This window comes from Mesorhizobium sp. P2_C7, assembly GCF_056404515.1.
The window spans coordinates 115343-173013 of sequence record NZ_JBFUDW010000014.1; the positions used below are offsets into that span (position 1 = coordinate 115343).

Genomic DNA, 57671 nt, shown 5'->3' on the forward strand with positions numbered 1-57671 from the left:
CTGTGGGCGCCCAACAAATTCCGCGAGCGCAAGAACCTGACCCTGATCGATGTCTTCGCCGGCACCGACTACCAGTGCACGGGGGCGCAGTGGAACCGCTTCGCCCTGCAACACCGCGGCAGCGGCTTCATCTTCAAGCCGCTGACCAAGGGGTCGAGCGAGGTCCGCGCAGACATTTCGGTCGGGCCGGAGCGCGTCGCGTTGCAGACCTTCTTCAACCAGGCCGACAGTGGCGACGAGATCAGCCGGATCATCCGCTACTGGGTGCAGGATCGCTACCAGGCGCGCAAATTCCCGCGCGCGCCCGGACCATCGAACGACACYAGCCTGATCCTGCCTTATCTCGGCGCGCCGCTGATCGGCTCCTACCGGCTGTCGCTGCAGCCGAGCGACTGCCCGTTCGACGGCGCCGTGTTCACCCTCTATTTCATCTTCGCGAGCGCGCCATGAGAGCCGTCGTCGCCACAGCAGCGCTCGGTCTGGCGCTCAGCGCGACGGGAGCGGCCGCGCGCGACCTCTTCGTCGACAATCTCGCCGGCTATACGATCGAATCGCGCATTCTCGACGCTCCCAACTGCGAGGGGCCGGCCATTCCGGACGGCACGCTGAAGACCTTCGAGCAAGGCCTCTGCGTCTTCCACCGCCCGGCCCGCAGTCCGAGCGACAGCGAACGTGCGGCCAACCTGATGCGGGAGGCGCAGACACGCGGACTGCCGCCCGTCCACCAGCAACTCGCCGGGCTGATTTCAGGCTTGGCGACCTGCGCCGAGGCGACGCGTCACCTCGACGCCTACCGGGCTTCCGGCAACCAGAACCGGATGGAGCAGACGCTGTTCTGCCGCGACCGGCGGCACAGCCAGGCCGACCTGAACGCGATCGAATGGAACCATGCGCTGTTCGAATATGCCGACGGGCTCGCTTCGAACCGAACGCTCGACCAGAGGCTGGCCGAGATGAGCGCCTGCCAGGCCGGGCCCTTGAGCGCCGATTTCGACGCCCAGTGCGGCCTGATCTCCAATCTGTCCGACACCGAGATCGATGCCTTCGCCGACGGGGCCGCCGGCAAAGTCATCGAGAGCTACTTCGCCAGCGTCGAGAGCCCGATCACCGCGATGTTTTCGCGCAAGCTGAAACGAGCCGAGGGCCTGGTGCAGAGTTCGCGCGCCGGCATCGATGACATCAAGGCGGGCGCCGACACAGTGAACAAGGAATACGCCGCATTGAACCAGGTCTACGAAGCGGCGCGCGACACAAAGATGGGGCCAATCTACAACGCCTACCGCGAGGCGATCCTGAGGGCGACCTCGATCCTCGACGAGTTCGACCGGTGGAAGGGCGGGCTGTTCATAACCTCGGAAAACATCAACCTGATGCCGAAGATCACCGAACGATCGGGCGAGATCGCGGGCGAGAAGACGCGCGTCGACGGCCTCGCCTTCGAGGCCAAGGCGAGCGCGCTGGTCGGCGACATCAAGCGCATCATCAATGCCGACGCCGAGAACCGCGCCGCGGTCGCCGCCTTCTGCCGCATCTATTTCTGCGAACTGACCAACCGCCGCGCGATGGCCGACGTCATCCGGACCTGCCGTCGGCCGGCGCTTGCCAACAACCCGCTGTGCGTCGGCCAGAACGGGCAGATCACCAATGGAACTCTTACGGTCGACTTCCAAGGGCCGCATTCGATCACGGTCAAGGCGCTGTGCCAGTCAGCCGGCCTCGATCCTTTGATGACCGAGGTCAATATGGACCCCGCCCGCGCCGCAAGCTGCTTGAGCGAATTGAGATGAGACAGGCGGTCGTGTTGCTCACCCTAGTTGTCGCGGGCACGTCAGTGGCCCGCGCCGAGCCGCAGCTTGCCGCTTTCGTCACCGACCAGAACAACGACGTCTATGTCGCGCTTTTCGACGGCAAGGCGGTGGAACTTGCCGGCTGCTCCAGCCCGGGCCAGGCGAAAAGGTTGCTGCACCTGGCTGACACCGCGCTAGTCTCGGAGGCGACGCTCGCCAAGCTTCAAACTGAAAACAGTTTTGGGACGCAGCCGCGGCTGCCATGCCCCGGGACGGCATTCAATATCGACTGGCCGGCGACGACCGCGATCTGGGCCGATGTCGAAGCATCCGGCAACTACTATCTGCCTTCCCCCTCGGGCACCGGCTATTTCGCCGTGCCCACTGCCTGCGCCGAGATCAAGGCGGCACTTGCCATCCGCGAGCGGCTGCAACTGCCGGGCGTGCTCCAGGGTTTTGCCGCGCCGCCCGACGTCGGGACACCGTTCGTACTCGATTGCGGGCGCGGCGATCTCGGCGGTCCATCGGACATAGCGGCGGCGAGCGTGGCCCGTTGGAGCCTGCACCGGTTCGAAACCTTCCTCAGCGCCGAAAGCATCGGCGACACGGTCTATGTCGTGCGATACACGCCGCCAGGCGAAGGCGCGCAGCCCTCCTACCTGCCGATTGCGCGCCTCGACGGCAAGGCGACGCGCGACATCATCGCAGATGTGGCCGCCGCGGAAGCGGCAGAGACGAAGCTGCGGGCATTCTTCGGCATCGCCGAGGCCGAAGCCGTAACCCTGCTCGGCGCCGACGCTGTGGCGGTGCTTCGTTCAGCGCCCTTCGTTGACCTGTGTCTATCGAATTGCGATGGCTATCAGCGCGAGCACGCGGCCTTCGCGCAGCCTGGCATCGACCTCGGCCTGTCGCCGCTGTCCGCTGGCCTGTCCATCACCTCGCTCGACCCCCTCGGCAATACGCGGCTGGACTGGACCTTCGCAGAAGGGCGGACGCTGTCCTTCACGGGTTGCCCGCTTCTAACATCGGCGCTTGGCCTGTCCGCCCCCGGCATTGGCGACTGGATGGGCGAGACAGATCGCGCGCTGACCGCCACTCCGCCGCCGGGTACCGGTTTCGACTGTCGGGGGTCGGCCAGCGATACCTGCGTTCGCCGCGTCAATGATGGCGGCACGCTGACGCTGGCGCAATTCTCATCCGAGGGCGATTGCGCCGGACGGACGAATCTCAGGCTCGAACTGCCCGCATCGGTCAAGGCGCCGCAGACACTTATCCTGAAGGGATTGCCGTTCAAGACGGTGCACATGGCGCCAGCCCCCGGCGTCGCCCGCACGCGGCTCGTCGGCACCGCCAACCGGGTGCCTGCCGGCACGTCCTCATGCATCCTGTCCGCGACCGGGGTGATCATCGTCGCGGACGGGTTGCCTCGGCTCGAACTCGAGCGGATCGACCTGGCGCGGGCGGCCGATCAAACGACCGATGAGGTCGTCGCCGTGATCGCTCAAAACGGCGCGGTCGCGCTCGACGATGTGACCATCGGCACCGTGGCGGACGGACTGTCACCGATGGCGCGCGGCGCGTCGCTGTGCCTGGCCGACCTTTATGCGCGAGGGCTCAGAGTTGAAGCAGACATGCTGGCGATCCAGGGCGTTCGGGCCCGGCTGCTGATCTCGGCCCAGGCGCCGGTCCGCTCCACCCTTGTCCGCGCGCGTTTCGGCGCGGTGCTCACTTCCGACAGCCTGATGCGGATGGACTTCACCGACATCGCCGCAGCCAATCCGCTGGTGTTGCGCGGGGCGGTCGTGGCGGGTCGCTCGGACGGGCTGGCGCCGACGGCAGCCGGCCTTGCGGTCGGCTCCGCTATCCAGCTCGAGCGCGGTTCGTCGGCGAATTTCACCACCTCGACGGTGTCCGGCTTCCGCTGCGCTGTCAGCTTCGCCGACAGCGCCTCCAGCGCCAGTTTCCTGCTGCCGGGCAACGACATCGCACACGACAATACCAGCCGGGCCTGCGGGCCGGGCCGCTTCAGCCTCGTCGAATAGAGCGAAAGGAGGATTGGCAGATGAACCGTATCGCCCGATCGCTGCTCCACCTGCTGGCGCTGCTCGCGGTGATCCATGCCGGTCCGGCCCGGGCCGACGAACCGAAGGTCGTCCTGTTGGAAGACCCGACGCTTAACGCCACCCGCTTGCACTATCCCCTGCTCATCTCCGAAGGTCGCGGCTACCGCATCCGCTGCAACGACCAGGCCGACGAGGAAGCGGTGATCCGCGGACTGGGCTTCGCCACCGTCCCCTCGCAAGTGCTGACCGTCGTCGACAACGCAGTCATCGCGGCCGACCCAGCCGCCAATCCGCTGTTGTGTCCATCCGGCGAGAACTACCCGATCAAGGTCTTTGCGCATGATGGCGGCAGCGGCATCGTCTACTATCTGCAGTTCCCGACCGATTTCGGTTCGCCATCCCTTTCCGACCAACTCTACATTCCCGGCTGCGGGCCTTTGGTCGAGGGACTGAAGCTCGACCTCAATCAGGCGATCGACGCCGACCCGACCCCATTCTTCGCCGGAAAGGTCCATACCATCGCATGCGTTGCGGGGCCGCCGGTTGTCGGAAGGACGACGACCTTCGCCAGTTGGTGCATCAAGGATGACCTTGATCCGGCCCAGCAGACGACGGTCGAGGAACTGCTCGACCTGACACCCGGCGGCGCCGCGGCCCTTGGCAATCCGGTGGCGTGCGCAAGCGCACAGGATTTTCTCGCGTCGAGCACGACGCTCGACCTGGCCGGGCGACGGCTGACAAACCTCGAGCCGCTGGCGACACTTACCCATCTGACGAGCCTGACCTTGTCCGGCAATGAAATTACCGACATGCGCGACCTGGAAAAGCTGACCAAGCTTACGTTCCTCGATCTGTCGCGCAATCGGATCAGCAACATCAGCGTGACGGCGGTGATGAAGGATCTGGCCGAGGCCGACCTCAGCTCCAACCAGATCGCCGATCTACGGCCGCTCGCCTCGGCACGGGCGCTGACCCGGCTGGTTCTGGCCAGCAACAAGATCGTCGACGTGTCGCCACTACGGTTTCTGCAAGAGCTCACCGCGCTTGACCTGTCGAAGAACCGGATCACGGATGCGCGTCCCTTGATGAGCCTGACCAAACTCGCCGCTCCGAACCTGCGCGCAAACCGCCTGGCCACGGCGCAATCCGTCAGCGCCATCCTGCCATTCAATCCGTCGCTGGACGGCAATCCGGTCTGCATCAGTCGACCCGAGCAATCGACCGTGGCCTCCGGCAAGATTTTTGAAGCCTGCATCACGGCAGTGAAGGAAGGCGACGTGGTGCTGGCAAACATGCAGACCGGAAAGTGCCTGGCTGTGGCCGAGGGGCGCCTCGACAACAACGCCCCTGCCGTCCAGTTCAATTGCGACGGCGACCAGTGGCGTCGCTGGAAACTGGTCGAGACGGAGGATGGTTTTCAGCTGCAGAACGTACGGACCGGAAAATGCCTGACGATTGCCGGCGGGGTCAGCACCGATAACAACGTCCCTGCCCTCCAATTCGACTGCGACCGGGACGCATCGCGACATTGGAAGCTGACCGCAACCGGCGACGGCTTCCAGGCTGAAAACGTGCAGACGGGGAAATGCCTGACGATTGCCGGCGGGGAGAGCACCGACGACGACGTCCCTGCCCTCCAGTTCAACTGCGACCGCCATCCGTCGCGATTCTGGAGCATCCGGGCGGCTGACCCCGAAGTCATGCTGGTGAACAGGCAAACCGAAAGGTGCCTGTCGGTCGCGGAAGGAAGAACCGACAACAACGCACCGACGGTGCAATTCGACTGCAACGGCAGTCAATGGCAGCGCTGGAGGCTGGTTGAGACAGGCGACGGCTTCCAGGTGGCGAACGCCCAGACGGGCAAGTGCCTGACGATTGCCGGCGGGATCAGCACCGAAAACAACATCCCGGCCTTGCAGTTCAACTGTGACAGCGACCCTTCGCGCCGCTGGAACCTGGTCGAGACGCGCGACGGCGTTCAGGCGGAAAACGTCCAGACGGGCAAGTGCCTGACCATTGCCGGCGGAGTGAGCAACTTGAACAACATCCCGGCCCTTCAGTTCACCTGCGACCGCGATCCGTCAGGCTACTGGACCATCAAGGCGGCGGACGAGAGGTAGTGCTGCCAGTCGCCCGGGCTGATTGAGCCGCATCGATCAGCCTGAGCTCGAAAGGAGAGATCCGATGAACCGCATCGCCCAATTGCTCCTTGTTGTGGTCACGCTCGTGGCCGCCGGCACCGTCCCGGCCCGCGCGGACGAGCCGAAGGTTGTGCTGTTCGAGGATCCGGGGCTGGAGGCGAACCGGCTGCACTATCCGCTGCTTATCTCGGACGGGCGCGGCTACCGCATCCGCTGCAAGGATCAGGCGGACGAGGAAGCGGTGATCCGTGGCCTTGGGTTCGCGACGGTTCCTTCGGAGGTGCTGACCGCCGTCGACAGCGCGATCGTCGCCGCGGATCCCGCCGCCAATCCACTGCTGTGCCCGTCGGGCGACACATATCCGATCAAGGTTTTCGCGCACGATAATGGCAATGGCCTCGTCTACTACCTGCAATTCCCCTCCGACTTCGGCGCGACGACATTTTCCGACCGGCTCTACATTCCGAGCTGCGCGCCGCTCGTCACCGAGCTGAAGCTCAATCTCGACCAGGCTCTGAACGCCGACCCAACGCCGTTCTTCGCCGGCAAGATCCACACCATCACGTGCCTCTCCGGCGCGCCGCTGGTCGACAAGCCGACGACCTTCGCAAAGTGGTGCGTCAAGGGCGACCGCACGCCGGCTGAGACGGCGACCGTGATGGCGGTTCTCGATTCAACGCCCGGCGGGGTCTCGGCGCTCGGCGACCCGGCCGCCTGCGCCGCGGCACAGGCCTTTCTGGAATCGATCACAACCCTGAACTTGAATGGCAAGGGCGTGCAGTCGATCGAACCGATTGCGGTGCTGAAGAACCTCACGAGCCTGTCGATCGCCGACAATTCGATCACCGACCTCGGGCCGCTGACCAAGCTCAAAACGCTGACCTTCCTCGACATTTCCGGCAATCACGTCGGCAACATCAATGCGCTGGCGCCGCTCATCGCGCTGACGCGGGCCGACGTTTCCGACAACGACATCACCGACATCCGCGCCCTGTCGGCGCTGGCGCTGCTCACCAACCTTACGCTCGACAACAACAAGATCGCCAGCCTCGAGCCGCTGCAATTCCTGCAGGCGCTCTCGACACTGTCCATCGCCAACAATGGACTGACAGGCGACATGCTCGATCCGCTCAGCGCCCTCGGCGGCCTGACCAGCCTCAACCTCGCCAACAACAAGATCGAGACCTTCGCCAATCTCGGTAGCTTCCCCTCGACGCTCGCCATCAACCTCAGCGGCAATCCAATTGTCGCGGACGGTGGGCAGAGCTTCGTTGACCTGTGCGTGCTGCATCGCGACGCGGCGACCCCGCTTGGGCAGACCATCCGCGCCATGGTCGAATTGGAGGGCGGCGGCACGTGCGCCGCGGTCGGCAACAATCTGCTGGCGACCACGGCGCTCGACCTTTCGTCGAAGATCGTCAGCGACCTGCGTCCGCTCGCGACCTTGCCGCAACTCACCTCGCTCAACCTGTCGAGCAATGCCATCACCGACGTCGCGCCGCTTGCCGGCCTGACCAACCTCGGCATACTCAACCTGTCAAAAAATTCGATCGTCAATGTCAGGCCGCTGGCAGCGCTATCGGGCCTGATCAATCTCGATCTTTCCGACAATCCCGTGCAGGCGACCGACTTCCTGTCGGCATGCCTGATGCGGAACCAGACTGACTTTCTGACTTCCGCGCAAGCCACGGAAGTGAATGCGCTGCTGTCGATCTCGGGCAAGGCTGCCTGCGGCAAAGCCTACGACGATCTCAATTCACGCCAGTTCGCCGACGCGAAGAACCGCGGGTTGACCAGCGTCTCGCTCTTCCCGGTGATGGCCAATCTCACCTCCATCGACCTGTCCGACAACCAGTTGTCCGACGTCTCGGCGCTGTCGGCGATACCGGGGCTGACGAAGCTTTGGATCCGCAACAACCAGATCCCCTCGATCCAGGGCGTCCTGCAACTGCGCCGCCTCGAACAACTGAGCATCGACGGCAATCCCGTGTCGAACCTGATCGGCATCGGGATGCTCAACAAGCTGACCAAGCTCTATTTCTCGAACACACACGTGCAATCCGTGACGCCGTTGGCGGACCTGCCGCTGCTCGACGACGCCGGTATGCGCAACCTGCCGCTGCAATACGCCAGCTTCGCCGAATACTGCATCGTCTACCGGTTCGATTCTATCGCGCTCGGCGACGCGCGAGGCTTCATGGCGGCACTCGACAGCCGCATGCAGGCCGACCACGTCGATAGCGCCGATTGCAGCTCTGCGCAGAGCTGGGCGCAGTCACTGACCAGCCTGACGCTGAACAAGAAGTCGATCATCGCCGTCAACCCCGTGGTCCATTTTCGGGCGCTGGGAGAACTTAACCTGTTCGACAATGTGATCACCGACGCGTCCCCGATCGCTTCGCTGACGGGACTCCAGAAACTGAACCTCGCCACCAACCGGCTGTCGGCGATCCCGCGCTTCAGCTCGAGCGGGCTCAAATACATCTATCTGAACGACAATCAGATCACTGACGTCGGCAATCTGTCGAACATGCCGGCGTTGTCGAATGTCGATCTGCGCAACAATCGGGTCTTCAATGCGCTGCCGCTCGGCTCGCTTCCGGCTCTGTCGATCGTCGATCTGCGAGGCAACCGGATCGAGAACTTCGTTCACGTTCATCCGGTGATCGGAAAATCCTATCTCGGCAACAATCCGATCTGCTCGTTCCCGCAGCCGCTCACCCCACAAGTCGCCGAAGCCTGCAAGCGCGAGCCGTCGCGCATCCTGGACGTCAATATTCACGTGTTCGATGAGCTTGCCGTCCAGCCTTTGGTCGTCTGTCCGCGTCCCAACTGCCTGCAGCTCCAGCCCCACGTCATCGTGGGCCCGCTCATTCACCAGTAATGCCTGCACCCGGAGGTAGTCCCATGTTCGCCAAGACCCTTACCGCCCTCGCAGCCCTGACCGCTGGCGCCGCAGTACTCGGCTCCCCGGCTCGCGCCGAAGACAAATCAGCGACCTCGATCGTGCAGTTGCCCGCCGCGGGCGGCACCGTCACGCAGGAGGAAGGCAACTTCTCGCTGAACAACAATACAGGATCGGCGAACTTCACCCTGCCACTGCCGACCCTGCCGACTCGTGGCCAGTTCGGGCCGCAGATGAGCCTCACCTACAGCCAGTTCGCGGGCGATACCGGCAACGGGCTCGGCATCGGCTGGCGGTTCAATACCCAGGAGATCGCCGTCAACGACGATCTCGGCACGGCCGTGCCCGGCACCAAGCCGGGCGGCGATTTCTTCTCCCGCCTGTCCTTCATGGGCACGCGGCTCGTGTTTCTCGGAAACCAGAACGGCGTCTGGGAATACAAGCCCGAATACGCCGAGGATTTCGTCAAGATTCTCTATCACACCGGCGCGTTCGACGTCGTTTCGCTCGACCTGTCAGGCGGCCTGCACACCGACACCATCCCCTCCGGCTTCGAGGTGACCAATGCCGACGGAACGCGGCTGATCTTCAGCGGCGACCCCTCCGTGGCGGAGGGCAATTTCGACATAGCCAAGCCCTACGTGACGAAATGGCCGCTGGTGCTGCAGCTCAGCGCCAACCGCGAAGCCGTCCGCTACGACTACCAGCGTTTCGGTGGACGCAGCTACCTGACAAAGGCCAGCTTCGCCGGCGGTCAGAGCAGCTATCAGTTCGACTTGATCGAGACGCAATCGACCCTCGTCAGCCACACCAATGGCAGCAAACAGGAGAACGCCCGGCTTTACGGCAAGGTGACGGCGAAATTCAAGGACACCGTCTACGCCCAATGGTGCATGGGATATGTCGGCCGTGACACCAATGACACCTCGAAGTTCGTCGTCAGGGCGCATCCGGACTGCCTGGCGAAGGCTCAGGCCGACCTGACGCCGCTCATCGACACGCAGTCGGTCAATGTGCTCGACCAGTTGCGGGTGCTCTACCGGTATGGCGACACCGGCGGCGGGGCGCTGGCGCAATCGACGCTGAAGTTCCCGGACATCAATTTCGGCTATTCGTCGTGGACAAGCGCCGAACTGGCGTCGCGCCCCGTCGTGTTCGAAGCGCCGAAGATGGCGTTCGCCGGCGACATCCCCCCTCAGAATTTCGAATTGGCCGACCTCAACATGGATGCACTGGTCGACATCGTGCAGACCAAGGATGACGGCGCGACCGTGCATCTCGGCAGCGGCGACCTGAACAGCGCCTTCGGCGACACCACCCAACTCGTGCTGTCGCGTCCGACCGAGGCTGGACTGATGCGCCAGATCGCGCCCCGGCTCACCGACAATCGCTTCGCTTTTGCCGATATCCTTGGCGACAGCTTCGTCGATATCGTCGAAATCGAAGACGGGCTGATGCACGTCTATGACGGCAAGGCCGATGGGACCTTCCCTTATCTCGGCCGCTCGATCCCGCTGCCCGGCGTCTCGCCGACGACATTCGCGGGCGGCAACGGCCGCTTCGCCGACGTCAATATGGACAGTATGTCCGACATCGTCACGACGCGCCTCAACGCTGATGGCCGCACCGAATGGCGGATATTTCTCAATCTCACCCGGCGCCAGGCCGATGGCGGTTACAGCGTCAATTTCGGCGCGCTGACCAAGGCGTTCCCATTCAACAGTCAGGACGGCCAGATACTCGGCCGCAACAATGTGCGGATGGTCGACATCAATGGCGACCGGCTGCCCGATCTCGTCGTCATCCGTCCAGCCGACCAGGGCTTCTGTCTCTACGAGAACCAGGGCAACATCTTCTCGACGGACCCGAATGCCCTGCTGTTTGGCGACGCCACGATCAACGATCCGGTCTGCGGTCACGGCACCTTCTCGCAGATTGGCGGCATGCAGCCCGGCGAGAACCTCGCCACGATGTGGTACATCGACGCCAATGGCGACGGCATCATCGATTTCGCGTCGATGGGCGAGCGCACCGACCAGATGCGCATCTGGCTCGGCTTCGGCGACGGGACCTACCTGAAGGATCCGCTCAGCATCGCGCTCAATCTGCGGGTTCAACTCGGCACGTCGACACAGACCTTCGCCTCGCGCGTCGCCGACATCGACGGCGACGGCCAGACCGAAATCATCGTGTTCCAGAAACCGTCCGGTGACGAGGTGAAGCCCGTCGTCATCATCGACTTCAACCGAACCGCGACCATGCAACTCGTCAAGGCGAACCTGTTGACGGTCGTCGACTTCGATTCCGGACGCCGGCACGACATTCGCTATGCGACCTCGATCGACGAGATGCTGCGCGACCGCGCCAACGGCCAGCCGACGCGCAACCTGCATTTCCCCGTTGTCGTCGCCAAGCAGCTCGTCACGTCGCAGGGCATACCCGGCCAGGTTCGCGCCCAGGTGCAGACTGACGAATATTTCTACCACAATCCCTTCTATGACGTGATCAATCGCCGCTTCATCGGCTTCTCGGAGGTCGAGAAGGTCGCTTACGGCGATGAGAACGCGGCCGGCCAGCGCGTCACGCAGCGTTCCCGCCTCGATCGCGAACAGTATTACACCTTCGCGGAGAGGGCGGCCGACCTGAACCTTGCCGGCAAGCTGAAGATCCGCAAGACATACGAAGTAAAGCCCGAGGCGACGCTCGTCGCGAGCGCTGAGACAACCGAGACGCTCGATCCGTCAGCGGCGGCGCTGCACTCGCTGTCGACCGCTACGCGCAGCCAGAAGCTGCCGACGACCGGCATGATGCTGAAATGCGAATCGTCGGTATGGGAGGCATTTTCGCGTGGCGACGGTTCGTCCTATCTGAGGAAGGTCAAGGACACGCTGACCGAATCCGCAGGTCAGGCCGAGCAGCAGGATCCGGCCGATCCCGAATGCAAGGATCCGGTCAAGACCCAGTCCTATGCCGACTTCGACGCGTTCAACATGGCAGCTTCGGAGACGGTCCGGGTGCGAGACGTCCCTGGCCCGGAGAACCTTACAGTTCCCGGTTTCAGCCGCACGACCCAGACAGACTACGCTCAGTCGCGCACCGATCTCGCGGCGCTCGGCATCGTCAATGCCGCGTCCGAGCGGCGTATCCTCGCCGGGACGCGGCTGCTCAGCCGCGAGAGCTTCACTTATCTGCCGAATTCCGGCGGCAGGATGGGATCGCGCTCGCTTGAGGTCCTTTCAGGCCTGGGTGCGCTGCCGCCCGCACTGGAGCAGTTCCGCAGCGCCAGCCGCAAGCTGGCGAAGACGATGGGCTATGATGTTTTCGGCAACAGCATTTCGGTTGCCGACGAATTCGGAACGACCGAGCTTGCGGCCTACGACGCCACCGGCACGCTGCTGCTTAGCCACACCAAGCCGTCCGGTGTTGCAGCAGAACTCGACCAGACGACGAAGATGACCTACGACGGCCCGCGGCAGGGTGCGGTCGCGACAACTACCAGCCCGCTGGGAATGGTCGTCACGACCAGTTACGACGCGCTCGGACGCAAGACCCGGGAAGCGGCCGCAGACGGCGCCGAGAAGTTCTATACCTACAAGATCGGCGAGAATGGACGACCGTCGCTGATCCTGACTGCCCGCCGGCGCTACGCGAGTGCTGCCGAGACACCGGAGGGCGAGAGCGAGTTCATAGCCGATCTCGCCGCCTATGATGCGCGCAGCCAGAAGATCGCCGACCTCGAGAACGTCGCGGAAGGCGGCGTGCGGGTGTTCCATTTCTCACTCTACAACCGCAACGCGAAGCAGGTCTTCCGCTGGACGCCCTTCGTGGTGAAGAGCTTCGGCGGGGTCGACGACTTGAACCTGCAGAAAGTTTTCGATCTTGGCGAAATTCCGCGCCCGGATCACGAAGTCGGCAACGCATACACCTATGACGCAGCCGATCGGATGGTCCGTGAAACCCACCCTTCGGGAAAGATATCCGACATGGATTTCGGTCCGTGGGGCACGCACACCGTCACAACCTACAATGATCAGTTCGACGGCACCGTTCACAGCGGTGAGTACTCCTTGCGCAACGAGAATGGTGTGACTGCCTTCGTCGCCACCGACGGCAATGGCACGACACATATCTCCCGTTTTGTGCGCGATACATTTGGCTATTTGAGCGAGATCTGGCTACCAGGCGAAGCAACGCCTCGGAAGCTTATCTACAACTCGGTCGGCGATATCGAATTCCAGGCGATCCCCGGGATGGGCGACCGATACGCCTTCTATGACGGGCGCGGCAGGCAGTCGGTGATCGCTCGCGTGGGAACCAATGGCGAAAGCTCGATCCAGACTTACACCTACGACTTCCTCAACCGAAAACTCACCGAAGTGAACGACGGCGTCCTTCACCTCGAATATCAGTACGACAGAGGTGTCCAGGTCGCATCCGCGGCCGGTTTCGACACGCCGATCGATCTTCCGCTCGGAGACACGACGCAGATTACCATTCACGATCCCAACGGCGCGTTCGATGCGATCCAGCGTTACGCGTATGACCGGAACGGCCGGATGGTGACGCACGAAGTGGAGATTAACGGCGCGAAATACGCCGACCATTTCCACCATACGCTCGACGGACGCATCGATTCGTCCGAAGGTCCGCGCGGCCTGGCGTCGAAATTCGCGCTGGGGCCGGACAAGAACCTGCGGTCGGTGACGGTCACGCATCCCGATTTTTCGGAGTCCCAAAAAATCATCGAGAATATCACCTACAATGCCGAGTCGCGCATCGAGCGGGTCGATTACCGCCTCGGTGCATTCACGCAGATGTCGTACGATCCGGCGACCCTGTTCCTCACCCACATCGTAACGCAGGCCGGAGACAAGCCGTTGCAGGATCTGACCATGACCTTCAACGGCAATGGATCGATCACCCAGATCGTCGATGGACTGCCGCAAGGCGCGGGCGATCAGGGGCATGTCGACCGGTCTGGAACGTTCCACTACAATTTCAAGAACGAGCTCGTCCGCATCGATCGCTACGGCCAGCCGGCCGAATTCGCCTATTCACCAGCCGGAACGTTCGCGCGCAATGACGAGTTGGAACCTGGCGCGCCAATCGCGCCAGCGACCGGTTCGGCAACAGGGCTCATACCGACTGGAACCGCGGCAAAGCCCTATGCTTTTGACGGTTTCGCGCAGTTGGCAAAATCGCCGACATTGACCGGGACGGTGTTCGACATCAACGGACGGCTGATCCGCGCGCAGACGGCAACGAACGAAGTGCTCTACGGCTACGACCAGACCGGTCGTCGCCTCTACAAGAAGGTGACGCCGACGAATGGGCCGGAACAGCTCTATCTCTACCCGGTCGAGACGTTCGAAATCGGCCCCAAAGGCGAGGAGAGCTACGTCAACATCGCCGAATCCAAGCTTGTGCGGCTGGAACATGGCACAGGCAAGTGGTTCTACTACCTGAAGGATCACATTGAGAGCAGCGACTACGTCATTGCTTCAGACGGCGTCCCGGTCGAGCAGATGCTCTACAAAGCCTACGGCACGGAACATAAGCCCGAGATGCTGTCTCCCGCCTGGGCGACGCATCTGACGGATGTCGCGGCCGACCTGCCGCGTGAAAAGACCCATCATCGTTTCACCGGCAAGTATCTCGATGACGACACAGGCCTCTACTACTATGGTGCCCGATACTACGATCCGGCGCTCGGACGCTTCATCTCGCCCGATCCGCTGTACGTCGGTGATCCAGAGCGATGCACGAGCAACCCAACGTCGTGCAATCTATTCGCCTACGCCAACAACAACCCGATGGCCTTCGTCGACCCAACAGGTCTCAAGGAGATCGTGGCCGACGATGCCGCCTACAAACGCCAGGTGGAGCAAGATCTACAGCGAACCGACCCAACTGCTCGTGTCGACAGCAAGACCGGCGAAGTGTCGCAAAGCTTCCTGCATGGCGTTTGGCTGGACGTGAAGGGCTTCGTTACCGGGTCGAATTCGTTCGACGCGGGCCGTGAGCTCACGCGCCGGGTGATCGACGACCCGCAGACGACCACGATTACGAATGTCGCTGGCCACACTGAAGCCGACGTGAAAGATCCGAAAACCAACCCGGAGACGACCGCCGGGGACGTCGTCATCAGGTATGACCCGGCGACAGCGAGAACTCGAACCTCGGATGAATTCGACAAGTCGACGGGCAAAGTTGTGCTCGATGCGCCGGCAGATCCGGGTATCGTGCTGGCGCACGAACAGATTCACGCCACGCACATGATGGCCGGTAAGGACACCGGCATGGCAGAAGTCCGCTATACCGGTGTCGACGGCAAGCCATACAAAGCCCCTGACGCCGAAGCTCGCACCGTCGGAGTCGGCGGTACGATGCGGACGGACGACATAACAGAGAACCAGTTGCGGGACATGCTCGGTATCAGGCCGCGCAACAACTACTAGTAGTGGCTGGTCGCCATAGAGGAATGGAGGCATGACATGCTCAAGAACCGATGGCTTCCGGCCATTCTCGCCGGGGTCACACTCATGACCGCAGCGACATTTTCGACGCAATCCATGGGCGAGGAAGTTCGACCGCCGGCTGCTGTGCCATTGGACTTCCTGGCCTGGATCGATCGCGATCGGGCCTGGCTGGAGCAGCAGATTCTCGCGATCAGCGGCTCCAGCAGTATCAAGATCGGGGCTACCGCTCTTGAGACCACGGACCTTGACGCGCTGAAGGCGGCCAACCGCATACGGACCTTCGCCTACCTCGCGGCCAAGGGGCTGCGGCCCCCCTATTTCGATCTGCCGGTGGCGGCCGCGGATAGAACGGTCCGGTGCATTACAAAGTATCCGACTAGCATTGCCCCCGACATCGGGCCGATGGACTTCGCGAGGGCGTCGTTTCCGGCGGAGGCCGCCGACCAAACCGAACTGAAATCCTGCACGGTCGCAGGCAAGGGCGGAGACTATGCCGAGCTTAACCGGGCGGCCTTTCGCGATCGCTACTTCAACGCGTCAGGCACATTGAAGCCGGAATTCCGGGACCTGCGCGACGATTCTGCTTTCAAGGCGAAGGCGATCGACGAGGGCTTCTTCCTGACGACGGAGGACTATAGCGGCCTGCTGCAACTGGATCTGCGGTAGGCGGCCAAGACGTAGCAGGCACAATGGCCGCGCCGGTGAAGGCAAGTCGGACGGTCGCTCCGTCCCACGGCCTGGCTGCTGAGCAGCCAGGCATCGCATCGCGAAAGCTGGGGCTCCGTCATGACTTGACCAGGTGTCGAGCGCCAGTTGCCCGTTGCGTGCGCCGCAGCGGCGATTGTCTGGTGCCTGAAGGAGACTTGGTTGCCCGAGGGAGACTTGGCGTAAGAGTGTCTACTCCACGCCTGTGGCCGGCACCCCGAAGACGCACCATACCCCGGCCTTCTTGGTCGCTTCAAGCGGATGCACCACAGTCGTGCGCGCGCTGAACGTGACGACCGCGAAGGAGCCTGCCGCCCCCGGCCATTCAGTGCGGGTCCAATAATCGGTTTCGCTGCGCGCGAGCGGCGGCAGCTTGTATTCCGCGAACGCGTCGTGCTGCCTTGGCCAGTCCGCCGAATCGAGACTCGTCAGTTCCGCCATCGTCGGAAGCTGCCAGCCCATGTCACCGTTCGGACCGCCTTGTCCGAGGGTAGCACAGTGCCCCATCGCATCGCTCAGCGTAAGCGGCTGATCAACTCTGTCCAGCCTGGCGACAAGGCATGTGCGCTGGTCGACGAAAGCCTTGCCGTCATGTTCAGCGAGCAGCCAGAAAGTCTGGTCACTCAGCGGCTGGCGGGTCAGTTTGTGGACGGTGCCACATGGTTCGGCCTGGGATGGCGGCACTGACACCATGGCGAAAAGGGCAAGCGCAGCGTTGAAAGTCGCAAGAGACGCGATCCGAAACATGCCTTCCTCCTCGCTGGTTTGGCATCATGACGGCGTTCGATATGGCAACCRGATAAGTATACTTTAAGTGACGAACAATGGAAAGTCCTGTCACTTCCCGATGCGTCAACTTTTCAGGCAGATTTCCGCCCGCGGGCCGCTAATTTACATTAAATCATGGTGAACAACGCCGCAGCCACTACCCCACACGCGACTACGAAAATCAAGAACCTGATCGGCTCGACGTCTCGGTCTCCATTCGCCCTTCAACATGAAGCGCCTAGGCAGACCGACAATGACGATCGTCGTCGTCACAATCATGGTCACGATGACAAAGCGAATTTACTCTAAGTTTGGCTCTGGTTGACCAAAAAATGGTCGTCGACGGTCACGGCGTTCGTCCTCAGGGTGCGACCGAACAATCCCACAATCATCCTTCGGGCTGGAACCTCGGCCAGATGCAGTGCGGTTGATGCGGCGAGAACCGTAATCAGAAAGACCCCAATCGCCGTCCGCTGCGACACCCCTTCCAAGATCTGCGGGTGCATGACAAAAAACCTGATGACGAGTTGGTGTGTCAGGTAAATGGCGAACGAAATCTCGCCAAGGAACCTCACGGGGCGGCAGGCGAGCACCTTCGCCAACGGCCCGGTGCTCGATGCGAGAATAATGAGCAGCAAGGCCGCCGGAACGACAGGAGAAAGTGTCTGGGCCGTCCAATACTGCATCGCACCCGAGCCCATGACGGGCTGCAGGATCGCGTTGATCCAGCCAGATCCCCAAATCAGCAGCAGGACGCCGATCAACTCGATCGCCGCCCATGTGCCAAAGCGAAGATGGGCAAGACGGTCGCGGAAGCGCGTCCACAGCAACGCCGCCGTCATGCCGAGGCAGAATTCGAAGACCCTTGCGACCGGGTTGACCATCACGATGCCCTGGATGACAGCATCTTTTCCGCCACTGTAAAAAGGCAGCCCGAGTTGCCAGGCAAGGAGACCCATCGCCGAAGAGGCGACAAAGCATGCGGCGAGTTTCCAAGGCCATGTCGATTCGAAATTGCGGATCAGAAACGGGAAGGCGAGATAAAAAGACATCTCGGTAGAGATGCTCCAGCTGACCGCATTGTAGCTGAAAAAATAGTCGCCGGTTGGAAACCAGCTTTGCAGCAACAAGGCATTTGCGAGGAAATACGGAGCCGCAAATGGCACGCCCAACGCGACTGCCGCCAGCAACGTCACCAGATGAGCCGGAAAAATCCTGGCAATTCTGCCGATATAGAACTGACGTGTTTCACCCGGTTCATTGAGAGCAGGATAGGAATAGGTCAGTACGAACCCTGATAAGACAAAGAAAACGGTGACGCCATTGGCGAGGTTCCAGCCTTGAAACACAGTGGGCGATACACCGAAACTCCCCTGGATGTGGTGGAGTACAATGGCAAAGGCGGCGAAGAACCGCAGTCCAGTGAGCGGAAAGATCAACGCCTTCGGATGTATTTGTCCGCCCATACTCGCTCGCATCAACTTGCCTGGCTGGTTCGAACGGACAGCGGCGCGGTCACCGGTCGATTTTGCAGTGCGAGAATATCATGGTGGTTATCCCATGCTCGTTCACTCATCAGGACCAGGCGAGTGCCCTCCAGCCGTTCCGCCAGCGAACTGGCCCAACTTGGCTTCGAGAGCGAGATCCCATATGCGTCCTGACCAGGATAGTCGGCATAGCCATAGCCTTCTGCAAGATACTGCCTCTCGATGTCCTCCCACCCAGAGGCGACGCCATAGTAGTTGAACTGGGGGCCTCGGAAATGGACGAAACGTCCATGCAGGCTGACGATAAGGACGCCGTCTGATCGCAGCCATGAAAGCAGCTTCCTGACCAGACGCTCGGATATGTTCGCGGGCAGGTGCGTCAAAACCGAACCAACCCAGATCAGGTCGTACCGCGAGGGAGCGTCGAGGCCGTCCACATCGGTGCCAGACAGCCACGTCCGCGCACCAAACTCGCGTGCACAGAATTCGAGATCCTCAGCGCGCGTGTCTGTCGCCGAAATCTCGGCGCTGGCGTACGCAGCCCGCAGCCAACGGGTGACGCGTCCGGCACCAGCCCCGAAATCGAGGATTTTTTTTGGCTCTATTCCAGCCAGGCCGACCGCCGCCGCGATAACGTTTAGCGCTGATCCCCCGCAGGTTAGATAGTGCCGGCCGTTCCCATGAAACATCCCGTCGTTCTCATGGAGGTTCAGCGACACCATTTCATGCAGTGTCGCAGCGAAGCCGCTGAAAGCAGCACGGTCCTGTCGGTCCAGGTTTTTCATTTTTGCGCGAAATCGCCGCTCTCCATAACCGCTGACGGCATAGCACGCGAAGCACCTAGCATCTACATTACTAAATTATGAACAAGTAAACCATGAACAACTTGCGCGCGAGGACGGTGCAGGCGATGCACTTAATCCGGCGTTTCCGCCCCGGCGCATGCTCTGGCTGGTAGCCGGCAAAAGTTGTCATCTACGACCCAGCCGAACAAGTGCTGAGCGCAATAGCAACACATCCTTCCGTCAACCCGATAAGCTTTGACGCACTCGCGAAGTCAGAGTACGGACCTACTTGGGAATTGCGGTTCGCTATTCTGATTCCCACAACCGCAGTTAACCATATTCGGGAGCGGCCGAGCATATCCGGATGTCATCAAAAACAGAAAAATCGGACATCGTCGAACGACATCTGATTCTCGGTGGAAGTGGCTTCATTGGCCGACATGTTGCTGCAATCCTGGTACAAAGCGGGTGTGAGGTCGTTTTGGCCGGGCGCTCGCTTTCGAAGCCGACATTTACTCCTGCACTTGACGAGCGAGTCGCATGGCGCAGTTTCGATCTTGCCAACGCGCAATGGGATAGCTTGATCGACGGGGTCACCGTCATTCACCATTATGCATGGTCATCCGTCCCTGCCAGCGCCAACAACGATCCCACCCTCGATCTGTCGACCAATGTCGCGCCGACGCTGGGTTTGCTGGATGCGCTTCGGAAAAAAGGGGCGCAGGCGCCAAGGCTGATCTTCGCTTCGTCCGGCGGTACGGTTTATGGCAAACTGCTACGCGTTCCGGTGCATGAAGATCACCGTCTAAACCCGATTACCGCCTACGGTGCCGGCAAAGCCGCTGTTGAACTGTATCTGGGCACCTATCGAGCTCTCTACGGGCTCGATTGTCGTGTGGCGCGTCTAGCCAATCCTTTTGGAGCAGGGCAGAATTTGGCTAGAGGCCAAGGCGTGGTAACGACGTTCCTACACCGCGCGTTGTCGCAACGGCCAATAATCGTCTGGGGCGATGGGGAAGTCGTGCGTGATTTCATTCACATCTCCGATGCCGCAGCAGGCTTGGTTGCACTGGCACGCGCAGCACCGCTCGACGGCCATCAGGTTTTCAATATCGGCAGCGGTGAGGGAATCAGCCTTAACGGTGTCATTGCCGAACTTGAATCAAAACTCTGCCAAAGACTGGACGTTCGCTATGAGCGCGGACGGAAATTCGATGTTCCAGTGAGCGTGCTCGATATTTCGCTCATTCGGGAGGCGCTGGGGTGGCGACCTACTCTCTCATTTTCCGAAGGCTTGAGCCAAACACTCGCGGATCTTGGTGGTAGCGTAGCGCATCGTGACAGGTCAGCGGTAAGTGGCGCCGCCCATTAGACCAGTGAGAGGGATTGGCGACAATCAAATGGGAGAAATATTCGAACGGGTCCTGCCGCGGCAAGCACTAGAGTGGACCGGCGAACGGTTGACAACCGCTACGGCGGGTCAGGTGGAGATCGAGCACCTTCATCGCTATTTTCTTGCCCGGGCTCTTTGCCGCGACCTTGATGTTGTCGATGTCGCCTCAGGCGAGGGCTACGGCTCCGCTCTCCTGGCCCAGGTCGCGCGATCGGTTGTTGGCATCGAGTTGTCCGAGGAGGCGGTAGCGCACGCCCAGGGGAGCTATGTCGCTCCCAACCTTCGCTATCAGCAAGGAGACGCTCGCAAGTTGCCTTTGGGAGATGCGAGTGTCGACGTGGTCGTATCGTTCGAAACGCTCGAGCATTTTTTTGAACATGATCTGTTTATCGCAGAGGTTCAGCGCGTTTTGCGGCCAGCCGGTCTTCTCATCCTTTCGTCTCCTGAACGAGACGTCTATTCCCCACTCGGAAGCCCTGCCAATCCCTATCATGTGCACGAACTCTCGCGTGTGGAGTTCGAGGCCCTGCTGAAGGGGGCGTTCCGCAATGTCTTGATACTCCTTCAAAGACCGCTGCTCGGATCAACGCTTATCGTGGACGACGAGGCCGGAATATCGAGAACGCTAACGTTCGAGCGACGAGGAGAGACGCACTACGAGGTCAGTCATGGCTTGCCTCGACCGCCTTACAATATTGCGATTGCGTCCCAATCAGAACTTCCAGCTATTCCCAATTCGTTGTTCATCGAAACAAGCGACATCGGTGAAATCCTGGCGCGAGCAGAAAGTGCCGCTGCCGCTCGCGCGGAGCTTCGCAATCACGTGGAGCAGACGGAATTGCTGGCTTCCGGTCTCCGCCGGGAAATTGAAACGGCTGGTGAAACCATCAAAGCTCAAGTCGAACGGGCCGAAAAAGCGGAAGCCGCTTTGACATTGGCCGAGTCTGGAAGCCATGCCGCTCAGGCAGAGCTTCGCAGTCACATGGAGCAGACGGAATTGCTGGCTTCCGGTTTCCGCCGCGAAATTGAAACGGCTAGTGAAACCATTAAAGCTCAAGTCGAACGGGCCCAGAATGCGGAAGCCGCTTTGGCCTCGGTTCAGTCGGAAAACCGTACTGTCATTGACGAACTGCGATCCGAGTTGACGCAAGTAAGCTCCGAACTGGCCATTGCAGGCGTGCAGCGGGACGTGTTGAGAACGTCGTTCCGGGGCCACGCCAACCTCCTCACTGAATCGCGTCTCAGACAAGATGCCGAGGCCAAAGAACTGCGACAGCGAAATGCCGAATGCGAAGGTCGGATTGCGGAGTTGGAGCGCAAGGCCGCCGAATGGGAGCAACGCTACTTGAGCCTGCGCAACCGCCTCGAGGCCATTCTGAGGCGCTTTGGGATACTTGGCGCGTCGCGGCTCTTTCCTCGCCCCCTCCGCGCCTTTGTCCGCAATCGTGTCCTTGGACCGGGACGCACACAATGAATAGTCGCGAGAGCGTAATGGCTGATGAAATTCGCCGTGAATTCGTCGCTATGCTGGAAATGACGGGGTTCGTAGATGCCGACCATTACCGCTCCTCCCTTAATCGGCCGGAACTGCGGGATCCAGTGGGGCACTATGCCGAAATTGGCTGGCGGATTGGGTTGGAGCCAAATGCGCGATTCAACGGTGATTTCTTGCGTCCCTTCTACGAGACGGCAGGGATGTTCAAGCCGCCTGCTTATGTCTGGCTGGAACTTTCGGCTCTAGGGGAACCGCTGCCCGCGAACAAACATGAAGCCGAAGAACTTGCTGCAGCCTTCCGACGGTCGCCGTGCTTCGATGCTGAATTCTACGCTGACCGTTTGCCGGCCGGTATGGACCCAGCGTTGCACTATGCAGTGGTCGGTGAGCCGATGGGCTGGCGCGCATCGCCTCTTTTTGATTCGGCTTATTATCGGGAACGTTATCCAGATGTCGCGAGCGCCGGGATTTCGCCTCTACTGCATTACCAGCACGATGGCAGGCGCGAAGGTCGGCGAGGAGTTTCTGTCGTTGATAGGCTAGAGTTTTCGCCCTTGCCGCAGTCGGAAAAGCCGGTTGTGCTTCTGATTTCGCATGAGGTTTCGAGGACCGGCGCGCCTATGTTGGGCTGGAACCTAGCCCGGGAACTCGCGAAAAGGGCAACGGTGGTTTCCCTGATGATGCGCACTGGAGAACTGGAAAGCGACTTCATCGCCGTTGCCGCCTCGTCCGTCGGTCCGTTGACATGGGAGGACTGGAACCCTGTGGATGCGGCCCGGCTGGCCAAGCGGATCACAGAGGAATTCAAACCGCTTTATGCCATCGCCAACAGCATAGAAACGCAGATCATGGTGCCTGCCTTGGCGTCTTGTGGGGTGCCGAGCGTTGCTTTGGTGCATGAGTTTGCCGCCTACACGCGCCCTGTAGCCAAGATGCGTAACGTTTATGACTGGGCGCAGCATGTCGTATTTCCTGCCGAGATCGTTGCGCAGTCTTCGTACGATGCCTTTCCTGGCCTCGAAAGGCGCCCCGGAATTCATATCATGGCTCAGGGGCGCAGCGATCCACCGCCAGTGTCCTCAGCTGATGAGCCGGCTGACAAAAAACGCGACGAGTTCCTGCTTCGTTTGCGGCCCGAAGGTGAGGAAACTTCCTTTCTCGTGCTTGGCGCCGGCATGGTGCACATTCGCAAAGGCGTTGATCTTTTCATAAGCGCTGCCGCGACGGCGAAACGACTGCGACCGGATGTTCGCTTTCGATTTGTCTGGATCGGTGACGGGTACGATCCGGAAAATGACAGTGGCTACTCCGCGTATCTCGCCTACCAGATAGCCCAGTCCGATCTGGGAGATAGCCTGGTGATGCTTGATCCGGTATCGGATTTGGAGCCCGCATATGCCGTTGCAGACGCCTTCTTTCTCAGTTCCCGCCTGGATCCGCAGCCAAACGTGGCCATCGACACGGTTGTGCGCGGGATACCGACCGTGTGCTTCCAGGGGGCTTGTGGAACGGCGGAAATCTTAGGGGCCGACGCTGCAACACGTCCTCTCATTGCACCTCACCTCGATACCCATGCCGCAGCCGCCATCTTGTGCGGGCTGGCAGACGACCGCGACAAGGCAAAGGCCTTGGCAGCGGAAGTGGCGCGAGTAGGACATGCGGCCTACAACATGAGTGCCTATGTTCAACAAATCGATGAGTGGGGCAAAACATCTGCGGCGGCACTTCATGAGGAGGACCTTGCCACCCTGATGGCGGCCGCCGCTGTCGATCTCGAAATGGTTCTTCCTCCAAGTACCGCGCCAATTGCCGAGTTGGAAGCCGGGCGGCGCACGCTCCAGCAATGGAGCATCATGGGCCTTTCGGCCGATTCGACCGCCAATCCACAGTTCCGCCGTCCTTGTGCAGGCTTCAATCCGCAAAGCTATGCACAAGCCAATCCGGACGAATGCGGACCGGGAAAAGCCCATCCCTTGGCCCATTGGGTCCGCGCCGGGCGCCCCGCCGGCCCCTGGTCCCGGGACGTTTTCAATCCTGTCAACGGCACTGACCGGCCGTCGGAGCAGCGTGTGGCCCTTCATGCCCATTTTTACTATGAAGATCTGGCTGATAATCTGGCCTTCCGGCTCAAGCGTAACCGCACGCGCTGCGATCTGTTCCTGTCCACGGACACCGACGCCAAAGCCAGACATCTTCGAGCGGTGTTTGACGACCACCACGGTTCCATCGAAATGGCAATCGTTCCCAACAGGGGGCGCGATGTCGGACCGCTTCTTACTGAATTCCTGCCACGGCTGCTTGATGGCCGCTACGATCTGATCGGCCATGTGCACGCCAAGAGGAGCGTGGGCACGGACGCGGCTATGGGTGAGGCGTGGCGCCACTTCCTTTGGGAGAACCTGGTTGGTGGCGAACACGCGATGCTCGATCTCGCTGCCGAGGTCTTCGCATCGAAACCGGCGATAGGTCTTTTGATGGCGGAGGATCCACACCTCGTCGGTTGGAACGACAACAGGGAGATCGCTGAAGATTTGGCGAGACGGATGGGCATCGCCATGCCGCTGGCGGACTTTTTCGACTTTCCGCTGGGAACCATGTTCTGGTGCCGTCCAAGCGTGTTGCTTCCGTTACGCGAACTGGGTCTCGATTGGAATGATTACCCATCGGAGCCCGTTCCTTATGACGGCACCGTCCTCCATGCGGTCGAGCGCTTGATGCCGTTTGTTGCGCGCAAGGCCGGATTCGATACCGCTGGTTTGCGCGCGCCCGGCACGAGTTGGTAACAGGCGAGGCGTGCTCACATGTTCGATGCAGGCGAGAATGAGGGGAGTGCCCCGGTTTGTATTCTGAGGTGGGATAGCGTTCCGGTTGAGTAGATCGGATCAACCCTCAGCGTCATGCCGGCAAAATCCTCCGGCAATACAAGCCAGAAGTCGCGCGGTCCCGGCGCGTCGCTGAGCATCAACGAGAACCCTTCGAAGTATGGCCCGTTCTGATTGACCTGGTCTTTGATCGGTAAATAGACATAGGTGTTCTGTCTTGCCGTAGTTTCGAACGAGATCCGCACGCAAGGCCTGCCATGCTCAGCCAATCGCACGAGGATCTGGGGATCGACTCCCGCGGTGAAATCGCCCGACGGCTGTTTGCTCAGGTTCTCGAATTTCAGCCCATCTTTCGCAGCGTCCGCCATTTTGCACCCGCCAGCAGCCTTTGCGTTGGCGTCCAGGAACGCCTTGCCGAGCACCCCTGTCCAGGACATCTCACCGTGGAGAATTTTGGACAGCATGTTCCGCTCGACGGTGTTCACCAGGACATGCTTGGGGGATTTCGCCAATGCATTGCGGACTTCCTGTTCGATATTCTCGTTCCCGTAGGATAGAAAAAGGGGATTCAGGAAGACATGCTTTAACAAATCATAGCTTACGCCATAAAATGAGTCGTGAAGTATAAACGTATCTGCGATCTTTTGATTGCTATCATCAGGAAATGTTCGAGATACGTAGTCGTCATAAGTTTCTTCGGCTTCCTCGTGGTCGATTCTCAGCAGCCTGTTTGGCATGTCGGTGGCGTGCATGACTTGGCCGCTTGCGAGGATCGGGCCGTCCACTTTTCTGCCGGTCAACTCGAAGACGAGTTGCCTGACGGCTTTGAGTTTCCCAAGCTCGTTCCAGTGGGTATCCGTTCTGAAGTAGAGCAGGTCATCGGTTACGTCATGACGCATCACATCGAAATGGTCTATTATGCTCGATTTGCTGGTCTTTGCGATGCGGCGCCACAAACGCGATGAAAGGATCTTACAGCCGGCAGCGGCTGCGGCGGCAGGCCCAAGTTTCTCGGGATACACAACTTCCTTGTCTGGTGAGACCGACGTACGAAAGTCTATGCCAATCCCCTTCGCTATCATTCGCAACGCTTCAACATGCCCCAGCATGACGCCAATATCGTGCTCTGACATACATGCGCCGTTCTGGAACCCAGGCTTGTAAAACAGCCATCCATCTGCGCCGGAGATGACTTGGGATGTATTGACGAAGCCGAACACTTTGACATCCAGGGCATTCTTCGCGCGGATGGCGTCCATTCCGACTGGAGAATTGCTGACAAGCCTTCTGGCTACGTCGTTCCGATACTTCTCGTCATTTGGCGTCAGCAGTTTTGCCGACGTGAGTTCGGTCAAGGTGATCGCTCTTTCGGCGGCCGGGTCGAGTCCCATCGTTACGAGGCTGCCGACGGGCGCAGCGAGAAAGACTGCGAAGGCTCCGATGGTTGCGAGATTCGCCAATTTCATACTCAGAACCTGAAATAGAGGAACGGTGAGAAGGCCTGAGGTACGATGTATATCGCGCAGATGATTGCTGCGACGCTGACGAAGACAAGCCGGGCGAAGCACGCGGCACTGCCCGTCGCTCCGGCTACGACCACACCCAAGGGCCTTACCTGCCCCTGGATGACTATGAGGAGGCAGGCCAACAGCATAGCAACTTTGCCCTGAGGCGAAAGCGCGAGATCCATCGACCCGGGCAGCCCGAACGCCCCGTCCGCCAGCGGCAACAGCATGGCGCGTGCATGGTTGGCGAAGACTGCCAGGTCGTTTGCGCGGAACAGGACCCATCCGAAAATCACGACGGGAAAGAAATAGATCATCCGAACGACCTGTGATGAAAACGCCCTTCCTCCAAGGATCAGGCGTTCCGCAATAAGAAAAATTCCGTGGTATGCGCCCCACAAGACGAACGTCCATGCCGCCCCATGCCATATCCCGGTCGCAAGGAACACGATCATCAGGTTTGCGTAAGTTCGCACCAGGCCCGCCCTGTTTCCGCCCAGAGGGATATAGAGGTAGTCGCGAAACCAGCTCGACAGCGAGATGTGCCAGCGACGCCAAAACTCGGTGATTGTAGACGCGGCGTAGGGGTGGTTGAAGTTCTCCTTGAACCGGATTCCAAACATCATGGCGAGGCCGATCGCCATGTCCGAATAGCCCGAAAAGTCGAAATAGATCTGGATCGAATAGGCGATTGCCCCGAGCCAGGCAGAGGCAAAGGTTTGCTCCGCGCCGGCAAGGGCAAAGGACGCGTCCGCGACGCCCGCGACGCTGTCCGCGATAAGGACCTTTTTGCAAAGGCCGACCATGAACCGACCGGCCCCGGCGGCAAAGATATCCGCGTTGAGATCAGGATGGTGGAAGTCCTTCTCGACGTCCCGATACCGTACGATCGGGCCGGCAATCAGCTGCGGGAAGAAGGCCTTGTAGGCGCCAAACAACACCAAGTTGCGCTCAGCCTTTACCTCGCCACGCCACACGTCGATCACATAGGAGATGCCCTGGAACGTGAAAAACGAGATCCCTATCGGGAGAATGATGGTTTGCGCGAAGTGTTGCAGACTCTCGGACCCGAAAAATCCGACAGAGCCAAGAAGGAAGGCCGTATACTTGTAATAACAGAGGACCAACACGTTCAGTGTGACGACGGCGGTGACCACTAGTTTGTGATGCCAGCGCTCCACCGCGATCGCGCCCGCGAAATTCAGCACAATGCTGAAGAGCAGCAGCAGAACGTAAAGGCCAGAAGACCAGTAGAAGAAGATCAGGCTTGATAGGAAGATAAACGGCGAGAATAATCTCGTTCGATTAAGGATCGAACCTAGCAAGAGCGTGATCGGCAGGTAAAGGAAGAGAAATGCCTGGTCGGAAAATACCATTGCGCGCCGATCGGTTTCGCCCATTTGTCCTTCCGGATCGCAAATGGATGGATTGAAGTCAATACGCAGGACTTGGCCTGAATTCCTTCCCGAACCGGCGCCGCGCTCCCCTGTGACGACGGGCTATCTGCGAATTGAGTTCGGCAAGTTGGCCGGCGCCGCTTGGGAGTTGCCTCGCGATAACCCAAGCCGGGCGGAATCAGGTCCACCGCAGCAAGAAAATAATCGATTTGCTGGCGCAGTGCATGGCGATTTCGTGCCGAAGCACCATTGGATTCGACAGCACGGATGCCGCGGGCACGGTCACCACCTACACCTATCCCCGCGGCATGAACCACCTCAGACAATTGGAAAGTTTCGAAACCACGCTGTGCATGATGGCGATAGCCTGGTCCAGCGGCGAACTGCTACTATTATACGTCTGGCCCTCTGCGCGAATGCCCTGAGTATGTGCCTTATGGAGGATTCCTTTGTTGGCGTGCACAGTTTGCGGGAATGATGAGTTTCGGGACAGCAAAGTTCTTTGGCCTCGGCTGATCGCTGAGTGGAATTTATCGTCCGCCGAGGTTGCCTATATCGACCGGCAGCAAGGCACGCAATGCACGCATTGCGGCTCAAATCTAAGGGGGATTGCTTTAGCCAATGCAATTCGCGAAGCCGTCTCCACCCCCAACACTTTGGTCGAGTTTGTCAATACAAGTGAAGCGCGCCGTCTCCGCATTCTCGATATCAACGGCTCGTCATTGTCTGAGACACTTTCGGTTCTCCCACTGTATATCCGTGCCGACTACCCCTCAGTCGATATGCAGTCCATGCCCTATGAGGACGATCGGTTTGATCTCGTCGTTCATTCCGATACGCTGGAACACGTGCCATTTCCGATTGAAGCTCTGAGGGAATGCGGGCGCGTTCTCTCAGATGATGGATGCCTATGTTATACTGTCCCAACGATTGTCGGTCGTTTGACGCGCGACAGAGAAGGGCTTCCGCCAAGTTACCATGGGGATTCGAACCAAGGCGGGTATGACTTCATGGTGCACACCGAGTTTGGGGCCGACGCTTGGACATTTCCAATTCGAGCCGGCTTCGCGTCGGTCAACATAAATACGGTTTCATACCCAGACGCCACAGCAATAACTGCTCGCAAAAAACTATTTACTACGTAGTATTACTTCTAAGTTCGTATAGTCGCCTTCCTCACGCGACATATCGTTTGTACAGCAAGCTTATTGATCGAGCTTGCGGACGACATAAAGGTCTTGGTGCCCCCACCAAAACGCCTGCTGGAAGCGGATCAAGTCGACCCCTTCGACGTCGGACACTGCTTTTTGAACATAACCAAGGGAAACGGCGCTTGTTCCATAGTCGCGAGCGTCCAGATCGCGCTGATCGCTTTTCGAGTTCCAATAGAATCCGGTGCCATCAAATTGCGCAGGCAAACCCCCGGCTCTCATGTTTCGGAGAGTGACGGCTCCGTGCGTTGTGAAAATCAAGATACCCCCCGGCTTCACCGCCGTGAGAACGCGAGAAAGCCACGGCGCGAAGGTGGCGTCTGGCATGTGCGAAAAAAACGATAGGGCAAAGACAACATCAAACTCGTCGTCGATGCTCCAGTCCTCCGGTTTTGTCGACGAGAGGTGTGCCCTGACGCCGATCTTGTTTGATAGGAATTCGACGGCATTTGGGTGAACGTCGCTGCAAACCCATGCTGCGTCCGGCAGAACGTGCATCGCATAACGTGCGACGCGGCCATAACCCGACGCGAACTCAAGGACGCTGGCTGGGCCAGATGAAAGGTGCTCGCGGCAAAGGTTGGCGAAGCGTTTGGCGCAATCTTCTCCCCCTGTGAAATAGGCTTCAATCGCTTTTCGGTGATCTGTCGGAAAGACGGCCCGGACGAAGAAATCGAGCAGCATGTCATCCTTGCTGATCTCATAGGCGACCTTTTTCGCTTCGGCGATCGACCGGGCGAGTGGTTCATGCTCTGCCAGTATGCCGGCAATATCGATATCTGACATCGATTCTCTCTGAGCCGTCCGCCGCCAACCCACAAGCCGCCCTACCACCAACTTACGATCTGGAGACAATTAAACAATCTGCAGCCTGCCTTTTAGGTCGCGTTTGTGCCGCATGCCTGGCGTCGAGGAGCTCCGACACGAATTTGCGTCGCGGCGAGTCCGGGGCATCCGAGCCCTGCGGGAATCGCTTGTCGGTCAAAGCGGAGCGCGAGAACGGACAGGCAGCATCGACCGTTGCTCAACCGGGCCGACTAGGCGTAGGAAGAGTGAACAAGTCCTCCATAGAGCTGGCACTCATGCCCAGGGCAATCCTTCATATCGGCCTCGCCAAGACTGGAACCACGTTCCTGCAGAACTGGCTCCGATACAACAGTGTTGTCCTGCAGCCGGCCGGCTTCTACGTCGCTCCTGACATGGCCTCGCATCAAGTCGCCGCAAGCCTGGTCCAGGACGTGTCGCGGCGCGCCTTGGACGACATCAGGGGTCTCGCCAACCTTCCTGACGAGAAGGAGACGCTGTTCTCGTCCGACCCCGATCTGGTGTCGATCATATCGTCAGAATACTTTCATATCTGCGAGCCGCTGCATGTGGCGGAATATTTCAGGCAGGAGAATGTGGACGTCGTCATGATCGTCTGTGTCCTGAGGCGGCAGGACATCCTGTCAGCTAGCGGCTACGCGCAGGACATCAAGTCGCTCGGGCGCAGCGATATTGTAGACGGCGCCGAATATCATCCCCATCTTGACTGGAATTGCCTCTACGAGAGCTGGACCGGCGCATTTCCCGATGCCGCCATGCGGATGATCAACTATAGCCCGCGTTCGCTGCTGAGCGCGTTCAAGGTGCGGCTGGGTATTGGCATCGAAACGATCGATCAGGTGCAGGAAATTCATGCCAACCGGAGCCTTAACGCCGAAATGACCGAGGTTGCGCGAATGCTCAACGAGCGGGGTCTGCCACCGATGTCAGAAGCGCTTTTGGCTCTTCAACGACACCTGCCAGGGCCGCCGTTCGGGTTGCCGGCATATGTCGTAAAGCAGTTTGAAGACGCCTATCTCGTTTGCAATCGCAGGCTGGCCGACCGGCTGCGGGATCCTGAATTCGAGGAAATGTCACGGCCCGGATGGCATACGGACGGCGTGTGCATGGCCGGACAGATCGACGACGCCAGATTCGCCGAAATCATCAAACTGGCAGAACGGGAAGGCGCCGGCATTGGCGATCTCGAGACATCGACCTGAAATTCGGTCGAGCTTCTTTGCCTTCCATTGATACTCGGATTTCGCACAGACAATTGGTGTCAGGCGCTCGCATGCGCATATCGGCGTTCCACGAGAGCCGGGGGCCAATTGTGCCAGGTTAGAGTCGGCCTCGGACGCCGTCACGCAGGGTGCAAGTCACTTATGCCGCGACAGCGACAACAGCGTCGACAAAAGCCTGCGGCGCTTCCTGGGGCAGGTTGTGGCCGATGCCTCCCTTGATTAATCGGTGCTCGTATTTGCCCGAAAACATCTTGGCGTACGCGCTTGGGTCCGCATGAGGCGCCCCATTGGCGTCACCCTCGAGCGTAATCGTGGGGACACCGATCACGGGAGCCGCGGCGAGCCGCTTCTCCAGGTCGTCGTATTGTGCTTCGCCCTCTGCCAGCCCAAGCCGCCAACGGTAATTGTGGATCGTGATCGCGACATGATCGGGATTGTCGAAAGCAGTTGCCGACCGTGCGAAAGTGGCGTCGTCGAACTTCCATTGCGGCGAGGCGAGTTCCCAGATCAGGCGCACGAAGTCGCGCGTGTATTTGGCGTAGCCGGCCGCGCCTCGCTCGGTCGCGAAATAGTACTGATACCACCATTGCAACTCGGCCTTCGGGGGCAGTGGCACCTTGCCGGCTTGCTGGTTGCCGATCAGATAGCCGCTCACAGACACCTGCGCCTTGCAGCGCTCCGGCCAGAGTGCGGCGATAATGTTGGCGGTCCGCGCGCCCCAGTCAAAAGCGCCGAAGACGGCCCTATCGATTTTCAGCGCGTCCATCAGCGCGATGATGTCGACGGCGAGCGCCGCCGGCTGGCCTTTGCGCGGCGTTTCGGCGGACAGAAAGCGGGTAGGACCGTAGCCGCGCAGGTAGGGAACGATCACCCGATAGCCGGCCTTGGCCAGGATCGGAGCCACGTCGACATAGCTGTGAATGTCGTAGGGCCAGCCATGCAGCAAGATGACAACAGGGCCATTTTCAGGGCCATCTTGAGCGTATCCAACATTCAGCACGCCGGCGTCGATCTGCTTTAGCGCTGCGAAGGAAGTATGTGCTCCAGGCTTAACTGTGGAACCCGACTCAGTCTGCTGTGCCGCTGCCGCCGATCCGAGCGTGCCGAGTTGAGCGGCAACGAAGCCCGTCGTGGCGACTGCAAAGAAATCACGGCGGCTTGGTGTGACCTGATCCAAGATCTTGACGCTCTTCATCTGGTGGTTCCTTCTCTTCGATGGTTCCGGATCGGACTGCGGGGGCCCCCATCGGCACTGGGGAATTGTAGGCCCCCAGGGTGCGGATGTCTTCCTCGATGACCTTCGCGACTGCCTTCGCCAACGCTGTCAACCATCGGTCCAACCCCGCCTGGTGCCTGGGTTGAAACGTTGACTGCCGCCACGGCCCGGTTCACGCTCAGAATCAAACCCTTGGCCGTAGGGCAGACAATTGCCAGCGCACCATGATCGAGGACTACGCAAAAATGAGGCGGGAGATATTGTGAGGCAGTCCGCAAAAAGCGGCCAACGCCATTCTATTGCAGCGGAACTGATTGCGGTGCTGGTCGCGGTGACGATTGGCCAGCCGCGCGTCATGACCATCGAGCGAGGTCAATCCCTGCCTTCCGGCCCATTCGAACTTGGACATCGTTCGCTGCAGTCGGGGCTAAGAGATTGGGTCGAACACCAGACACGCCACCCTTTGGGCTATATCGAGCAGCTCTACACTTTCGCCGATCGCGACAGGACAGCAAACGGGAGCGCGCAACGCGTGGTTTCCATCAGCTACCTGGCCTTGACCCGGGAGGAGCAGGCGGCACCCGCCGACAAAGCCGCCTGGCGCAACTGGTACGACTATTTCCCCTGGGAAGATCACCGTGCAGGTGTTCCCTCTGCATTGCCGGACGTGATCGTTCCGCACCTGAAGGCCTGGGCGGATGGCGCCGACGATCGCCCTGCGCACGATGACCGCTGGCAGCGAGCGGCGATCGCCTTCGGTCTTGATGGTAATGGCTGGAATGAGGAACTGGTGCTGCAACGCTACGAGTTGCTCTACGAAGCGGCCCTTGTCGGGGAAGCGCATCGCCGCCAAGGCGAAAACGGCACTCTATCGGCCTTCGGCCTTGCAATGGCGGCCGATCACCGCCGTATCCTGGCCACCGGCATCGCCAGGTTGCGCGCCAAGATCAAATATCGTCCCGTCGTCTTCGAACTCATGCCGTCGGTCTTCACGCTCCTGCAACTCCAGCGCAGCGTCGAGGCGCTCGCCGGTCGGCTCGTCCACAAGCAGAATTTCAGGCGGCTGGTAGAGCAGCAGGAACTTGTCGAAGAGACCGGATCATCAACAACCGACACAGGCGGCCGACCGGCCAAGCTGTTTCGCTTCCGGCACGGCGTTCTGGCCGAGCGGGCGGTCGCAGGGACGAAATTGCCACTTTCGCGTGCTTGACAATCCTTATGCTCCATATAAGCATATGCCCCATATATACTCAAAGCGAGCATATGTGAGGGACAAGAATGACGCTGAGCTCCGCACTCTACGACCGGGTACGGCGAGTCATTCCGCCCATCGAATGGCCGGCATTTGCGGATGATATCGACGCTATTCTCGATCTGAAGCGGCAGCGAAATGCCGTCATCCTGGCGCACAACTACCAGACGCCGGAGATCTTCCACTGTGTGGCCGACATCGTCGGCGACAGTCTGGCGCTTGCGCGCAAGGCGATGACGGCCGAAGCCGATGTCATCGTGCTGGCAGGCGTGCATTTCATGGCCGAGACGGCGAAGCTGCTCAATCCGCAAAAGACGGTGCTCATTCCCGACCTGCGGGCGGGCTGTTCGCTGGCCGACTCGATTACCGCCGAGGATGTCCGCCTGCTTCGGCAGCGCTATCCCGGTGTGCCGGTCGTCACCTATGTCAACACCTCGGTCGAGGTGAAAGCCGAGTCCGACATCTGCTGCACCTCCGGCAATGCGAAGGCTGTCGTCGAGTCGCTTGGCGTTCCCCAGGTGATCATGCTGCCGGACGAATATTTGGCCCAGAACATCGCCACTCAGACCGACGTGCAGATCATCGCCTGGAAAGGGCATTGCGAGGTGCATGAGCGCTTCACGCCTGCCGACATCCGCCAGCTGCGCGAGGACCATCCGGGTGTGACGGTTTTGGCACATCCCGAGTGCCCGCCAGAAGTGGTGGCCGAGGCAGATTTTTCCGGCTCGACCGCGGCGATGTCCGACTATGTCGGGCGACAAAAGCCGCCCCGCGTCGTGCTGATGACGGAATGTTCGATGAGCGACAATGTCGCGGTCGACCATCCCGATGTGGAATTCATCCGCCCCTGCAATCTGTGCCCGCACATGAAGCGGATAACGCTCGCCAACATCCGTACCGCGCTCGAGCAGAACCGCCATGTGGTAACCATCGCGCCCGAGATCGCCGGGCGCGCCCGTCTGGCCGTCGAGCGGATGCTGGCGGTATGAGCATGGACGTCCGCAATCTCGCCGACCGGCCGGTCATCATCGGCGGCGGCATAGCCGGGCTGATGACTGCGCTGCATCTGGCACCGGAGCCGGTGCTTCTGCTGTCGAGATCGCCGCTTGGCGCGGATGCGTCGAGTGCGTGGGCCCAGGGCGGGTTGGCCGCGAGCCTAGGCGACGATGATGAACCGGCGCTTCATCTTTCCGACACGCTCGCCGCAGGCGACGGCCTTTGCGATTCGGAAGCAGCAAGGCGCATCGTGTACGCGGCGCCGGCCGCGACCGAGGATCTGTCGCGCCTTGGAGTTCGCTTCGATCGGACACCCGAAGGCGCGCTACGTCTCGGGCTGGAGGCCGCGCATGGCCGGCGGCGCATCGTTCATGCCGGGGGTGACGGCAGCGGTCGCGAGATTATGCGCGCCCTTGTCGCCGCCGTGCGCTCCACGCCGTCGATTGTGGTCGTCGAGGGCATCGAAGCGCGCCGGCTGATCGTGGCAGACGGCAGGGTCACCGGGGTGCTGGCGGGTTGTTCTACGGGTCCGGTGTTCGTCGCCACAGGACGGGTCGTTCTCGCCACAGGCGGGATCGGCGGCCTGTTCCACGACACGACAAACCCGCTCGGCAGCTGCGGACAAGGCCTGGCACTCGCCGCACGCGCCGGTGCAATTTTTGCCGACCTCGAGTTCATCCAGTTCCACCCGACCGCGCTTGACGGGCCCTGCCGTCCGATGCCGCTGATCAGCGAGGCGGTTCGCGGCGAAGGCGCGACAATCGTTGACGAGACAGGCCGACGTTTCCTCGATGGCGTGCCCGGGGCGGAACTCGCACCGCGCGACATCGTCGCGCGCGCCGTCTGGCGGCATCTTGCCGACGGCCATCGCGTCTTCCTCGATGCGCGCGAAAAGCCGGGCGCGACATTCGCGCAGCATTTTCCAACGATCGCTTCGGCCTGCGGCAAGGCCGGTATCGATCCGGCGCGGGATCTCATCCCTATCCGGCCGGCCCAGCACTATCATATGGGTGGTGTCGCCGTGGATCTGGCCGGGCGCACATCAATTCCGGGACTTTGGGCTTGCGGAGAGGTTGCCTCGACCGGCCTGCACGGGGCCAACCGGCTTGCCAGCAACTCGCTGACCGAAGCCATCGTTTGCGCGCGCTGGGTTGCCGAGAGTGTAGCCGCTTCGCCTGAGCACCGCGGAAAGCCAGCGATGGCCTCTGGCCTGCCCGCGCCAGATCCAGGGCCTGTGCGCCCCCTCCTGTCACATGCCCTCGGCGTCACGCGGGACGGCAAAGGGTTGGAGCAGGCTGCCCGGACCCTGCTGGCGCTGTCGCAGCGACACGAAACGGCGTCGGATCCCGCCGCCGTCGGGCTGATGATCACAGTTGCCGCCTTGCTGCGCCGGGAAAGCCGCGGCGCTCATTTCCGGACGGACTTCCCCCACGATGCCGCCGTCGCCCGCCGCTCCCAGATTACGCTCGACGCGGCCATTGCCGCAGCGCTGGAATTCGAATCCTCCCCAATGCTGGAAAGCGTCGCGTGATGAACCTCTCACCACTTCCCGCAATCATGCTCGAACCCCTTGTGCGTGCAGCTCTGCTCGAAGACCTCGGCAGGGCCGGCGACGTGACCACCGATGCCATCGTACCGAAGAACCTTTGGGCAACGACCGTCCTTTCGGCACGCCAGGCTGGAACTGTCGCCGGGCTCGATCTGGCGATGCTCGCCTTCCGGCTTATCGACCAGAATGTGGAAATGACCGTGCATCGTTCAGACGGCAGCGAGGTCGTGCAAGGGGAAATCATTGCATCGGTGAGCGGTCCGGCCCGGGCCATACTCACGGCGGAGCGGACGGCGCTCAATTTCCTGTGCCATCTGAGTGGCATCGCCACGGCGACGGCGTCGGTCGTCACCGCGGTTCGCGGCCACGGCGCAAAGATCGTCTGCACGCGCAAGACGACCCCCGGCTTGCGGGCTATCGAAAAATATGCCGTGCGCGCCGGTGGCGGCTCCAATCACCGCTTCGGCCTCGACGACGCGATCCTGATCAAGGACAATCATATTGCCTTGGCCGGTGGAATTCGTACAGCAATCGAGCGGGCGCGAAGCAGCGCCGGCCATCTCGTCAAGATCGAAGTCGAGGTCGATACGCTGGCCCAGCTGGAAGAGGTGCTTGCTCTGGCCCCCGACGCCGTGCTGCTCGACAATATGTCGGTCGACGAGCTTCGCCAGGCGGTAGCCATGGTTGCCGGCCGGGCCACAACCGAGGCGTCGGGCAGGATCACCACCGCGATTGCGCCAGCCGTTGCCGCAACCGGCATCGATTTGATTTCCATCGGCTGGTTGACTCACAGCGCGCCGATCCTCGATATCGGTCTCGACTATCGTGAGCCTTAACCGTCGGGGCTGACCATCCAGCCTACCCAGCTTCTTTCGACCGTGTCCGCCATTTCAAAGGCGCCTGTGTCGCACAACGCAAGGAACAGCATGGAAATGCATACAGCGATATCGGAAAAGACCATGCCTGAGGCTCGATCCTTCGACGGCGACCGGACGTGGACCCTTGAAGAGGCTCGGGCGCTGCATGATGCCCCTTTCAATGATCTGCTGTTTCAGGCGCAGACCGTTCACCGTCAGAATTTCGATCCGAACAAGGTCCAGCTCAGCCGGCTTCTCAGCATCAAGACAGGCGGATGCCCGGAGGATTGCGGCTATTGCAGTCAGTCGGCGCATCACGAAACCGGCCTGAAGGCGTCGAAGCTGATGGAGGTCAGGCGCGTCATCGCCGAGGCAACCAAGGCGCGCGACGCCGGCGCCACCCGCTATTGCATGGGTGCCGCGTGGCGAAACCCCAAGGCGCGCGACATGGATGCGGTGGTGGCTATGATCGAAGGGGTCAAGGCGCTCGGCATGGAAACCTGCATGACACTCGGCATGCTCGATCTCGAGCAGACAACTCGCCTGAAACAGGCTGGTCTCGACTACTACAACCACAACATCGATACGTCGGAACGCTACTACAGCGAGATTATCAGCACGCGCAGCTTTGCCGACCGGCTCGATACGCTCGAACAGGTTCGCCAATCCGGCATCAAGGTCTGCTGCGGCGGTATTGTCGGCATGGGCGAAGAGCCGGTGGACCGGATCGACATGCTGGTGACACTGGCCAATCTACCGGAACATCCGCAAAGCGTTCCGATCAACATGCTGATCCCGATCGCCGGTACCCCGCTTGCCGACGCCAGGCCGATCGAGCCGATCGAATTCGTGCGCGTGATCGCACTGGCGCGCATCATGATGCCGAAATCGCATGTCCGGCTTTCGGCCGGCCGCACCGCCATGACCGACGAGATGCAGGCGCTGTGCTTCTTTGCCGGCGCCAACTCGATCTTCGTCGGCGACACGCTGCTGACGGCGGACAATCCCCGCGAGGACAAGGATAGTCTGCTGTTCCGGCGTCTCGGCATCGAGCCGATGGACCTCGAGACGCAATGAGCGGGATACCGCTTGCCCGCTATGACGCGACCCTGCAGGGGCTGGCGCGCAAGGACCGGCTGCGGACGCTGTCGCCGCGCGCCGGCCTCGACTTCTCGTCGAACGACTATCTCGGGCTTGCCGCTTCGAAAAGGCTAGGCGACGCGGTTGCGGCGGCAATCGCGCAGGGCACGCCGGTCGGCGCCACCGGGTCGCGGCTGCTGCGCGGCAACGCGCCGGAACACGAGGCTCTGGAGGCGGACGCGGCGGCGTTTTTCGGAGCTGAACGCGCGCTGTTCTTCGGTAGCGGCTACATCGCCAATTTCGCTCTTCTGACCGCGCTGCCGCAGAAGGGTGACCTTTTGGTCCTCGACGAACTCGCCCATGCCAGCATGCATGAGGGGGCTCGCGCTGGCCGCGCTGAGTTCAAGCTCGCCGCGCACAACGACGTCGATGCTGTCGAGGACGCGATCACGCGCTGGCGCGCCGAAGGCGGCACCGGGCGCGTCTGGATCGCGGTCGAAAGCCTTTACAGCATGGATGGCGACCGCGCGCCGCTGGAAAGCCTGGTCGCGCTTGCCGATCGGCACGAGGCGTTCATCGTCGTCGACGAGGCGCATGCCACCGGCGTATGGGGACCGGAGGGCCGCGGCCTTGCCGCCGGTTTCGAGGGCCGCGACAACATCATCGCACTCCACACTTGCGGCAAGGCGCTCGGAGCGTCGGGCGCGCTAGTCACCGCTCCACGAACGCTGTGCGACTATCTCGTCAACCGGTGCCGGCCATTCATCTACGCCACCGCGCCATCACCGCTGATGGCCGTGGCAGCGCGCGAGGCGATTGCCATGCTGTCCGATGAGCCTATGCGCCGTGTCCAGTTGCAGGAGCGCGTTGCCTTCGCGGGCCGCCAATTGGCCGGGCGCTGCGGCGTCGCACCCAGCGGCTCGCAGATCCAGCCCTTTGTCATCGGCGACGTCAGGCGCACCATGGCGGTGGCGACAGCGCTCCAGGCACGCGGCTTCGACATACGCGGCATTCGTCCGCCGACCGTACCCGAGGGCACGTCGCGTCTGCGCATTTCGCTGACGCTCAACGTCGACGAAGCCGACATTTCGGCCATGGTCGAGGCGCTCGTCGAGGTGTTGGCCTCGGCATGACCAAGCGCATCGTCATCACCGGAACGGATACCGGCATCGGCAAGACGGTGTTTTCGGCCGGGCTCGCCGGCCAGCTCGACGGCTTCTACTGGAAGCCGGTGCAATCGGGACTCGACGGCGAAACCGACAGCGAGGTTGTTGCCCGGCTTTCCGGTTTGCCGGCCGGGCGCGTCCTGCCGGAAGTTTACCGTCTGAGAACGCCGCTGTCGCCGCATCGTTCAGCGGAAATCGACGGCGTTGCGATCGAGGCGGCAAAGCTCTCGCTTCCAGCCTTGCCGGGTCCGCTTGTCATCGAAGGCGCTGGCGGGCTGATGGTGCCACTCAACCGACAGACAAGGTTCATTGACATATTCGCGCAATGGCGGATGCCGGTTATCCTGTGCGCCCGTACCACGCTCGGCACGATCAACCACACCCTGCTGTCGATCGAGGCGCTCAGGGCCCGTTCCATCCCGCTCATCGGCATTGCCTTCATCGGTGATGAGGTGGCCGATACGCAAAGAACCATCGTGGAGTTCAGCGGTGTGCGCCAGCTTGGCAGACTGCCGCGCATCGATCCGCTGACGAGTGAAACGCTGAGAGAAGCCATCGTTGCCGGCTTCGACCTCACAGCGATCGCAGGGGGCGAATGATGTCGCAGTCCCGTGTGTGGCATCCGTTCACACAGCACGCGCTCGAACCGACGATCCCTGAAATCGTCCGGACGGACGGCGCCTATATCCACAAGGCCGACGGCACGCGCATCCTGGATGCCATTTCCTCCTGGTGGGTCGTCACCCACGGCCACCGCCATCCCCATATCATGAAGGCCATCGAAACGACCGCGGCGAGCCTGGACCAGATCATCTTCGCCGGCTTCACCCACGAGCCGGCCGAACGCCTGGCCAGGGCGCTTGTCGGCCTCGCTCCGGCCGGCCTTGACTGGGTGTTCTACTCCGACAGCGGCTCGACCTGCGTCGAGGTCGCGCTGAAGATGGCGCTCGGCTATTTCCGCAACATCGGCGCACCGCGCACGCGTATCGTCGTCATGGAGCACAGCTATCATGGCGACACCATCGGCACGATGAGCGTCGGCGCCCGCGGTGTGTTCAACGCTGCCTACGAGCGGTTGCTGTTCGAGGTCGATACCATCCCCTTCCCGGCCGCCGGGCGAGAGCAGGAGACGCTTGATCGGTTCGAGGCCGTCAGCCGCGACCGGCACGCCGCCGCGCTGATCGTCGAGCCGCTGGTGCTTGGCGCCGGCGGTATGCTGATGTATCCGGCCTCGGTTCTGACCGAACTGAAGAAGATCGCCGAAGCTTCGGGCACGCTGCTGATCGCCGACGAGGTGATGACCGGCTGGGGCCGCACCGGAACCATGTTCGCCTGCGAGCAGGCATCCATCTCTCCGGACATCCTGTGCACCTCGAAGGGCTTGACCGGAGGCGCCATCCCGCTGGCGGCGACGCTCGCCACCGAGGCCATCTTCCGGGCCCATTTTTCCGACGACCGCAAGAAGACCTTCTTCCACTCGAGTTCCTACACCGCCAATCCGATTGCCTGCGCGGCCGCACTCGCCAATGTCGAGATCTGGCGCGACGAGCCGGTAGCCGAGCGGGTCGCGGCCCTGAGTGCAAAGCAGGCCGCCGGGCTTCAACGCTTTCGCGATAACCCTCGCTTCACCGACAGCCGGGCGACCGGGACGATCACGGCTCTCGATCTGCGCACCGGCTCCGCTGGCTATCTGGCCGAGATCGGGCCAAAACTACGGGCTTTTTTCCTCGAGCGCGGCCTGCTCGTGCGTCCGCTTGGCAATGTCCTCTATCTTCTGCCGCCCTATTGCATCACCAGCGAGGAACTGGACGGTCTCTATGACGCCATCGAGGAGGCCAGTGAACGCTTCGGTTCGGGGCCATGAGCAGGTCGTCGCGCATTCTCGGGTTCGGCCATCATGCGCCGGCGCGCAAGGTCGAGAATCAGGAGATCGAAGATCGTCTCGGGCTCGAGCCAGGCTGGATCGAGCGGCGCACCGGAATTCGTTCGCGCTTCTGGGCGACAGACGAAGACACGCTGTCCGGCCTTGCTGTGCGTGCAGGCGAGATGGCGCTGGCGAACGCCGCTATTGATCGCAGCGACATCGGTCTCCTGTTGCTTGCCACCTCGACGCCCGACCACCTTCTGCCGCCCAGCGCCCCCCTCGTCGCGCACAAGCTGGGACTTGGACGAGCAGGTGCGATCGATCTGACCGGCGCCTGCGCCGGCTTCATCTATGCGCTGATGTTCGCGGACGGCTTCACCCGCCTGCATGGTAAATCAGCTTTGGTCATCGCCGCCAACATCCTCAGCCGTCGCATCAATCCGGCCGAGCGCGCAAGCTCGGTCCTTTTCGCCGATGCCGCCGGCGCCCTGGTGATCGGTCCGTGCGAGGATCCTGATCGGGGCATTCTCGGTGCCTCGGTGGATTCCGACGGCTCGCGCTACGGGCTGATCCAGATCCCGGCGGGCGGAAGCAACGTCCCGTTCCAAAGTGGCCTGGATCTCGGGCAAACCCGAATGACGATGACCGACGGCCGCGAAGTGTTCGCCAGGGCCGTGGACATGATGACTGCATGTTCAAAGGACGCGCTCGCCGCAGCCCGAACGCAGCCGCAGGACATCGATCGGTTCGTGCCGCACCAGGCCAATGCCCGCATTTTCGATGCGGTCGGGAGGAGCCTCGGCATTGCAGATGAAGCAATCGTCAAGACAATCGCCGACTACGGCAACTCTTCGGCCGCGACGATCCCGCTCTCACTGTCGCTCGCTCATCTGACCGAGCCGTTCCGGCCGGGCGAGAAAATTCTCCTTGCGGCAGCGGGTGCGGGTCTCAGCGGCGGTGCACTGGTCGTCGGGATTTAGCTGAGCCACCGACAGCGCGAACCGACTGATCATGATTGGTGGATAGGACAAAGGCATTTGGGTCGTGGCGAGTGCGAAGCTGACAACACCTCGCGTTGGCCGGCAGCGAGCGCTCGACTGGCTGCCGCGTTATCCACTCTTCAGGTTTCGGTGTTCAGACGTCCCCGGGAATGGGGTGCCGCTCGGTTTTCCCAACCCGTTGCCGCAAGGTGCGAATTGGAAACAGGACACCTGCCATCGTCGCCAAAAAGATGATGCCTACTGCAACCAGGCTGGGCAGGTGCCAGAGGATGTTCCCCCAGTTCGGGATGACCAGCGACGCCGTATTGAAGGTCTCGCCGCTGAACTGACACATGACGAACGACGCGCGGTTCTGCACCATGTCTGCGTCGATCCGTGATATCAGCGCCTCGACGGCCGGTTTATCTGCCGACATCTCGCGCAGATGCGTCAGCGCTGCCTGCATCGCGGACAGATAGGCATGGCTGCATTCATTGAACGGGCTTGTTTCATCTCCAATGCTGCCGGGCATCAGTCCCCAAAGACAGGTGGCATACTGCAGATTGGCGAAATTCAGCAGCCTGCGAAACTTTTGATCCGTACGATCTTGGTTGGCCGCCAGATCAAGAACTTCGCTGCGATAGTTGGCGATCACGGCCATTTGGCCGTGAGTTAAAGCTGGGATTTGAAGACCTGATCTGTCCAGGTCTGACTTCTGGCGATGCGCCTGCGCCGATTCCGCAATCATCGAGAGCAGCAAAAGACAGAAACACCATGCCGCGGCGCGCGTGGACACCCGGATGCTCCGCGGCATCCCGGAATGGCCTAGCGGACCGCCACGCTTGCCACCGGTCGACCGTCGCGACGCTCGACCAGCCTGCGCTTGGCGACCACTCCGAAAAGCACGCCGATCGCAGTCCAAAGAACCGTCTGGATACCGAGTGAGGCAAGGCGGAAATTCCACAGTACAGCGGCAGAAAACTGCTCCGGAACTTCATTGATCGGCGGCAGCGCATATTCGGCAAGAGACATCACGAGAAAATAGGCACCCCCCGCCGCTATCCAGGCATTCCAGGTTCCGTATCGTGATGCCAAGTGTCTGGCGAGGCCGATCGAGGCCACTGCCGCCAAGATCGACACGGTCAGCAGTACAAAGAAGAGCTGGGTGCGCGCCTGGATCGTTTCGGGATCACCCACGGAAGGTGGGTTGGCCGGATATTTGAACTGCGGCACCAGGATGATCGCGACGAATCCGGCCAGCGCGATTAGTGCTGCCGTGCCGCGCGGTCCAAAGCCACTGACCCGTCCCTGGACATAGGAGAAGACCAGCGCGAAAAGCCCGCCTATGGATGCGCCATAGACGAGAATGCCAGTGAGCAGGCCGATACCGGCCTGGGTAGAGCGACTGACGAGTTCGGGCTCCGGCGCCTCGCCTGCGGCCTGCGCCTGCTGTTCCTCGAAAGCGATCGCGTGATCGACCTGCGGCTCGCCGAACGCACGGGCGAAACCGAATGCAAGCAGGCCGGCTATGATGCCAACCAGCATGCCCCGCACCAAAAGACTCCCAACCATGTCAGTGTTCCTTGGCTAGTGGCAGGGAAAGCCGAGCAGATGGCGGCCGTCGTGGACGAATTCGTGGACGTACATGCCACGGATCAGCGACGTCGCGCCCTCTTCGGCACCGATGAAATAGATCGCTAGCATCAGCATCAGCCCGCCAAAGATGGCCCAGGGCAGAAGCTCGCGAACCGGAATGGGTGCCGGCAGGGCAACGGGTTTAAGAGCGATTTCGGACATGGAAGTTCTCCTGAACGGTGTTTGTTGGAATGACTTGGCAACGAAATGTTCGTCCGCCCCCACTCTGCGATTGCGGCGCTGCTGCCGGCTTGTGGTTCACGCCAGCCGGGTCGCTGGCGCGCGGCAACTGTGATCGTGGTCATGAGAATGATCGTGATGATGATGATGGTGGTGGTGAGAATGACCATGATCATGTCCGTCAAGGCTGAGCGGTTCGCCAAAGCTGCGATGTTCGTCAGCGTGACGCCATTGTTCCTTGCGCGCCATCAGCTCATCGAAGCTTGACAGCTTCTTGTCGGTCACCAGTTTCTCGAGCGCGGCAAGCCATTGATGGTAGTAGATCCCGTTGTGGCTTTCCGGGTCGAGGCCATAGGTCTTGCCGAGTTCGATTTCGGCGCTGATGTAGTTCACCCATTCCCGCCACTGGAAATAGCCGTTGCGGTGAAGCGCGAGAACGATCCCGAACGCGGTGAGTTGCCAAGGCTCGGCAAAGAGCGGTCCGCCTTCATTGCGTGGAAGGCCGGGAAGCTGATCGAGGCTGCTATTCTGGTCCATGGAAAGATCCTCTTCAAGCCGGAGTGGATGAGAAGTTGGAAAGCGCGCTAGTCCGCGCTCTCGAGGTAATCGTCCCAGGCGTCGACATACATTCGGTCCTGCGGATGGCCGGCGTCGCCCCACAACTCGCGAGCCGTGAAGACCACCGTGTAGACGTGCTGTGGCTTGGGGCCATTCCGGTGGGCGCTGGTGTCCGGGAACACGAACACGCCGTGATCGAAAGTAACGGTTCCGGCCTTGCCCCTGATATAGGCAGGCAGCCGGTTGTGCGCGACCTGGTTCAAATTGACGACCGTTACCCGGTCGCCGGCCTTGAACTTCGGCGGGACGTTTGCATCGACGCGGGCCGGATCGCCTGTGGCCAGAACCGTCGGCACCATATCGGGGGTGAGCATGTTCATGCTGCTTCTCCTTTCATGAGCTGGGCATGGCGGGCATCGACTTCCTCGCGGGTAACGATGCCGGCATCGATGCAGTTCTGTTCGACGGTGCAGAGCCACTTCTCGTAGTAGCTCGACATCAGGTAATGGCGCGGATCCATCTTCTCGATCGGATGCCGGAACTGGTCCACGTTGTAGATGCCGGCTGCGAAGCACGCGATCATCATCGATAGCATCCGCCCCTCCCATTCCTCGTGGAAATAGGGTTCGTTCTGTTCAACCAGCACCGGACCGAAGCCGTGCTTGCCGCCAACGTCATGAATTCCATTCATGGTCTGATCCTTTTGCCAGAGCCTAATGCGAAGGTGATTGCGCTACGCCGGTTCCGATCATGGAATCGCGGGTAACGTGAGCGGCCAATTCCTGTTCGGTCAGGCTTTCGGTGCCTGCTGGACGCATCGGCAGCACCAGGTAGCGGAGCTCGGCCGTGCTGTCCCAGACCCGCACCTCGACATCATCGGCGATATCGAGCCCGAATTCCTTGAGGACGCTTCGCGGTTCGATCACCACCCGTGCCCGGTAGGGCGCCGATTTGAACCAGATGGGAGGCAAGCCGAGCGTCGGCCAAGGATAGCAGGAGCAGAGCGTACAGACGACGACGTTGTGCACCTTTGGCGTGTTCTCAAGGACAACCATGTTCTCGCCCTGCACGCCGATATAACCAAGGCTCTTGATGGCGGCGGTGCCGTCCTCCAGCAGCCAATTCCTGTATTGTGGATCGGTCCACGCCTTGGCGACGACCTTCGCACCGTTCTTAGGTCCCATCTGCGTCTCGAAGGTTTCGACGATCAGATCGAGGGTCGCAGGATCTATCGCCTTCTTCTCGGCGAGCAGAGATTCCAGCGCTTTGACGCGCAGGCCGACCTCGGGGATCAGCACGTTAGCATGAGTGTGACTGTTGTTTTTCATGACTTACCTCACTGATATTGTTCGAAGATTTCCGTCTGGGATGGCAGCTTTCGGTCAGGCGACGGCCAGCGCCGGCTTGGTCAAGGCGGCGGCGAGCTTGGCCGATGCGAAACCGAACAGGGCGCCGCCGATCATCGATACCGGAACCACAACCAGCGAGTTCTCGAAAGACGCCGAGAGCAGTTTCGCCAAAGCGAGCCGGTCAGGCGTCTGCAGCAGGAACGCGAATGTGCAGGCATAGCCGAACGTCGTGCCCGGCACGGAAGCCAGGGCCGGAACCTGCGATGCCAGGATGTAGATCACAACCGTGATGAACACCACGATGGCAGGCCAGATTTGGGGCCCAACAAAGTTGCCGATAGGCAGGCCGAGGATCATGACAGCGCCTAGCCAGCCCATGAAACAGCCGAAGATATTCGAGACGATCGTGCTCTTGAGCGCGGCTTCGTCGCCGCCCGACTGGAAGAAGCAGGCCCAGGCGACAAAAGCCGCCCAGACCAGAATTGTGCCGATGGAAAGAAACGCCCAGGTGCAGATCGCGCCGAGGACGCCAACGCTCAGAGCCGTTGCTATGACAGGTTTCATTGCCGGGTTCCCCATTGTCTTTTTTCAGAACTAAAAAGGCCCGCCACCGTTACCGGTGAGCGGGCCTCATCGCCATAAGCTCGCATTCTCACGAGCTTTATCTGTTCATGCCGCGCCTCTTTTGGGCGCTCGCTTTTTGTTCCTATTTAGCGTCGCTGAGGAGTTTTTTTTTGTCAACCGTTATTCATGCGAATTTTGCAAAATCAACAAGTCACCTGATTTTTGTGAAACAAAACAGATACTTAAGTGATGTAAGTAGCGCCGCGACAAGCCGTCGGAAATAGAATTTGACATTTTTGCCGATCTGACGGACGATTTGATTGGATTTGCCGGCTAGCCGGTTTGAACTAAAAATTGAGGGATCAGGACGATCCTTCGCGGCAACGAAGCCCTGACGCCTTCCGAGGCCTCAGGGCTTATTTTTTGGGGCTGAGCCACTTTGGGCGAAAAAGCGAAAATCCCGGTCGGCGTGCTGTTTTCCACGACCGGGCCATACGCCACGGTCGGCGAGGCGATGCTCAATGGAACGCTGCTCGCCGTCGAGGAAGTCAACAGATCGCCGGACTTCGATTTCGAGCTGGCACCGCTTGTTCGAAATCCTGGAGGCGAAACGGCTCAGTACGCTTCGATCTGCCGGGATCTCATCATCAACTCCGATGTTGCGCACATCGTCGGCTGCTACACCTCTTCCAGCCGCAAGGCGATCGTACCCGTCGTTGAGAAATACGATGCGCTGCTTTGGTATCCCTCGCACTACGAAGGCTTCGAAAGCAGCGACAATGTCGTCTATCTTGGTGCGTCGCCGAACCAGCACATAGTGCCCCTGGCGCAATATATGGCCTCAAGGTTCGGCGCTCGCGTCTATTGTTGCGGCTCGGACTATATTTGGCCTTGGGAAAGCAATCGCGTCATGCGCGAAATCGCCGAGAATTTTGGCGGCGAGGTGCTCGCTGAGCGCTATCTGGCTGTCGGATCGACCGAGGTTACCGGGCTCGTTGAGGAAATCCGTCTCCTGCGGCCCGATTTCGTGTTCAACACGCTTATCGGCGAATCCAGCTACGCATTCTTGCGTGCTTTTCGTGAAGCTGGACTAGGAACCCAATCTCCAGGCGACGTTTCCATTCCCATCGCCAGTTGCACGCTCTCCGAACCGGAACTTCGCACGATCGGCGATCCCGCAGCGCTCGGCCATATTACCTCCAGTGTCTACTTCCAGTCGCTGGACAACCCGCAAAATCATGCCTTTGTCGAAAATTACAGAACGCGTTTCGGCCAGCAGAAGGTGACCTCGGCAGACGCCGAAGCTTCGTACAATTCCGTTCACATGCTTGCACTCGCGCTTCGGTCTGCAGCCTCGACGAAAGCATCCGACATACTCGCCGTACTCGGCGACTGTGTTTACGATGCACCGCAAGGACGGATCCGCATCGACACGGAAAACAACCATTGTTACCTGACGCCGCGCATCGGCGTATCGAGCGCCGGTGCGGAGTTCACTATCGTCGCGGCTGCGCAAAAGCCTATCAAGCCCGATCCGTTTCTGGCTTCGCTGAAAGGGGCGGCTTTCATGCTGGATTCTCGCGACCAGGATCAGCCGCCAGGTGACCGGCAGCAACTGAAGCTGAGGGTCGTGTCGTGACCAAGCAAGTGATCCCAAACTTCAGCAACAAAACGGCGCTGATCATCCACAGGGCGGATAGCAACGTGGACGCCCTGTTGAGCCAGCTCCGCAGGTTCAACATCGAAGCCAAATGCCAATGGCCGCCGCGAACCAAGGATTTTGGCCCTGTCGATATCGTGTTCTTCGACGTCGACAACGGGTTCGACGGCATGTTCCCGTGGTCGCAGGCGCCGATCCCGCTGATCGCCATCATCGGCTCGGAAACGCCGGGCCGGCTTGCCTGGGCCATCAGCCAGAATCCAAGCGCCTACCTCATTACGCCCATAGGTTCGAAAGGTGTGTTTCAGGCACTGGTCACGGCGTTCCACAACCATAATGACCGTACCGACCTTCAGCGCGAGGTCGCCGACCTGCGCGAACGGCTGCGATGCCGCCCGCTGGTGGTTCACACGATCCTGCGCATCATGAGTGTGTTGGGCATCGATGACGACGCGGCATTTCACGTAATTCGGGACGAGAGTATGCGCCGGCGCATCTCCGTCGAAGCATGCTGCCACGAACTCGAAGCACAAGCAGACAGCTTTCTGTCGACAATTCCCGAAATCAGCAGATCCGCCGCCCGCAAATAGGCGGCAGGGCTGAGCCTCAATATCGAAATTGAATACGCACAGCGCCGTGCGAACGCCAGCGAAAGCGGCGCTCGCGCGGCTTTGTCTTTTAGAGGAGAAAAAGATGAATACGCAGACCGCAAAGCCAGCCTTGCCATTCACGCATGCATGGGTCGAGGGATCGATCATGGCAACGCGCGGGGTCGGGCGCGGCGAGGCACGAAACACGCACCACCTGACCGAGGAAAAGCAGGGCAAATTTCACTATACGATGGGACCATATTCCAAGCCGGTCCTCAAGATTTCTCCCGGCGACAGGATCGTCGTCGAAACCCGTGACGCCTTCGAGGGTGCCATCCGGCACGAAACCGACAAGCCTTCGCAACTCTTGCGAATGCCGTTTCTCAATCCTCAGAACGGACCGATCATGGTCGAAGGGGCGGAAAAAGGCGACACCGTTGCGGTCTACATAGAGTCGATGGTGCCACGCGGCCAGAACCCACGCGGCACGTGCTGCATGATCGAGGAGTTCGGTGCCCTGACCGGTACGACGTACACGGCCATGCTCAACGAGCCGCTGCCCGAGGTGGTCCGCAAGATCAACCTCGACGAGGAGCATGTTTACTGGAGCGATCGGGTCACGCTCCCTTACAAGCCTCATATCGGGACGCTGAGCTGCTCACCAGAGATCGATTCCATCAACTCGCTGACGCCCGACAACCACGGCGGCAACATGGACCTGCCGGACATGGGGCCTGGCAGCGTGACGTACCTGCCCGTTCGCTCGCCCGGCGCTCGCGTGTTCATAGGTGATGCGCATGCCTGCCAGGGCGACGGCGAGGTTTGCGGTGTGGCGGTCGAGTATTCGGCGACCGTCACCATCCGTGTCGACTTGATCAAGGGCTGGACAATCGATTGGCCTCGGCTCGAGACCGCCGATCTCATTATGGCGATCGGCAGTGCCAGACCCCTTGAGGATGCAACACGCATCGCTTACCGCGAACTGATCCGCTGGATGGTCGCTGAGTTCGGCTTCGACAAATGGGACGCCTACATGCTGCTGAGCCAATGCGGCATCGTGCGGCTGGGCAATTTTGTCGACCCGAAATATTCCGTCGCGGCGGCTGTAAGGAAAACGATTATTACCTGTTAGGTTGGTTGCTGCAGGCTTTGGCCGCGAAGACAGCTATCATCGAACCGAAATGCGGACGCGCGGTATGAGAGCGACACGCCTGACGCTGGTTTGCAGCGGCATCACGCAGAGAATGCGCAAAGCGGGGTTCCCGCTGTTTGACGAGACACTGGAAAAGCGCTCGGTTGAGCTCGCTCGCGCTTTTGGTCGGCAGCTTTCGAACACGAACCGCGCGTTGGTGGCTCCATCGCTACGCGCCCAGCAAACAGCCCATCTCATGGGTCTCCGCGCAACGGTTCACGACGGCTTGCGAGACCAGAACTACGGCGTCTGGGAGGGCAAGACGCCAGATGAGATTGAAGCCGCCCAGCCCGGTTCGCTTGCCGCATGGCGAGCCGATCCCGCTTATAGTCCCGGAGGCGGTGAAGCGCTGACGGAAGTGGCCACCCGAACTGCAGGGTTCCTAGATTCAATGCTGTCGGCAGGCGGACAACTGATAGCGGTTACTCACCCGGCGGTGGTGCGGACAGCCATGATCCACATATTGGCGGCACCGCTAACTTCATACTGGCGAATCGATACCCCGCCAATTTCCTTGATTCGTCTCTATTCGGACGGTACGCGCTGGGTCCTTCGCACGTGCGGTTGACGCCTCATGGGCCGGAACCCGATAATTTGGACTCATCGCTTCATATATCGTGTTTCGTGGCCAGCGCTCCGTTTGTCTCGTCGAGCAATACAAGACGAGCGGAGACGGGACCTGGTCCGACCCCGACGTCGTATTTGTGCTGAGCGATCCGCGAAGGCGGTGCGATATCCGGATCCAGGACATCAGAAGAGCACATAGAGGGCGTCGATCTTTTCGGCCCGATGCGCTTCGTCGAGACCTTCGAACCGCATGAAGGCGGCCAGTCGCGCCCGCGGCGAAATCCATTGACGGCGTATAGGTGGAGGGCAAGCCGGCATCGGAGGTGCCCCCAGCGCCTAAAATCTCAATACCCAGGCTTCCACTTTTCCCTTGCCTTTGACTTCGATAGCGCCGCGCGGCTCGAAGACGAATTGGTCCTTGAGCTGTTCGTAGACGGGGCGCGTCACCTGAACAGAGTCGGGAACTCCGGCAGACTCCATGCGGCTCGCCAAGTTCACTGTGTCACCCCATAAATCATAGATGTACTTACTCTTCCCAATGACGCCGGCGACCACTGGCCCGCTGTTGACGCCAACCCTGAGTTTCATCGAGACGTTGTGTTCCATCGCGTGCTCGCGGGTAATGTGGACCATGCGGATGGCCATGCGGACCATGCGCTCGGCGTGGTTGGCTACCGGTACGGGTAGGCCGCACACCGCCATATAGGAGTCGCCCACCGTCTTGATCTTTTCGATGCCGAGATCATTGGCGGCAACGTCGAAGCGCGTGAAGAGTCCGTTGAGAAACATCACGACATCGTGCGGCGGCATTTCCGATGTCAGTGCCGTGAACCCGACCAGGTCTGCGAAGGCGACCGTGACCTCGGCGAAGCCGTCGGCGATCCTCTCCTCGCCAGCGCGCAGCCGATTGGCGATCGGTGCCGGCAGGACGTTGAGCAGCAGCTGCTCGTTCTCGCGGTTCTTGTTCTCTATCACGAGATTCTTCTGGTGCAGATCCTCAACCATGCCATTGAAGGCCGAGCAGAGTTCGCCAATCTCGTCGCGCGTGCGGACCGGCACGCTGGTCGCATAGTCGCCAGCAGAGAAGCGTTTCACCCCGGCAGTGAGATCGCGGAGCGGTACGAGCAGCGCGCGCGAAAGCCAGGCGGCGATGGCGGCCACCACGAGCAGCGCCAGTCCCCCGACAAGCAGCAGATCCCGGCGGAGTTCCGCGATCGGTGCGAAGGCCTCGGCGCTGTCGATCTTTGCGACGAGAGCCCACTTGACACCGGAAATGGCGAGCGGTCCCCATGAAGCGAGCGTCGGGACGCCACGGTATCCGATGATCTCGCCCGTGCCCTCGACACCGGCGAGCGCGGCACGGGTGGCCTTGGTGTCGGCGCGCTGATGCAGCACTGGTGTCCCGTAGCGCTGAATGGCGGCGATCTCCTCGTCCGAAGCGCCGGCGAATTTGAGGTCGGCGAAGTAGTTTTCCCGGTTCTCGTAGAACGCCCGCGAGCCTGAGCGCGCCAGATAATCGGGTCCGACGAGATAGGCCTCACCCGTGTCGCCGAACCCTTCCTGCCGCCAGCGGCGGTTACCGGTGACAACGTTGTCGATCTCATCATTCGACAGTTGCGCGACCAGCGCGCCGATGACGACGCCCTGGGCAATCACCGGTGCTGCCATAAAGGCGATCGGTGCGCCGCCAGATGGCGCATAAGAGGAGAAATCTTCGAGGCAGATGGCTGACGGATCTGCGATCTGCGAGCAGCGGGCGACGGCGGCCGCGACGTTGGTGCGACGGTACGGACCCAATTGAAGGGACGTGGTGAAATCCACCTCCTTCTCGACCGTATAGATCAGGCGACCTGATTTGGGATCGGCAATCATGAGATCGAAAAAGCCGACCGTGGTCGCCGCAGCGCGCATCAACGGATGATATATGGCATGCAGCCTAGTGTATTCGCTTCCGTCGCCGGCGTCGTCGAGAAGCTTGCGCCGCTCCGGCGGGTTAGGATTCTCCACAATGTAGTGATACTGCAGATAGTAGGGGGCACCACCGACCGGCAGGTAGTCCGACAGGGCTGGTTCCCTGCCTAGGGTGCGCGTCATTCCGGGGATGAAGTTCTCAGCGTACCAAACGCCGACCTTCTGCCGCAGGTCAGGCGGCGCGCCTGCCCGGTCGAGCTGGTCGACCGCGATCCGGAACTCGCGTGTCGCATCGACCACCATCTTGGAACTGGCAAGCAGGCGCAGCTCCGCCTGGATCGTGCGGAAGTAGGTTTCAACCTGGCGCGCCTTGGTCTGACGGGCGGCCGTGAGTTGGTCGAAGACTGCTTTTTCGAGGGCGTCGCGGGCGCGGATGTAACCGAGCACCCCGGTCACCAGGACCGCGGTCGCGCCAAGAAGGACGAGGGTTGTAAACAGCTTTGCGGCCAAGCCCCAGCCCGCGGGGCGGGATGAGCGGGTCACATCTTGAGAAGACATGAGATCTGACATTGCTTTTGCATCACGTCTTCGGGAACAGGAGCGTCGGCGTCGAATCGGACGGCAAGCCAAGATTGTGTTTCATCTCTTACCCTCTCCCTCGCGTATGCATACCAACTTTACTGCGAGACGTGTGCGGGAATGCGTTGTCGATTTGCCCGTGGCACCGCACGGCGCAGAAGCGTCGCGGTCGCACCGACACCGTCCCCTCGTTCTATCGCTGGGTTTAGCAACTATACTCACCAACTGCATAGCGCCGCACCGTGCGCCGTGCCACCCCGGCGGGCAAACGGTCACGCGGACCATCCGACCAATGGCTCGGAGCTATCTTCCTTTGGCTCGGCAGTAATGCCAGACTGGATCGAGGGAGCACGACATGAGTGAGGCCCGCAAAATTGCAGCGATCCTGGTCTCGGATGTGGTCGGCTACAGCCGGTTAGCCGGCGCAGATGAAGATCGCATCTTGGCACGGTTGCGGGCGCTGCGCAGCGATCTCATCGATCCCACCATCGCTGTTCATCGTGGTCGCGTCGTCAAGCGCACAGGCGACGGGAGCCTCGTCGAGTTCAGCAGCGTGGTGGAAGCAGTGCGCTGCGCGATCGAAGTGCAGAACGCCATGCTTGAGCGCAATGCCGGGGTTCCGGATGATCGCCGCATCGAGTTCCGGATCGGCATTCACTTGGGCGACGTCGTGCAAGAACGCGATGGCGACCTGATGGGCGATGGCGTCAATATCGCCGCGCGCCTTGAAGGCATCTGCGAACCCGGCAATATCTGTCTTTCCGAGCAAGCCTATTGGCAAGTGAAGTCAAAGCTCGATATTGCAATCTACGATCGCGGCGCGGTTCAGTTGAAGAACATCGCCGAGCCGATCCGGGTCTATTCGCTGCAGGTCGGCGTTCCCGCCAAGGCCAAGCCCGCGGCACCGGCGGACGCCCTCGGGCCAGAGAAATCCTCGCACCCGCTCGCGCTGCCCGACAAGCCTTCGATTGCCGTGCTGCCCTTCGTCAACATGAGTGGCGATGCCGAACAGGAATTCTTCACCGACGGGCTGACGGAGGACATCATCACCGATTTGTCGAACGTGTCCGGCTTCTTCGTCATCGCCCGCAACTCCACCTTCGCCTACAAGGGCAAGCCCACCGACGTCCGTCAGATCGCTCGCGATCTGGGCGTCAAATATATTCTTGAGGGCAGCGCACGGCGATCCAACAAGCGGTTGCGTGTCAATGTGCAGCTAATCAATGCGGCCGAAGGCGGCAATCACGTGTGGGCCGAGCGCTTCGATCGCGATATCGCCGACATCTTCGACGTTCAGGACGAGGTCACGCGACGCGTCGTTGAAGCGATTTCTGGTAAGCTTGGTGACAAGAATATTGTTGCCCATTCCCGACCGTCAAATCTGGAAGCCTATGATCTTTGTGTCAGGTCGCGAGGCAAATGGAGTATTTCCAGATCAGACAACAGCGAGGCGCGTTCAGCTTTGGAACGTGCCGTTGCACTCGATCCAAACTATTGCGAAGCGCACAGTAATCTTGCGCTTGCACTGCTATTTGGCTGGGTTGATTGGGGAGAACCACAGATACCCAATCGCGGAAATGCTTTGATGCATGCGCAACGAGCCATGGAAATCGATCCCGGCGATTCCAACGCTCGCAGGATCCTGGGCTGCGTTCAGCTTTTTGAGCGCAATTGGGATGAAGCAAAATCTCAGTTCGATGCTGCCATTCGGATAAATCCAAACAATGCAGATGCGGTTGCATGGATTGGTGAGCTTCAAATCTACCTAGGCAAGCCGCAAGCGGCGCTGATAGCTTGTGCAGAGGCGCTCCGTTTAAATCCTCATCCACCCGGTTGGTATTTCTGGATCGTGGGAATGGCGCAGATTTCCACCGGTCACTACGAAGAAGCGGTTGTGTCCTTGAGCCGGGAAGAAACCTACGGGACCGGTTCGAGGGAGCACCTGATTGCCGCGCTTGCCCTTGCCGGCCGCCTGCCTGAGGCACAGGAGGAAGCCGGTCTTTTTCTAGCTGGCAATCGAGATTGGGCGATCGGCGAGTTGGCAGCGAACTTGCCCTTTAGGAGCATGAGCACTGCGCAGCCGTTTGTTGATGGCTGGCGTCTGGCGGGCCTGCCAGATTAGGCATGGCAAGGGGCCGTTTTCCAAGGGACCTGGCAATTAAATCTATGCCGAAAGGCTCGAACAGTCGCGACTCTTCCCCTTCCACAAGCTCCAGGCCAGTTCCTCGCCGTCACGCGCACGATTTCTACGCCACGCGTGGTTGAGCCGGCCGGGGTTTGACCACGGTGGCGAGTACGATGCCGGCGACGATGAAGGCCGCACCGACCAGATCGTAGTCGTGCAAGTCCTCGCCGAGCAGCAGATAGGCGAGTATGGCGACGAACACCGTCTGCAGATAGAGCAACATGCTCGCCCGGCTCGCGCCGAGCGTTTCCACGCTTTTGTTATAGAGATAGTACATCAAGGCGCCGCCGGGACCTGCCAGATAGGCGAGCGCGAGAATGCTGTGGACGTCCATGGCGGAGCGTTCGTCGTTGAACAATTCCCACAAATGGAAAGGCAATGCGACCAGCGCACCGGCGCCGAGCAGCAGCACGACCATCGGCAGGAGTTCGATGCCGAATTTGGCACGGCGCAAAAGCACGGTGTACAGGCCCCAGCTGAACGCGCTGCCGACGATCCATAGTTCGCCTGCGTTGAACTTGAGTTGCAGCAGCGCCGTCAGGTTCCCGTGGGCAACGATGAAAATCATCCCGGCGAGCGCAACCAGCGCGCCAAGCGACTTCCAGAGGCCGAGCGGCTCGCCAAGCACGAAACGGGCGAGCACCATGGTCATGACAGGCGAAAGCGCCATGATGATGCCGGCCGTGGTGGCGTCGGTGTCGTTAAGGCCATGGTAGATCATACCCTGGCACAGCGTGAGGCCGATCGCCCCCACGGCGACGACCTCCACGGCGCGAGTTCGCAAAAGCCCGATCATCGCGTCGTGATGATGGTGCACAATCGGCAGCAGGATTGCGCAAGCGAGCGTCAGCCGCCAGAAGCAGAGGCCCCAGGGCGGCATTTCAGGCGCCACCCATTTGGCCGCGATATAGACCCCAGCCGAAAGCAGCCAGCACAGGACGGCGGTCGGATAGCCGGTCAAGGAGGATACGGGCCCGACCACGGGTTGCGCGGCTTGATGCGCTATCGGCATTGCCTGCATGTCATGCCCTCCCCTTCGATGACGTTGGCCCGTGGGGCAATATAACCTGCGTCGTTGGGTCGTGCATTCGTTTTGAAATGATGGGGTCGAAAAGGAATCTGCTCTCGGCCGCCATGTGTCTTTCGAGGGAGCGAATAGGCTCTTTCCCGCGCCATCCTCAGCGGGCTGCAATCACAGGGTCTTGCGCGGTCGCTCTCACGAAATCAAACAGTGCCGGTGTCTGGGCGTGTCGGGTGGTGTCTTCGAGAAGATTGGCATCGGGGCTGGAGTCCCTGGTCTTCTCGATCTTGCCGGCGAGCACATCCTGGTAGAGGCCGGGCACCCGGGTTTCGGCATAGGTCAGCCATTCCTTCATGGTGACCGTGCCATCGCCGTCTGTGTCGGCAAGCTTGTGCGTGCTGGTCCCGGTCGTCAACCCCTCCTTGAGCGCATAGGTCAGCAGCCCCTGGCCGAGTGAACCGCTCTCCAGGGCAACGTCGTCGGCCTGGGTGGCCGCAAGGATGCGCATGCCCTTGTCATAGGCCAGTTGACCAAGCCCGTGATCGCCCATCGGACCAGGCTTGAAGCCTTCCGGCACCCCCGCCGCGGAGTGACAGGCGTCGACGATCATCACCGTCTCGCCGGCATCGACATCGCGCAGCCACGCCGTCAGTTCCTCGCTCGAGATCATTCTGTCCAGCTTCGTCAGGTCGTTGCCCGAATCCGACGGCAGGATGTAGAAGCGGCCCTGCTCGTTGTGGCCATGACCGGAGAAGGCAAGGATCACAACATCGTCCGGCGTCGCCTTCGCTAGATGGTCGATGACCGGGCCGATCTCCTGCCGCAGCCGCGACCGTTCCACCTCCCCCTTGCCCGCCAGAAGATACAGCACCGCCTGGATGTCGGCCTTGCTGGCGTGGTCGACCGCGGAGATCTGTTTATCCCCTTCCGTGCGCGCGTAGTCGGTGGTCAGCAGCACCGGCACCACGTCGTAGCCCTTGATTCCCCGCAGCGCCGTCTCGATCGCCCTGGCGTCGGCCACAGCGAAGTTCAGCCGCAGTGCTTCGTTCTCGTACTCGTTCACTCCGACCGTCACCACATAGGCCCGCGGCTTCGCCGGAACGGCTATGCTCTGCGGCACCGTGTAGCTGTCGTCGGTGGCTGTCGCGCTCTTCACCCGGTCCTCGTTGAACCCATAGGCCGTGAACGTCACCTTCTTGCCCTTGTCACCGCCTGCAAGCCGGACCGGGAAGACGTGCCTCGCCAGGATCTTTCCCGGCGTCATCGCCACGCGCGAAGCGCTGCGCCACGCACCAAGATCTTCGCCGACCACCGCCGCATTGTCCTTCGGCTCGGGCCACTGGCCCACCAGTTGCCCTTCACGGAACAGCCGTACGTCGTAAATCCCGGTGCTCGTCTTGCCATTCGGCTGTGAGGCATCTTCCTTGCCCGATGCCTCAACCTCCACCAGGGCAACACCAGGTGTCGGCCCCGCCTTCACACTCACAATCCGTACATCCGGCTGGATCCGATTCAGCGAGGCCAGCGGCCGTACCGGCTTGAACGCGTCGGCGCACGCGTTCGCATTCTTTCCGCTCACCTCAGCCCCATGGCACGCCAGCAGCCGGCCAAGCAGGTTCGGCTCGTAATAATCCCGCATGAATATCTCGGGCAGAAGGGCCTTGAAGGGATCATCGCTGACCACCCAGCTGACCAGCGGCATGGACTCCAGGGCCGATGAATCAAATCG

At 60.8% G+C, this 57671-nt stretch carries 44 protein-coding genes (2 of these 44 running past the window's edge); 26 read left to right on the plus strand and 18 right to left on the minus strand.

Annotation, left to right across the window (positions count from 1 at the left end):
• The 7 genes from AC1D2G_RS25970 to AC1D2G_RS26000 form a co-directional block, all read left to right on the plus strand.
• Positions 1–450, plus strand: partial view of a coiled-coil domain-containing protein gene (locus tag AC1D2G_RS25970; protein ID WP_477417558.1) — the final stretch only. The gene continues 3399 nt to the left of window position 1, outside the view; only the last 450 of its 3849 coding nucleotides appear in the window; the start codon falls outside the window, past its left edge; its stop codon occupies positions 448–450.
• Complete coding sequence (locus tag AC1D2G_RS25975) at positions 447–1787, plus strand: hypothetical protein (RefSeq protein WP_477417560.1); 1341 nt, start codon at positions 447–449, stop codon at positions 1785–1787. The genes AC1D2G_RS25970 and AC1D2G_RS25975 overlap by 4 nt, the downstream gene beginning before the upstream one ends.
• Entirely contained in the window at positions 1784–3829 is a 2046-nt protein-coding gene (locus AC1D2G_RS25980) for a hypothetical protein (protein ID WP_477417562.1), read from the plus strand. Before AC1D2G_RS25975 ends, AC1D2G_RS25980 begins: the two co-directional genes overlap by 4 nt.
• A 20-nt stretch (positions 3830–3849) precedes the next feature.
• Positions 3850–5970: an RICIN domain-containing protein gene (locus tag AC1D2G_RS25985; RefSeq protein ID WP_477417564.1), complete on the plus strand. Its 2121-nt coding sequence runs from the start codon at positions 3850–3852 to the stop codon at positions 5968–5970.
• A 64-nt stretch (positions 5971–6034) separates the two neighbouring features.
• Positions 6035–8875: a leucine-rich repeat domain-containing protein gene (locus tag AC1D2G_RS25990; protein WP_477417566.1), complete on the plus strand. Its 2841-nt coding sequence runs from the start codon at positions 6035–6037 to the stop codon at positions 8873–8875.
• Between the two features lie 23 nt (positions 8876–8898).
• Complete coding sequence (locus AC1D2G_RS25995) at positions 8899–15354, plus strand: RHS repeat-associated core domain-containing protein (protein ID WP_477417568.1); 6456 nt, start codon at positions 8899–8901, stop codon at positions 15352–15354.
• Positions 15355–15390: 36 nt separating this feature from the next.
• Complete coding sequence (locus AC1D2G_RS26000; RefSeq protein WP_477303384.1) at positions 15391–16041, plus strand: hypothetical protein; 651 nt, start codon at positions 15391–15393, stop codon at positions 16039–16041.
• Positions 16042–16272: 231 nt separating this feature from the next.
• Here AC1D2G_RS26000 and AC1D2G_RS26005 read toward each other — a convergent pair whose 3' ends face one another.
• The 3 genes from AC1D2G_RS26005 to AC1D2G_RS26015 form a co-directional block, all read right to left on the minus strand.
• The gene (locus AC1D2G_RS26005) at positions 16273–16827 is read right to left on the minus strand and encodes an Lcl domain-containing protein (RefSeq protein ID WP_477303382.1); all 555 of its coding nucleotides are present in this window, start codon (positions 16825–16827) and stop codon (positions 16273–16275) included.
• A gap of 326 nt (positions 16828–17153) precedes the next feature.
• Positions 17154–18314 (minus strand): acyltransferase family protein, encoded by a 1161-nt coding sequence (locus tag AC1D2G_RS26010; RefSeq protein WP_477303380.1) that lies wholly within the window; start codon positions 18312–18314, stop codon positions 17154–17156.
• Between the two features lie 11 nt (positions 18315–18325).
• On the minus strand, positions 18326–19120 hold the full coding sequence (locus tag AC1D2G_RS26015) for a class I SAM-dependent methyltransferase (protein WP_477303378.1): 795 nt from the start codon (positions 19118–19120) through the stop codon (positions 18326–18328).
• 364 nt (positions 19121–19484) lie between these two features.
• On the opposite strand from AC1D2G_RS26015, the gene AC1D2G_RS26020 reads away from it, so the two are divergent.
• The 3 genes from AC1D2G_RS26020 to AC1D2G_RS26030 are packed head-to-tail and all read left to right on the plus strand — an operon-like array spanning position 19485 to position 24791.
• Positions 19485–20492 (plus strand): NAD-dependent epimerase/dehydratase family protein, encoded by a 1008-nt coding sequence (locus AC1D2G_RS26020; protein WP_477303376.1) that lies wholly within the window; start codon positions 19485–19487, stop codon positions 20490–20492.
• 28 nt (positions 20493–20520) lie between these two features.
• On the plus strand, positions 20521–21987 hold the full coding sequence (locus AC1D2G_RS26025; RefSeq protein ID WP_477417570.1) for a class I SAM-dependent methyltransferase: 1467 nt from the start codon (positions 20521–20523) through the stop codon (positions 21985–21987).
• A 17-nt stretch (positions 21988–22004) separates the two neighbouring features.
• Complete coding sequence (locus tag AC1D2G_RS26030) at positions 22005–24791, plus strand: rhamnan synthesis F family protein (protein WP_477417572.1); 2787 nt, start codon at positions 22005–22007, stop codon at positions 24789–24791.
• A gap of 14 nt (positions 24792–24805) precedes the next feature.
• Here AC1D2G_RS26030 and AC1D2G_RS26035 read toward each other — a convergent pair whose 3' ends face one another.
• A complete protein-coding gene (locus AC1D2G_RS26035) occupies positions 24806–26296 on the minus strand; it encodes an alginate O-acetyltransferase AlgX-related protein (RefSeq protein ID WP_477417574.1) in 1491 nt (496 codons plus the stop codon).
• Between the two features lie 2 nt (positions 26297–26298).
• Positions 26299–27735, minus strand: coding sequence for an MBOAT family O-acyltransferase (locus AC1D2G_RS26040; RefSeq protein WP_477303368.1), 1437 nt, complete (start codon positions 27733–27735; stop codon positions 26299–26301).
• A gap of 449 nt (positions 27736–28184) precedes the next feature.
• Here AC1D2G_RS26040 and AC1D2G_RS26045 point away from each other — a divergent pair, with 449 nt between their 5' ends.
• Positions 28185–28877: a class I SAM-dependent methyltransferase gene (locus AC1D2G_RS26045; RefSeq protein WP_477417576.1), complete on the plus strand. Its 693-nt coding sequence runs from the start codon at positions 28185–28187 to the stop codon at positions 28875–28877.
• A gap of 60 nt (positions 28878–28937) precedes the next feature.
• Here AC1D2G_RS26045 and AC1D2G_RS26050 read toward each other — a convergent pair whose 3' ends face one another.
• Entirely contained in the window at positions 28938–29729 is a 792-nt protein-coding gene (locus AC1D2G_RS26050; RefSeq protein WP_477417577.1) for a class I SAM-dependent methyltransferase, read from the minus strand.
• Between the two features lie 143 nt (positions 29730–29872).
• On the opposite strand from AC1D2G_RS26050, the gene AC1D2G_RS26055 reads away from it, so the two are divergent.
• The gene (locus AC1D2G_RS26055) at positions 29873–30970 is read left to right on the plus strand and encodes a hypothetical protein (protein WP_477417579.1); all 1098 of its coding nucleotides are present in this window, start codon (positions 29873–29875) and stop codon (positions 30968–30970) included.
• 160 nt (positions 30971–31130) lie between these two features.
• Here AC1D2G_RS26055 and AC1D2G_RS26060 read toward each other — a convergent pair whose 3' ends face one another.
• Positions 31131–32186, minus strand: a complete 1056-nt coding sequence (locus AC1D2G_RS26060) for an alpha/beta hydrolase (protein ID WP_477417581.1) — start codon at positions 32184–32186, stop codon at positions 31131–31133.
• Positions 32187–32469: 283 nt separating this feature from the next.
• Between AC1D2G_RS26060 and AC1D2G_RS26065 the strand changes: the two genes are divergently transcribed.
• The 9 genes from AC1D2G_RS26065 (at position 32470) to AC1D2G_RS26105 (ending at position 41951) form a co-directional block, all read left to right on the plus strand.
• Positions 32470–33417: an NUDIX hydrolase gene (locus tag AC1D2G_RS26065; RefSeq protein ID WP_477417583.1), complete on the plus strand. Its 948-nt coding sequence runs from the start codon at positions 32470–32472 to the stop codon at positions 33415–33417.
• Positions 33418–33485: 68 nt separating this feature from the next.
• Entirely contained in the window at positions 33486–34448 is a 963-nt protein-coding gene (gene nadA / locus AC1D2G_RS26070) for a quinolinate synthase NadA (RefSeq protein WP_477417585.1), read from the plus strand.
• A complete protein-coding gene (locus AC1D2G_RS26075; protein ID WP_477417587.1) occupies positions 34445–35986 on the plus strand; it encodes an L-aspartate oxidase in 1542 nt (513 codons plus the stop codon). The genes nadA and AC1D2G_RS26075 overlap by 4 nt, the downstream gene beginning before the upstream one ends.
• Positions 35986–36840, plus strand: a complete 855-nt coding sequence (nadC, locus tag AC1D2G_RS26080; RefSeq protein ID WP_477417589.1) for a carboxylating nicotinate-nucleotide diphosphorylase — start codon at positions 35986–35988, stop codon at positions 36838–36840. The genes AC1D2G_RS26075 and nadC overlap by 1 nt, the downstream gene beginning before the upstream one ends.
• 123 nt (positions 36841–36963) lie before the next feature.
• The gene (gene bioB / locus AC1D2G_RS26085; RefSeq protein ID WP_477417591.1) at positions 36964–37938 is read left to right on the plus strand and encodes a biotin synthase BioB; all 975 of its coding nucleotides are present in this window, start codon (positions 36964–36966) and stop codon (positions 37936–37938) included.
• Positions 37935–39074, plus strand: a complete 1140-nt coding sequence (locus tag AC1D2G_RS26090) for an 8-amino-7-oxononanoate synthase (RefSeq protein WP_477417593.1) — start codon at positions 37935–37937, stop codon at positions 39072–39074. Before bioB ends, AC1D2G_RS26090 begins: the two co-directional genes overlap by 4 nt.
• Positions 39071–39706 (plus strand): dethiobiotin synthase, encoded by a 636-nt coding sequence (gene bioD, locus AC1D2G_RS26095; RefSeq protein ID WP_477417595.1) that lies wholly within the window; start codon positions 39071–39073, stop codon positions 39704–39706. The genes AC1D2G_RS26090 and bioD overlap by 4 nt, the downstream gene beginning before the upstream one ends.
• Positions 39706–40971 carry an adenosylmethionine--8-amino-7-oxononanoate transaminase gene (locus AC1D2G_RS26100; protein ID WP_477417597.1) on the plus strand — a complete coding sequence of 422 codons (1266 nt, stop codon included), beginning with the start codon at positions 39706–39708 and terminating at the stop codon, positions 40969–40971. Before bioD ends, AC1D2G_RS26100 begins: the two co-directional genes overlap by 1 nt.
• Entirely contained in the window at positions 40968–41951 is a 984-nt protein-coding gene (locus AC1D2G_RS26105) for a beta-ketoacyl-ACP synthase III (protein WP_477417599.1), read from the plus strand. The genes AC1D2G_RS26100 and AC1D2G_RS26105 overlap by 4 nt, the downstream gene beginning before the upstream one ends.
• Before the next feature lie 154 nt (positions 41952–42105).
• Here AC1D2G_RS26105 and AC1D2G_RS26110 read toward each other — a convergent pair whose 3' ends face one another.
• The 8 genes from AC1D2G_RS26110 to AC1D2G_RS26145 form a co-directional block, all read right to left on the minus strand.
• The gene (locus tag AC1D2G_RS26110) at positions 42106–42747 is read right to left on the minus strand and encodes a hypothetical protein (protein ID WP_477417601.1); all 642 of its coding nucleotides are present in this window, start codon (positions 42745–42747) and stop codon (positions 42106–42108) included.
• Between the two features lie 29 nt (positions 42748–42776).
• A complete protein-coding gene (locus tag AC1D2G_RS26115; protein ID WP_477417603.1) occupies positions 42777–43523 on the minus strand; it encodes a CbtA family protein in 747 nt (248 codons plus the stop codon).
• 15 nt (positions 43524–43538) lie between these two features.
• Complete coding sequence (locus AC1D2G_RS26120; RefSeq protein ID WP_457154031.1) at positions 43539–43748, minus strand: CbtB domain-containing protein; 210 nt, start codon at positions 43746–43748, stop codon at positions 43539–43541.
• A 96-nt stretch (positions 43749–43844) separates the two neighbouring features.
• Positions 43845–44303 (minus strand): nitrile hydratase accessory protein, encoded by a 459-nt coding sequence (locus AC1D2G_RS26125; protein WP_477417605.1) that lies wholly within the window; start codon positions 44301–44303, stop codon positions 43845–43847.
• Between the two features lie 47 nt (positions 44304–44350).
• The gene (locus tag AC1D2G_RS26130) at positions 44351–44704 is read right to left on the minus strand and encodes an SH3-like domain-containing protein (protein ID WP_477398516.1); all 354 of its coding nucleotides are present in this window, start codon (positions 44702–44704) and stop codon (positions 44351–44353) included.
• Positions 44701–45015, minus strand: a complete 315-nt coding sequence (locus AC1D2G_RS26135) for a hypothetical protein (RefSeq protein ID WP_477417607.1) — start codon at positions 45013–45015, stop codon at positions 44701–44703. Before AC1D2G_RS26135 ends, AC1D2G_RS26130 begins: the two co-directional genes overlap by 4 nt.
• 22 nt (positions 45016–45037) lie before the next feature.
• A complete protein-coding gene (nthA, locus tag AC1D2G_RS26140; protein WP_477417609.1) occupies positions 45038–45652 on the minus strand; it encodes a nitrile hydratase subunit alpha in 615 nt (204 codons plus the stop codon).
• 54 nt (positions 45653–45706) lie between these two features.
• Complete coding sequence (locus AC1D2G_RS26145; RefSeq protein ID WP_477417611.1) at positions 45707–46237, minus strand: DUF1097 domain-containing protein; 531 nt, start codon at positions 46235–46237, stop codon at positions 45707–45709.
• Positions 46238–46751: 514 nt separating this feature from the next.
• On the opposite strand from AC1D2G_RS26145, the gene AC1D2G_RS26150 reads away from it, so the two are divergent.
• From AC1D2G_RS26150 to AC1D2G_RS26165, 4 genes are all read left to right on the plus strand, one after another.
• Positions 46752–47876 (plus strand): transporter substrate-binding domain-containing protein, encoded by a 1125-nt coding sequence (locus AC1D2G_RS26150; protein WP_477417670.1) that lies wholly within the window; start codon positions 46752–46754, stop codon positions 47874–47876.
• Positions 47873–48487, plus strand: coding sequence for an ANTAR domain-containing response regulator (locus tag AC1D2G_RS26155; protein WP_477417613.1), 615 nt, complete (start codon positions 47873–47875; stop codon positions 48485–48487). Before AC1D2G_RS26150 ends, AC1D2G_RS26155 begins: the two co-directional genes overlap by 4 nt.
• Positions 48488–48590: 103 nt before the next feature.
• Positions 48591–49619 (plus strand): acetamidase/formamidase family protein, encoded by a 1029-nt coding sequence (locus AC1D2G_RS26160; protein ID WP_477417615.1) that lies wholly within the window; start codon positions 48591–48593, stop codon positions 49617–49619.
• 64 nt (positions 49620–49683) lie between these two features.
• Entirely contained in the window at positions 49684–50247 is a 564-nt protein-coding gene (locus tag AC1D2G_RS26165) for a histidine phosphatase family protein (protein ID WP_477417617.1), read from the plus strand.
• Between the two features lie 335 nt (positions 50248–50582).
• Here AC1D2G_RS26165 and AC1D2G_RS26170 read toward each other — a convergent pair whose 3' ends face one another.
• Positions 50583–52667 (minus strand): adenylate/guanylate cyclase domain-containing protein, encoded by a 2085-nt coding sequence (locus AC1D2G_RS26170; protein WP_477417619.1) that lies wholly within the window; start codon positions 52665–52667, stop codon positions 50583–50585.
• 424 nt (positions 52668–53091) lie between these two features.
• Between AC1D2G_RS26170 and AC1D2G_RS26175 the strand changes: the two genes are divergently transcribed.
• The gene (locus AC1D2G_RS26175; RefSeq protein ID WP_477417621.1) at positions 53092–54858 is read left to right on the plus strand and encodes an adenylate/guanylate cyclase domain-containing protein; all 1767 of its coding nucleotides are present in this window, start codon (positions 53092–53094) and stop codon (positions 54856–54858) included.
• A 124-nt stretch (positions 54859–54982) separates the two neighbouring features.
• Here the strand turns inward: AC1D2G_RS26175 and AC1D2G_RS26180 are convergent, their stop codons facing one another.
• A complete protein-coding gene (locus tag AC1D2G_RS26180; RefSeq protein WP_457153310.1) occupies positions 54983–55942 on the minus strand; it encodes a DMT family transporter in 960 nt (319 codons plus the stop codon).
• 157 nt (positions 55943–56099) lie between these two features.
• On the minus strand, positions 56100–57671 hold the final stretch of the coding sequence (locus AC1D2G_RS26185) for a caspase family protein (protein ID WP_477417622.1). It continues 2022 nt past the right edge of the window; 1572 of the gene's 3594 nt are visible here — the last part of the coding sequence; its start codon lies off the right edge, out of view; the stop codon is at positions 56100–56102.

Excerpts from the sequence above, each read along its gene's own strand:
- AC1D2G_RS26150 (WP_477417670.1), top strand. The coding sequence starts at position 46,752 with ATGCTCAATGGAACGCTGCTCGCCGTCGAGGAAGTCAACAGATCGCCG.
- AC1D2G_RS26100 (WP_477417597.1), top strand. The coding sequence starts at position 39,706 with ATGTCGCAGTCCCGTGTGTGGCATCCGTTCACACAGCACGCGCTCGAA.
- AC1D2G_RS26005 (WP_477303382.1), bottom strand. The coding sequence starts at position 16,827 with ATGTTTCGGATCGCGTCTCTTGCGACTTTCAACGCTGCGCTTGCCCTT.
- AC1D2G_RS26165 (WP_477417617.1), top strand. The coding sequence starts at position 49,684 with ATGAGAGCGACACGCCTGACGCTGGTTTGCAGCGGCATCACGCAGAGA.
- AC1D2G_RS26040 (WP_477303368.1), bottom strand. The coding sequence starts at position 27,735 with ATGGGCGAAACCGATCGGCGCGCAATGGTATTTTCCGACCAGGCATTT.
- nadC (WP_477417589.1), top strand. The coding sequence starts at position 35,986 with ATGAACCTCTCACCACTTCCCGCAATCATGCTCGAACCCCTTGTGCGT.
- AC1D2G_RS25980 (WP_477417562.1), top strand. The coding sequence starts at position 1,784 with ATGAGACAGGCGGTCGTGTTGCTCACCCTAGTTGTCGCGGGCACGTCA.
- AC1D2G_RS26120 (WP_457154031.1), bottom strand. The coding sequence starts at position 43,748 with ATGTCCGAAATCGCTCTTAAACCCGTTGCCCTGCCGGCACCCATTCCG.
- AC1D2G_RS26145 (WP_477417611.1), bottom strand. The coding sequence starts at position 46,237 with ATGAAACCTGTCATAGCAACGGCTCTGAGCGTTGGCGTCCTCGGCGCG.
- AC1D2G_RS26050 (WP_477417577.1), bottom strand. The coding sequence starts at position 29,729 with ATGTCAGATATCGATATTGCCGGCATACTGGCAGAGCATGAACCACTC.
- AC1D2G_RS26135 (WP_477417607.1), bottom strand. The coding sequence starts at position 45,015 with ATGAATGGAATTCATGACGTTGGCGGCAAGCACGGCTTCGGTCCGGTG.
- AC1D2G_RS26030 (WP_477417572.1), top strand. The coding sequence starts at position 22,005 with ATGGCTGATGAAATTCGCCGTGAATTCGTCGCTATGCTGGAAATGACG.
- bioD (WP_477417595.1), top strand. The coding sequence starts at position 39,071 with ATGACCAAGCGCATCGTCATCACCGGAACGGATACCGGCATCGGCAAG.
- AC1D2G_RS26015 (WP_477303378.1), bottom strand. The coding sequence starts at position 19,120 with ATGAAAAACCTGGACCGACAGGACCGTGCTGCTTTCAGCGGCTTCGCT.
- AC1D2G_RS26125 (WP_477417605.1), bottom strand. The coding sequence starts at position 44,303 with ATGGACCAGAATAGCAGCCTCGATCAGCTTCCCGGCCTTCCACGCAAT.
- AC1D2G_RS25975 (WP_477417560.1), top strand. The coding sequence starts at position 447 with ATGAGAGCCGTCGTCGCCACAGCAGCGCTCGGTCTGGCGCTCAGCGCG.
- AC1D2G_RS26105 (WP_477417599.1), top strand. The coding sequence starts at position 40,968 with ATGAGCAGGTCGTCGCGCATTCTCGGGTTCGGCCATCATGCGCCGGCG.
- AC1D2G_RS26060 (WP_477417581.1), bottom strand. The coding sequence starts at position 32,186 with ATGAAGAGCGTCAAGATCTTGGATCAGGTCACACCAAGCCGCCGTGAT.
- AC1D2G_RS26010 (WP_477303380.1), bottom strand. The coding sequence starts at position 18,314 with ATGGGCGGACAAATACATCCGAAGGCGTTGATCTTTCCGCTCACTGGA.
- AC1D2G_RS26025 (WP_477417570.1), top strand. The coding sequence starts at position 20,521 with ATGGGAGAAATATTCGAACGGGTCCTGCCGCGGCAAGCACTAGAGTGG.
- AC1D2G_RS26130 (WP_477398516.1), bottom strand. The coding sequence starts at position 44,704 with ATGAACATGCTCACCCCCGATATGGTGCCGACGGTTCTGGCCACAGGC.
- AC1D2G_RS25985 (WP_477417564.1), top strand. The coding sequence starts at position 3,850 with ATGAACCGTATCGCCCGATCGCTGCTCCACCTGCTGGCGCTGCTCGCG.
- AC1D2G_RS26075 (WP_477417587.1), top strand. The coding sequence starts at position 34,445 with ATGAGCATGGACGTCCGCAATCTCGCCGACCGGCCGGTCATCATCGGC.
- AC1D2G_RS26115 (WP_477417603.1), bottom strand. The coding sequence starts at position 43,523 with ATGGTTGGGAGTCTTTTGGTGCGGGGCATGCTGGTTGGCATCATAGCC.
- AC1D2G_RS26160 (WP_477417615.1), top strand. The coding sequence starts at position 48,591 with ATGAATACGCAGACCGCAAAGCCAGCCTTGCCATTCACGCATGCATGG.
- nadA (WP_477417585.1), top strand. The coding sequence starts at position 33,486 with ATGACGCTGAGCTCCGCACTCTACGACCGGGTACGGCGAGTCATTCCG.
- AC1D2G_RS26090 (WP_477417593.1), top strand. The coding sequence starts at position 37,935 with ATGAGCGGGATACCGCTTGCCCGCTATGACGCGACCCTGCAGGGGCTG.
- AC1D2G_RS26180 (WP_457153310.1), bottom strand. The coding sequence starts at position 55,942 with ATGCAGGCAATGCCGATAGCGCATCAAGCCGCGCAACCCGTGGTCGGG.
- AC1D2G_RS26175 (WP_477417621.1), top strand. The coding sequence starts at position 53,092 with ATGAGTGAGGCCCGCAAAATTGCAGCGATCCTGGTCTCGGATGTGGTC.
- AC1D2G_RS25990 (WP_477417566.1), top strand. The coding sequence starts at position 6,035 with ATGAACCGCATCGCCCAATTGCTCCTTGTTGTGGTCACGCTCGTGGCC.
- AC1D2G_RS25995 (WP_477417568.1), top strand. The coding sequence starts at position 8,899 with ATGTTCGCCAAGACCCTTACCGCCCTCGCAGCCCTGACCGCTGGCGCC.
- bioB (WP_477417591.1), top strand. The coding sequence starts at position 36,964 with ATGCCTGAGGCTCGATCCTTCGACGGCGACCGGACGTGGACCCTTGAA.
- AC1D2G_RS26035 (WP_477417574.1), bottom strand. The coding sequence starts at position 26,296 with ATGAAATTGGCGAATCTCGCAACCATCGGAGCCTTCGCAGTCTTTCTC.
- AC1D2G_RS26000 (WP_477303384.1), top strand. The coding sequence starts at position 15,391 with ATGCTCAAGAACCGATGGCTTCCGGCCATTCTCGCCGGGGTCACACTC.
- nthA (WP_477417609.1), bottom strand. The coding sequence starts at position 45,652 with ATGAAAAACAACAGTCACACTCATGCTAACGTGCTGATCCCCGAGGTC.
- AC1D2G_RS26020 (WP_477303376.1), top strand. The coding sequence starts at position 19,485 with ATGTCATCAAAAACAGAAAAATCGGACATCGTCGAACGACATCTGATT.